Genomic DNA, 49,964 nt, shown 5'->3' with positions numbered 1-49,964 from the left:
GGGGCGGCACGCCCGCGACGAGGAGGCCGCCGAGCGCCTGGCGGTCCGCCTCGTCCTACCGCTGGGCGCCTGCCACCTGCCGGCCTTCGTCATCCTGGGCATCGCACCGGTGGTCGCCTCGGTGGGGATGAGCATGCTCACCGGGTGAACGCGCCCCGCCCCGTGAGCGCTCCGGCACTGCCGCGCCCGTCTCGGCCGATGGCACGTTGGTGTCCCGCTCACAACCTGCCAGTGTCCGATAAGTACTCGGCCTGTGCTTCAGCCAGTGAGGTGGAGACACCCGACTGCTGATCAGGCGAGCCATCCGGCCCCTTCGTCTCAGGTGCGCGAACCCCAGGCATCCTGGCACGATGGAGCCATGACACTGTCGAAGAAGCTCCTGAGCCGCGACGAGGTCGTGGTACGGCACATGCATACCCACATCAAGGTCCTCCTGTGGCGGTTCGTCGTCGAGATCCTCCTGCTGGTGGTCGGCGTCGTCGCCTCGGTCATGGCCCCGACCAGCTGGCAGCCGTGGGGCCTCCTGGCGATCTGGGTGGCGGTCGTCGTCCTGAGCGTCCCCCTGCTGCTCGTGCCGTGGCTGCAGTGGTACACGCACACCTACACGGTCACCACCAAGCGCATCATCACCCGCTCCGGTATCTTCAACCGCAGCGGCCACGACCTGCCCCTGACCCGGATCTCCGACATCCAGCTTGACAAGGACGTCACCGACCGTTTCTTCGGCTGCGGCACGCTTGCCCTGCAGACCTCCTCGGACGACCCGCTCCTCCTGCACGACGTCCCCCAGGTCGAGAAGGTCCAGGTCGAGATCTCCAACCTGCTCTTCGACGACGTCCAGGGCGCCATCGACGTCGACCCCCGCAGCTGAGCGTCACAGGCCCCTGAAACGAACGACGGCGGCCGCCCGGCTCCTCCTCGGAGCGGGCGGCCGCCGTCGTGCTCAGAGCGGGGTCAGTCGAGGGTCTCGACGACGCCGACCGCCTGGGCCACACCGGTCAGGGTGGCGGCGATGCGTACGGCCTCCCAGACCTGCTCGGTACTCAGGCCCTCGCCGCGCACCGTCGCCTCGTGTGCGGTCACGCACTTCTCACAGCCGTTGATGGTGGACACAGCCAGGCTCCACAGCTCGAAATCGACCTTCTCCACACCGCCGGAGCTGCCGATGATGTTCATCCGCAGGCCCATGCGCTCGTTGTCGTAGGCCGAGCCCAGGAAGTGGCGCGTGCGGTAGGCGACGTTGTTCATCGCCATGATGGAGGCGGCGCCCAAGGCGGCGCTGATGGCCTCCTCGGACAGGTGGGAGCGCGCGTCCTCCATGACCTGGACCAGGACGGACTCGTTGCGGGTCGCAGCGGCCGCGGCCACGAAGGTGCCCCACTGCTGCTGCTCGGTCAGCGAGGAGGAGCGGGACAGGGTGGACAGGTTGAGGGAGAGGTCCTTGGCCCAGTCGGGCAGGGCGGAGCGCAGGTTGTCGATGCTCATGTGATCTCGTTTCGTCGTGCGGGTGAAGGAAGCAGAAGGAGGACAGAGGCGGACGGGGCAGCGCCCGTCAGCCCATCTGACCCAGGGCGTCGATGGTGGCGGCGCCGGCCTGCCAGTTGCAGGCGCACAGCTCGTCGGACTGGAGGGCATCGAGCTGGCGCAGAACCTCCTCGGTGTTGCGGCCCACGGAGTCGGCGGTCACGGAGACCGACTGGATGACGTTGTGGGGGTCGATGATGAAGGTGGCGCGGTCGGCCTCACCGGTGGCGCGCTTGATGCCCAGGGCCTCGGTGAGCTCGCGGTTGAGGTCGCTGGCCATGGGGAAGGGCAGGTCCTGGAGCTTGTCGTGGCTGCGCCGCCACGCGTAGTGGGTGTACTCGTTGTCCACGGAGACACCCACGACCTCGCAGTCGCGGTCCTTGAAGTCCTGGTAGAGGTCGCCGAAGGCGGCGATCTCGGTGGGGCACACGAAGGTGAAGTCCTTGGGCCAGAAGAAGACGACGCGCCAGGTGCCGGCGGGAACCTGCGAGGAGACGGTGGTGAAGTAGTCCTCGGGCTTGCTGGCCTCGACCTCCTTGAGGTTGCCGGGGACGACGGCGGTGAGCTCGTAGGCGGGGAACTGGTCTCCGATGGTGAGAACGGCCATGGGTGCCTCCTGAATCATGCGAATCGCGGTGCGAGATGGGTAAGAGCCGGTGCGGACCTGCGGCGACCCATGCAGGGCCGGTACAGGGCGGCTTCGTCGGTCCAACCGTAGGACGCGAAGTCCATAGACGCAACTAAAACTCGTCCTATTTTTAAAAAGGGATGCCTTATTTGGTGTCGTTGTGGTGTCGTCGGTCGGCCCCGGCTGCGTCAGATCAAGCCGGCCGGGGACATTCGACGGCGCTGACAGGGATCCTGCACCCGTACGCGTGAGATGCCCCCGCCTGGAGAGGGCGCGGAATGAGACGCCGTCCTCCGATGTTGCTCCCACCGTCGCCGCACACCAGGTCAGGAGAAGCCATGAGCCCTCGTCTCAGCCGAATCAGCGTCCTCGAGCAGGTCCCCCTCTTCGAAGGGGGAGACGCCCGCCGGACCCTGGAGGACCTCGTCGTCCTGGGGCGCGGCCTGGAGGACGCCGGCTACCACCGCCTCTGGCTGGCCGAGCACCACAGCACCGGATCCTTCCTGTCCTCGGCGCCGGACCTGCTCATGATGCACATCCTGGACGCCACCAGCCGCATCCGCGTGGGCTCGGGCGGCGTCATGGCCATGCACTACGGCTCGCTCCAGATGGCCGAGCGCTTCGCCACCCTGGCCACCCTCCACCCGAGCCGCGTCGACATGGGACTGGGGCGCGCCCCCGGCGGCGACATGCGCGCGGCCGGAGCCCTCAACCAGGGCCGCGTCATCGACCCCGACGCCATCAACACCCTCATCGAGGAGACGGTCGCCCTCCTACGTGATGACCTGCCGGCCACCCACCACTACGCCTCCATCGAGGTCCGCCCCCGCCCGGTTCAGATGCCGGAGGTCTGGCTCCTGGGGTCCTCGGGCCAGTCGGCGGCCTGGGCCGGCACCCACGACCTCAACTACGCCTATGCCCAGTTCTTCACCGGCCGCCAGCAGGTCGGGATCATGGACCACTACCGCGCCCACCTCCCCGGGGCTCCGGGGACTCAGGCCGACGGCGCACCCCACCGCGGCGGCGGCCACGGCTCCATCCACGGCGGGCGGACCCTCTCCGCCCTGTGCGTCAGCGCCGCCGCCACCCGCGAGGAGGCTCACGAGCAGGCCCTCGTGGCCGCCGACGCCCGATTCAGCCTGCGCACCGGCCGCCCCATGCACTTCCGCGACCCGGCCACCCTCGACGCCGCCTACCGTGCCGAGGTCGAGCGCTACCTCGAGCGCGACACCGCCATCATCGTGGGCACCTACGACGAGGTCGCCCACGCACTGTCCGCCTTCGCCGAGAACCACGGCACCGAGGAGGTCATGCTCGTCAGCTACATCGACGACGTCGAGGTCAAGACCCGCCAGTACGCCGAGCTCGCCGCCCGGCTCCGGTGAGTCGGCGGGTGCTCCTGGGCCCTTCTGCGGCGGGGCGCCCGATACGACCGGTGCCCCGCCGCTACGGTCGGTTCCATGACCCTCGCGAGTACCCGGTCCGCCTCCGAGCCGTCCTCCTTCCTGCCTCCGGCTGTCACGCCCGAGCAGGCGGCGAGCCTGCGGACGGACCTGACCGAGTCCGGCTGGGGGGTGGAGACGGTGGCCGCGCTCCTGGGTGGGGCGGCCGACGCCGCCCTGCGCCGGGAGATCCGCCTGCCCGCCCTGCGGGCCGTGCGCGCCGCCCTGGCCGAGAGGTCCGATTCCGCGTCATCCTGGTCCGTAGCCGTCCTGACCGCTCTGTTCATGCTCGGTGAGCCGGTTCCTGCCATCGCCCTCGACGCCGCCCTGCCCCGTACCGGGGCGGCGGGCGCGGCCGCCGTCGGCCTGGTCGGTGAGCCCGATGAGACCGGGTGCGTCCGCGCCCGAGTGGACCTGCGCCCCCACGAGGCCGTCGACGACGCCGGCGAGGTCCGCTGGTGGGTGGCCTCCGACCTGGGCGAGCTCGTCACCGGCCGCGCCCTGGCCCCCGACCACGTCCTGGGCATCGGCGGCGCCGGCCTCACGCTGGCGGGCCTGACCCCACGCACCCCCGTGAGCACCGCGCTGGACCTGGGGTGCGGCTGCGGCATCCAGACCCTCTACCTGCTGCGCCACGCCGAGCACGTCGTCGCCACCGACATCTCCGAGCGCGCCCTGGCCTTCACCGCCTTCAACGCCGCCCTGGCCGGCGTGAGCGTCATCGACGGCCCCCGCCCCGGTGCCGACGCCGGCTCCGCGGGCCGGCTGGAGCTCCGGCTCGGTTCCCTCCTCGAGCCCGTGGCCGGCCGCCGCTTCGACCTCATCGCCTCCAACCCGCCCTTCGTCCTCACCCCTCCGGCGGTGCGCGAGGCCGGCCTGCCCCTCATGGAGTACCGCGACGCCGGCGGCCCCGTCCTGCCGGCGCTCGTCGCCGGGCTGGGTGAGCACCTCGAGCCCGGAGGCGCTGCCGTCATGCTCGGCAACTGGGAGCACTACGGCGCTGACTCGTGGCGCGATGCGGTCTCCGCCTGGATCCCCGAGGGGCTTGATGCCTGGGTGATCGAGCGCGAGGTCCAGGACCCGGTGGAGTACGCCACCATGTGGCTGCGTGACGGCGGCCTGACCCCTGAGCGCCACGCCGAGACCTTCGACGCCGCCCTGGGGGCCTGGATCGGTGACTTCGAGGCGCGCGGCGTCGAGGGGATCGGCTTCGGATACCTCATCGTCCACCGCCCTGAGAGCCCCCGAGGGCCCTGGCGCCTCCTGGAGGAGGTGTCCACCTCCGGTCAGGGGGTCCTGGGGCCACACGTCGCTGAGGTGCTGCGGACCCGGGAGCTGCTCTCCGGGCTCGACGACGACGCTGTTGCCGCCCTGCGCCCGGTGCTCGCCCCCGACGTCACCGAGGAGCGCCACTTCGTTCCCGGGGCGAGTGAGCCCACCGTCATCCTGCTGCGTCAGGGCGGAGGGCTGGGGCGAACCGTCCAGGCCAGTACCGCGGTGGCCGCCCTGGCCGGGGTGGCCGACGGCGAGCTGAGCGTGGGTCAGATCGCCTCCGCCGTGGCCTCTCTGACCGGGGTCGACGCCGATGCGTTGCGCGCCGAGCTGGTGGAGGCGGTTCGCCGGCTCGCGACTCACGGTTTCCTGGGGCTCGATTCGACTCTTCATTGAAAATGTGCTCCCACTGATATCCGGAGCCCCTTTTTCGTGTCTTGAGCGTCATCATGTTCCTTCAGTCGTGATAACTGTTGCCGGACCGATATTTTTGTGTTTTGGCGTGATGCCTCAGAAAAGTGATCCTGGTGTGGGAAGATGCGCGATTGTTGCCGCATAGTGCCTCTTTCGAATGCCTTCATGATGCGGGTGTGCTCTACATTCATCCGCAGTCAGCTCTGAGGCACGCTCCCCGCGCGCCCATCCCTCATGATCGGATTCCAACGGCATGTCCCTGTCATCAACCCGCCCGCGGCGCGGGCGCGAAGGATTCCTGCGCAGATTCTCAGCGGTGGTCGGTTCTCTTGCCATGGTCCTGGTGACCATGGTGTCGCTTCCGTGGGCGACCCCTTCCGCGGACGCCGCCACCGGCGACCTGGATGTTCCCCTGGGGGACACCTCGGTTCAGATCTCCTACGTGCGTACCGTTGAAAGTGCCGATCCCATTACCGACACTGCGAGCGATGGATACAACTACACCTCGTACCCGTGGGAGTGGGGGCGGACACGGGCCTGCATTCGTTACTCTCCCGGCTCGCAGTACTACTCCACCGACACGGTCTACGGCAGCGGTGGCCAGTACGCGGCGGTTGGTTATGGGCGCCCCGCCTGGGATGCGAACAGCTGCTCCAGCGTCTACAGGGGAGAGTCCGCCGACAAGAACCAGACTTCGCTGGGATTCCAGCCCTCCAACACCACGAGCATCAAGGTCGGTCAGGTCTTCCTCGTTGGTCGGATGCGCCACGTCAACAGCCCGATCTACACCGACAGCAGCCGGGTGACAAACCCTTCCGATGGCGGAACCTCCTACTACGGCAGCTTCAACGTCCGTACCGCCGGCACGATTGAGGCGAACTTCCCCTGGAGGGAGTTCGACACGATCAACACGTGCACCGGGAAGGTCGGGGCGGACGGCAAGCTCATGATCGGCGATTACGCCATTGACCCGCAAAAGGTGGCAACCCCCTACGCCTACGACCGGTACGGGAATGTTGGTGCCTACGATGGACGCACCTACATGTACATGTACCAGAACGGCTCCCTCGTCTGGTTCGACGGCTACATGACGCAACATTTCACCGACAAGAACGGGCGCTCGTGCTCGGACGACGTCCTCGACATCAAGTCCGACCGCTCCGACACCGCCTGGACCGACCCGAGCACCGGCATCAAGTACAAGCTGAAGCTGTGGGGCTTCGTCAACAACGGATCGAGCCAGCAGTGCCGCACCGAGCTGGAGAAGGAGCAGTCCTCCACCCTGGAGGAGCGCTTCATCACCCGCGAGAACGCCACCTCCTTCGGCTGCCTCTACGGCTCCATCGAGCAGGAGCGTCCGGTCACCTTCGCCAAGGACGTCAAGGCCGACCCGTCGGTTCAAGGGTCGCTGACGATACCGACCTTCAACTACGTCAACGCCTCACCGGAGGGAACCTACGGTGCGCAGAAGTGGGGGACCCCCAACTCCCTGACCCCCACCTGGGACGATGAGGCGGTCGACCCCTCCACCTACGCCCTGCTGGCCCCCAACGACGCCGCAACGGTGCAGGAGGCGGGAACGAGCCCGCAGGCCGGCGTCGACCGCAACACCGGCGACGTGTGGACATCCGGATGGTTCCTGCGCAACGTCACCTGCACGGCGGGAAGCCGGAACTCGCCCCTGCTGCGCCGTGACGGGACCACCCGCCTGGACCAGTCCGACTCGGTGGACCTCAACCAGCGCACGATCCGTCTCGATGAGACCCAGCTCGCCGAGGAGCAGGACGAGGTTGCCGTCAAGTGCGTCTGGCACAACGAGTACGTCGTCGGCCGGGGGCGCGTCACCCTCGTGACCGTCGTCGACGGCGGCAGTGCCAAGCCCGAGCAGTGGACCATGTCCGCCACGCCCGCCACCGAGGGGCTCTTCGGGCAGAAGACCATCACCGGTGCCAGCGGTACCGCCGCCGTCAGCAAGGTCTACACCGCCGGCGGCACCTACACCCTGTCCACGGGCAACGGCCCCGAGGGCTACACGCAGAACGGCCCCTGGGTCTGCACCGACGACGACCGCAGCGACGTGCCCGTCAACGGGGACAACCAGTTCGTGCTCCGTGAGGGCAGGAACGTCACCTGCGTCGTGCACCAGAAGCCCCAGCAGACTCCCGTCAGTGCGGTCAAGACCGTCGACGGCGCCTCCGACGCGGCCACGGCCGGCTCCTACACGCTGAGCTACACCTGCACCCCGGGCCCCGACGGCACGGGCACCTCCACCGGCAGGATCACGGTGGACGCCAAGGGCAGTGCCGCGGACCTGCCCGCACAGCGCGTGGGCGCCACCTGCACCGTCACCGAGGACGCCCGTGACGCCAAGGGGCTCAAGCAGCCCGGCTCCGCCTCCGGCGGAAGCGTCAGCTGGAAGGACCCCGCCGCCTTCAAGGTCGTCACCAACCCGGGTCAACAGGAGAAGGAGATCGCCTCCACCGCCGTGGCCCCGACGAAGGGCAATGCGGGCGGCGTCACCTTCACCGTGCCCGACTCCACGGAGGGCGCCGTCCGGATCAAGGTCGTCAACTCCGTCGTCCCGCACGCCGGTATCGCCAAGACCTTCACCAAGGTCGCCAAGAGCACCGAGAAGGTCAACGGCCAGACCACCTTCGACCAGACCTACACCATCACGGTGACCAACCCCTCCGCCAAGGCGGGTCTCACCTACGACCTCAACGACGCCTGGCAGGTCCCCAACGGGGTCACGGTCCACAAGGTGAGTATCTCCGGCGGTGCCATCACCGGTACTGAGACGCCTCAGGCCGGGGTCCCCTACGCCAAGACCGGCATCACGCTGCCCGCCGGCCAGAAGCACACCTACACGGTGGTGCTCAACGTGTCGGGTCCAGACGCCGGACTGCCCGGTCACGGCACCTGCTCGCCCGACGTCGTCGGGAAGAGTCAGGCCATCTTCAACAAGGCCTCGGTGACCACGAAGGGGGACGGACAGCCCAAGGAGGCCGCCGCCTGCGGCACCCTGCCCCCCAACCCCCAGTTCAAGGCCCACAAGACCCCGCTCGACGTGGTCCGCAACGCCGACGGCACCTTCACCTCCAGCTACACGGTGACGGTCACCAACACCTCCCTGGCCGCCAGCCCGGTGGTCGCCGACCTCACCGACACTCCGCAGATGCCCACCGGCACCCGTCTGAGCAAGGTCAAGGTCCTGGAGAAGGGGACCGACGCCCGCGGTGTCACCCTCCCCGCCATCAACCCGGCCACCGGAACGCTCAACGGCCCGATCACCCTCATCAAGGCGGGTACCGGTGAGACCCTCGCCGCCGCCCCCAGGTCCGGGGGCGAGGGCGGCAGCCGGACCTTCACGATGCAGATGACCTTCACCGTGCGGGAGAGCACCCCGGGCTTCACCGAGTCCGATTTCCAGTGCGGGCACCAGCGTGCCGACGGCAAGCCCTCCGGCCTGGTCAACACCATCGCCATGGAGGGGGACACCGACGGTGAGGGGAACAACCACGGCTGCCTGTCCACCGAGGGCAAGCTGAAGTTCTCCAAGGAGGTCACGACCCAGCCGGGCAACGGCTCCACCTTCGACGTCGTCTACACCGTGAGCGTCGTCAACGAGGGATCGCTGACCGCGTCCACCGGACCGATCAACGATAAGCCCTCCTTCGCCCCCGGGCTCAACCCGACCCTGGTCAAGGTGCAGCGCGAGATGGAGCCGGCCAAGACGGTCTCCGCCGAGCCCGACGGCTCCTACCGCCTGTCTGACAACGAGAACCTCTACTCGGGCCTGAGGATCCGTTACACCGTCACCTTCACGGTGAAGATCGACCCGTCAGCCGCCGGATACCGTGATGACCTGCTGTCCTGCACCACGGACAAGGGCCGGCTCGTTCCCGGCCACGGCCTCTACAACAAGGTCCTGCCCCAGGAGGGCAAGGACTCCGACACCCGGCCCGACCACGACGTGGCCTGCGCCAACGTCTCGCCCGATGCCGGCAAGCGCATCCTGTCGATCGTCAAGACCGGCAGCCAAGGCCCCCTGGACGATGCCGCCTTCGCCATCTACCCGATGGACCCCTCGACCTCGGGCGCCAAGCCCCTGACCGACGGCGTGACCTTCACCGGGGGTAAGGGAACCGGAACCTTCACCACCACGGGTCTGGCCATCAACCGCGAGTACTGGCTGGTGGAGACCAAGGCTCCGGCAGGCCACCAGCTCATGGCCAAGCCGGCCCGCTTCAAGGTGACCGAGACGGGCATCGAGCTTCTCACGCCCGCCCCCGGCGGCTCGGCCCTGACCGTCTCGCGCAGTGGGGCCAGCAGGTCCGACGACACGATCACCGTCCGAGACGTCCAGGTCGGCACCCTGCCGCTCTCCGGTGGACGCGGTATCGGGATCAACGTCGTCGTCGGTATCGCTGCCGTCACCGGAGGTGCCCTGCTGGCACTGCGCTCCAGAAAGGCTTCCTCGTCCAGGCGCTCGGCCTGATCACGAGGAGAACCCACGACTCCGCTCCGTCGCGCGCGGGTCACCCCATATATCCCTCACTCATCCCAACAACACAGGAGAGAACAGCAATGCACTCCCTCACCACGCGTCGAGGCCTCGGCCTCGCCGCAGCGATGACGCTCGCCGCAGGCGCGCTCGTCGCCCCGACCGGCGCGGCGGCACCCGCTGACCCGAACGGATCCACCATCGACCCCGATGCGGCCACGACACTGACCATCCACAAGTGTGAACAGACCGACGCCAACGGCGTCAAGGAGGGTACGGGTAACCCGGACCCCCAGGTCGAGTGCAAGCCCGTGGCCGGCGTCGAGTTCACCATCACCAAGCTGAACGTGGACCTGACCACGCCCGAGGGCTGGAAACAGCTTGCCGACGCCAAGGGTGACGTGGTCAAGGCCGGTGCTCTTAAGAGCAACACCACCCAGACGATCACCACCGGTGGGGACGGTCTGGCCTCCTTCACCGACGCTCAGACCGAGGTCGGCGCCTACCTCGTCAGCGAGACCAGGACCCCGGACAAGGTCATCCCGGCCGAGGACTTCGTCGTCACCCTGCCGATGACCAACCCGGACAACACCACCAAGTGGAACTACGACGTCCACGTCTACCCCAAGAACACCATCTCCGGTGTGGACAAGAAGGTGACGGACAAGCCGGCCCCCGGCTCCGGCCACGACATCACCTACACCATCACCACCTCCATCCCGAAGGTGGACTACCCGGGCGGCGCGCGCATCAAGCGCTACGAGGTCGTCGACCAGCTCGACAAGCGCATCAAGAAGGACGCCCTCACCCCGGTCGTCAAGATCGTCGGCCAGAACGAGACGTCTCTGGAGGACACCACCGACTACACCCTCATCACCGCTGAGGGCGCCGACCACAACTGGGCGACCATCCAGCTCACCGAGGAGGGTCGCCGCAAGGCCGCCGAGGCACGTCACAACGGCACTGGTGAGACCAAGGTCCAGGTGACTCTCACCGCCAAGTTCGACGCCACCGTCAACCTGGAGGGGGACCTGTCCAACACCGCAGGCCTCATCCCCAACGACAGCCCCAACTTCGCCTGGGACCCGAGCAACCCCGGTACGAAGGTCCCCGGTATCCCCACCACCCCCGTGCTCTCCAAGTACGGCAAGGTGGTCGTCACCAAGACCGGTACGGACGAGCTGGCCGACAAGACCAAGTACAACGGCGCCCAGTTCCAGGTCTACGAGTGCACCAAGACCGCCGGCGGCGCCACGCTGCGCGACGGCGACCCCAGCACCCAGGCCGTCGACCCGCTGACCATCGGCGGGGAGAAGACCTTCACCACCGCCGGTCAGGGCATGGTTGAGATCAACTACCTGCGCGCCAACGACTACGTCGACGGTGTGAAGAAGGACACGCTGACCGACGAGGACCACTACTGCCTCGTGGAGACCAAGGCGCCCGAGGGCTACACCCTCCAGGCCGACCCGATTCCCTTCCGCGTCCTGGCCGACAACGCCACGGCGAAGGCTCCGACCGCGGTGACCGTCACCGACGTGCCGAAGAACGCCGGCTTCCGCCTGCCGCTCACCGGTGCCAACGGCGTCATCTTCCTGACTGTCGCCGGTGCCCTCCTGGTGGCCGGTGGCGCAGTGGTCGCCTACGCCAACAAGCGCCGTCATGCCGCCAAGCACTGAGCACAGGCACTGAGACAGCGCCGAGTTCGCACTGACACGGTGCTGCGGTCCGGAGACCATCGGATCCCTGTAACCGAGGTTCGTGCCACGGTGCTGTAGACCGTTCCCTGTGGGGGAGGCGGGTCATCCCGTCTCCCCCACAGGGGCATCACCGCAAAGCTCCCACCCATCCGTTAACCCCAGCAGTCCCAGCGGCTTCTCGCGCCCCCGCCTCGCGGGCGAGACGCCGTCGGCAGCTATCCGATGAAGGAAGGCACGGTTCTCCCGTGACAGCGCTACTCCCATCCCGTCGTCCTCGTCCCCCTCGTCCGGACCAGGATTCATCGACCGACAGCGAGCCGATCGGCGCCTTGGAGGGGTCCCCGGACGCCGTCGGTACCCAGGGGCCGGGGGAGACATGCAGGGCCGCCCGCCGCAAGGTCCTGCGTGAGCGCTTCCTGACCTGGCTCCCGCTGGTCCTGGTCCTGGTCGGCGTCGCCGTCCTCATCTACCCGGTCATGGCGACCCAGCACAACAACGATGAGCAGCAGCGCCTGGCCGAGATGTACACCGCCTCGGTGGACTCGGCAGGACCGGAGGCCGTCGCCGCGGAGCGCGCCTCCGCCGAGACCTACAACAACAACCTGGAGAGCGCGCCGATCCTCGACCCCTGGCTCGAGTCGCAGCGCCCCGACACCCCCCAGTACCAGGCCTACCTCCATGAGATGGACCTCGATCCGGTCATGGCCCGGATCGTCATCCCCTCCATCCACGTGAGCCTGCCCGTCTACCACGGCACCGACACCCGGACGCTGGCCGAGGGCGTCGGTCACCTGTTCGGAACGAGCCTGCCGATCGGCGGCCCCTCCACCCACGCGGTCCTCACCGGCCACACCGGCCTGTCCACCGCGACCATGTTCGACAACCTCACCCAGGTCAAGAAGGGCGACGCCTTCTACGTCTCCTCCCTGGGGCAGACCCTCAAGTACGAGGTCACCGACATCACCGTCGTCAAGCCCGAGGAGACCGACTCCCTGCGCAAGGTGCCCGGCCGAGACCTGGTCACCCTCATCACCTGCACGCCCTACGGCGTCAACTCCCACCGCCTGCTGGTGACCGGAGAGCGCGTCCCCATGGACCCCACGGCCGCCGCGGCCGAGGAGGCCAAGGCCCTGCCCGCCCCCATGCAGACCTGGATGAAGGTCATCATCGTCGCCGTCGTCATCATCCTGGCGGTGGTCGCCGGCATCCTCGGTCGCCTGTGGTGGCGGCGTCGTCGCGCCCGGGCCGCCGACGGGCAGGACACCGATGGCTCTCCCGCCCCGGCCGGCAACGGGAACGACGTCGCCGATCGTAGTGATGATGCCGACGACGTCGGTGTCGCGGAGCGCTGGCCCGGGCGCCCTCTGCAGGACGTCGTCGACTTCGCCAAGGAGGACGCGCGGCTCACCGACCGGACCACCGGGCTCGAGGTCATCGGCTCCTCCACCGCTGCGGGCGCCGACCCGGCCTCCGAGGGATCCGGGAACCCCGAGACCACAGAGCCGGAGTCCCCCTACGGGCCGATCGCGGAGGCCGTCGGCGAACGGCGGGATGACCTGTTCAGTGACTTGGAGGCTCGCGAGCCGTGAGCAGTCCCGCACAGGAATCGCTGCTGACTTCCTATTGGTTGGTGCGCTCAAGAACCTACGATCGGCCGGTGGCCTCCTTCCAGTCGCAGACCTCCCGTTCCCTGGGACAGCTGCGTCTGCGTGGAAGCCTGCTGGCCCTGTCCTGCCTGGCGGCGACGATCGGTCTGTGGGGGCTGTTCGTGTTCACCCACACCGGCCAGGTCCTCGATGCCATGGCCCTGGAGGGCTCGGAGATCGGCTCGCACTACGTGAGCGACCACGCCCGCACCCTGCTGTCGGTGGTGTCGATGCCGGCGGCCGTCGTCCTCGTGGTGACGATCCTCATCATCGGCCTGCTGCGACGCAGCCACCGCCGGGCCGTGTGGGCCGTCGTCGCCGTGGTGGGGGCGAACCTGACCACCCAGCTCCTCAAGTACCAGATCCTGTGGCGCCCCGACTTCAACATCACCGAGCGCTGGGACAACGCCAACACCCTGCCCTCGGGCCACACGACCATGGCGGCCTCCGCCGCGGTCGCGCTCGTCCTGCTGTCCGGGCGGCGCTGGAGGGCGCTGTCGGCCTGGGCCGGGGCCCTGTTCACCATCGCCATGGGTTACTCCACCCTCGTGTGCCAGTGGCACCGTCCCTCCGACGTTTTGGCCGGGATCCTCGTGCCCGTCACCTGGGGCGCCGTCGCGGTGGCCGGCGGGGCCTGGCGCGCCCCCTGGTCCCTGCGCTCGGGGAAATGGGAGGAGGGCTCCGGAGAGGTGCCGGAGCTGACCACCGTGGGGACGATCCCGGTGACCGCCGCCGGTCCACGCCTGTGGCACCAGCTCCTCGGCAACGTCCTGCTGGCCTCGGTCGGCATCGTGTGTACGCTCGGTGCGCTCGGCCTGGGCACCTGGGTGTGGAGAGGCCTGGAGGGACCGGACTCGCGCTGGCAGCTCTTCGGCGCCTACGCCTCCGGCTCAGTGGCCGTCGTCGGCGTCACCTGCCTGACCCTGTCCGCGCTCGTCTCACTCACTGACTGGGGCCGCACCCGTCACAAGCACGAGCCCCGTCACCGTGACTGATCGCGACCGACGCGGCCCACTACTCCTCGACTACTCCTCGACGACGGCGGCCGGGAGCCTGACGGTGAAGGTGGTTCCGTGGTCCTCAGTCGCGATGGAGGAGTCGACGGCGATGCTCCCGCCGTGGGACTGGACAATGGCCAGAGCGATCGACATCCCCAGCCCCGTGGAGCCGGTGCGCCGCTCGCGAGAGGAGTCCCCGCGGGCGAAGCGCTCGAAGAGCCGGTCGCGCACCTCGGGAGCGATCCCCGGGCCGTCGTCCTGGATGCGCACGACGAGCGCGTTGCCCTCGCGCTCCAGCGTCGTGGTCACGTGACTGCCCGCAGGGGTGTGGACCCTGGCATTGGCCAGGAGGTTGACGACGACCTGGCGCAGGCGCGCCTCGTCACCGATGACCAGCGGCGGCTCGGGTAGGAAGTCCTCGGCCTCCTCCGGTGCCGCGTCGGCCGGCGGCTCGAGGACGGCCAGATCCAGCCGCCAGTCGTGCTCCGGCCCGGCCGCACGGGCGTCGGCCACCGTGTCCACCAGGAGCCCGACCAGGTCCACCTCCTCGCGGCGCAGCTCGCGCCCGGCGTCCAGGCGCGCCAGGAGCAGCAGGTCCTCTACGAGCGCCGCCATCCGCACCGACTCGGAGTGCACGCGCTCCAGGGCGTAGGTGGCCTCCTCCGGCAGATCGGCGTCGGCGCCCTCGCGGCGGATGAGCTCGGTGTAGCCGCGGATCGAGGCCAGCGGCGTACGCAGCTCGTGGGAGGCGTCGGCCACGAACCGGCGCACCTGCGTCTCCGAGCGCTGGCGGGCGCTGAGCGCGGACTCCACGTGCCCCAGCAGCGTGTTGAGGGCGCCGCCGACGTGCCCGACCTCCGCCGAGGAGGTCAGGTCCGACTCCTCCACGCGGTCCTTGATGCTCACCTCGCCGCGCTCCAGCGGCTGGGAGGCCACGCGGTGCGCGGTGCGGGCCACCCGTTCCAGGGGCGCCAGCGAGGAGCGCACCATGGCCCGCCCGGCCAGGGCCACCACGAGGGCGCCCAGCAGCGCCACCGCCAGCTCGATGAGCAGCTGGGTGCGGATGAGTGCCTTGTCCCCCTCCAGGGAGACCCCGGTGATGACCGTGTTCCCCGAGACCTCGTCACGCGTGGCCACCACCCGGTAGCTGCCCAGGTGGTGCAGGTGGACGGTGACAGGATGATCGTTGGTGGCCTCCGACAGCAGCAGCCGGCAGTCCTCTGTCGAGATGGAGGCGTAGTGGCCGTCCTTGTCGATGTAGGCGGCCGCCTCGCTGCCGGAGCCTGAGGACGCCTGCGTGGCCGGGGCGATGAGCGTCAGGGTGCCGGTGGACTGCCCCGCGGCGTCGAGTCCGGGGGGCACCCCCTGCTTGCCGGGGTCGCCGTCGGCTCCGCCGGCTCCGTCGGCCTTGTCCGCTCCGTCGGGCTGGGCCCCGCCTGCCTGGTTGTCCGGGTTGCTCCGGTCCTCCTGGGCCGCCTGATCGGAGGCCTTCTTGGCCTCCTGAGTCAGGTCGTGGCGCTTGTCCGCGGCGCGCTGGGCGGCCGCCATCAGCTGGCTGTCCGTCCGTACCATGAGGGTGTGACGCAGGCTGACGGTGGAGAAGGCGCTCATGACCGCCGCCATGACCAGAACCAGTCCGAGCACCCCGACCACCAGCCGAGTGCGCAGGCTGCGAGGAGGCGCCAGGAGAGAGCCGAGCCGCTTGCCGTCCGGCGCTGGGGGCCCTGATGTCTCTGACATATCTGACATATTCGGCATGTCCGGTATGGTCCGGCGTCCCCGGGCCGTCAGGCGCGCTCGTCGGCACCGGCGGCCGGCTTGAGGACGTAGCCGACGCCGCGCATCGTATGGATCATGGGCTCACGGCCCTTGTCGATCTTGCGGCGCAGGTAGGAGATGTAGAGCTCGACGATATTGGCCTGTCCGCCGAAGTCGTAGTTCCACACCCGGTCCAGGATCTGCGGCTTGGACAGGACCCGGCGGGGGTTGCGCATGAGGTAGCGCAGCAGCTCGAACTCGGTGGCGGTCAGCTGGATCTCGTCCTCGCCGCGCCAGACCTCGTGGGAGTCCTCGTCCATGCGCAGGTCCCCGACCTCCAGCAGGGAGTCGGGCTTCTCCTCACTGGCCCCCGAGCGGCGCAGCAGGGCGCGCAGCCGGGCCACGACCTCCTCCAGCGAGAAGGGCTTGGTGACGTAGTCGTCGCCACCGGCGGTCAGACCGGCCACCCGGTCCTCGACGGCGTCCTTGGCCGTCAGGAACAGGACCGGCACGTTGGGGCTGTGGCCGCGCACCCGGCGCATGACCTCCAGGCCGTCGAAGTCGGGCAGCATGATGTCCAGGACGATGACGTCGGGGTCGATCTCCTGGGCGGACCGGACCGCGGCGATCCCGGACCCGGCGGTCGTGACCTCCCAGCCCTCGTAACGCAGGGCGGAGGCGAGCAGGTCGGCGAGCATCTGCTCGTCGTCGACGACCAGGACGCGTAAGGGGGAGCCGTCAGCGCGGGTGAGGTTCTCGGTGGGGGCGTTAGTCACGTCGTCTATTCAACAGGAAGGCGCTGTGCTCGACCACAGCGCAACCTGTGTCTCGACTGTGTTACCGATCTGAGACCCAACGGCGACCCGGTGGGACGAGTGCTGTGACATGCTTATGCGGTCGTGCGTCTCGGTTGTTGATCCTCACACCCGTATGCACCAGAACGTTACTTCGTAGCGTAGTCGCACAGAAGGCGGCTCAGTGGTATCTCAGTCGCCTCCTTAATCCAACGTGTCGCTGCCGGTGATCCGGTGGTGACCGATTTCCCCTAACACAGCAGGAGAGTCATGGAATACGTCGATGGCAACGAGCGCCGCTTCGGTGCCGAGGACCTGTTCTTCTCGACGACGGATACCAAAGGTGTCATTCGCAGGACGAACCGAGTCTTCGATTCGCTGTCCCGTTACAGCGCCGAAGAGCTCATTGGCTCCCCTCACAACATCATTCGGCACGACGATATGCCCGCCGGTGCCTTCAAGCTCATGTGGGATGAGCTGGCGCAGGGGCGCTCGTCGTGCGTCTACGTGCTCAACCGGGCCAAGGACGGCCTGGACTACTGGGTCTTTGCCACGATCGCCCCGCTGTCCGACGGCTACCTGTCCGTGCGCGTGCGTCCGACCAACCACGCCATGTTCACCCCGGTCAAGGAGATCTACGCCCGGGTGCGGGCCGCTGAACGCGCCTACGCCGAGGAGGGTCACGGGCGCCGGGAGGTCGCCGAGCACGGCGCGGCGCTGCTGACCGAGGAGCTGGCGGGGCTTCAGTACCACGACCTGCACAACTTCGCCCGGGCCGCGCTTCCGCGCGAGCTGGCCCTGCTGGTGGTCGAGGGCGTCCGGGTGCCGCCGCGGGCCGAGTCCGACAACCCCATGTCCGCCGTCCTCCAGGCCGTCGCCGCGATCGAGCGGGACACTGACGAGCTCATCTACCAGCTCGGCGAGTACCAGGAGCTCATCAACGGTCTGGGCGCTTGGGCCGGCGGGGTGCGCTCGGTCATCGAGCGGGCCAACCGCGTGGGCTCCCTCATGGAGGAGGTGACCAGCCCCGACGGCGAGTCCTCCGTCCCCACCGTCTCCGAGCGCGTCAAGGAGCGCGGCGCCCAGGCCGTCGAGGTGCTCCGCCAGCTCAACTCCTCCCTGGTGGCGCTCTACGAGGCGGCCTCCGAGGTGCGCTTCCGCAGCTCGATGATGCGCCTTCACACCCTCATGGCCGGCATCTTCGCCGCTGCCGTCCTGGACGGTCAGGAGGGGGAGTCCGCCGACGCCATCGGTGACCTCGCCGAGGCGATGCTCTCCGACCTGGAGGAGCTGCTGCCCTCCTGCCAGGAGGCCGCGAACCTGGCCGAGCGTCTGGAGGGTGATCTGCGCACCGTGGTCAGCAACCTCGACCGCGTCAAGCGGCCCTTCCAGCGCTGGATCCGCGCCCTCCAGGACGAGGGGGCCCAGGCGCTGGTCGACGGCGTCGACGCCGAGGCCGCCCTGCAGGAGGCCATCGCCGTGGGTGAGCAGGGCTTCCCGGAGACGGCCTCCCTGGCAGAGCTGGCGGCCAAGGCCCGCGGCGTCGTCGTGACCCTGGACGAGCCGGTCATTCGTGAGCGGGTGGCAACGGTGCGCGAGACCTTGACCCGCCTGGGGGAGTAGTTAGCTGGAATCTACAAGATAGGTCCCAACTTACTGGTGACAATGTCATAAACAGTCTTCCGCGGGCCCGCGCGTGTCATTAAGGTTTTTCTGGCACTGTGCGAGGAACTAAGGAAATAGTCCTCGACGAGGTGCTCCCGCGAACCATCTACCATGAAGGAGAGCACCCATGGAATCGCAGGTCGGGTACGAGCGTTTGTTCGATCCACAGGACATCTTCTTTTCCACCACGGACCTGAAAGGTGTTATTCAGAACACCAACAGGACATTCGATACGCTCTCGCGCTACTCGCGTGAACGTCTCATCGGGGCTCCGCACAACATCATTCGTCACCTGGACATGCCGTCCGGCCTCTTCCGCCTCATCTGGGACGATCTGCAGTCCCAGCGTCCGGCCTGCGGCTATATCACCAACCGTGCGGTGGACGGACTGGACTACCGGGTCTTCGCCACGATCGTGCCGCTGCGTCAGGGGTACCTCTCGGTGCGGATCAAACCGATGGACGCCGTGACCCGGAACAAGGTCGAGGAGGCCTACCGTCGGGTGCGCGGCAAGGAGCGCGATCTCGAGGCCCGGGGCGCCTCGCGCCACCAGCTCGGCGAGTTCGGCGGTCGGGAGCTGGCCGCGGAGCTGACGGCCCTGGGCTTCTCCTCGTTGCACGACATGACGCTGGCGACCCTGCCGCGTGAGGTGGCCGCCTTGGTCAACTCCGGGGTGCGCGTCCCGGCGGTCGCTCCCGAGAGCCTGGGCGCCGTGGCCCGGATCCTCAACACGGTGGCCGCCATGGAGAAGGACACCAACGCCCTGGTCTTCGAGCTCGACGAGTACCTGCGCCTCATCACCACCATGGAGGCCACCCACGACTCCGCCCGGACGGTGGAGGCGCGGGTGGGGCGCATCGGTCAGCTGGTCTCCCACGACACCGGCAACGGGACCCAGACCAAGGCGCAGATGCTCGCCGAGCGCATCGCCGAGCTCACCGGGGCCGCGGGCTCGGAGCTGACCGGACTGCCCTCGCGCCTGCAGGTCCTGCACCAGTCGGTCACCGAGCTGCGCTTCTCCGTGGCCCTCATGCGCCTGCTCACCCTCATGGTGGGGCGCTTCGCCCAGTCCATCCTCGACGGCAGCGAGGTGGACGCCATGCACTCCCTGACGGACCTGTGTGAGGCGCTCGAGTCCGGCTTCCGCGGACTGGGCCCCGTGCTGCGGGCCGTGAGCACCCAGGTCGCCCAGCTCAACGACGCCCTGCACACGGTCACCTCCAGCCTGGACCGTGCGGCCCGGCGCCTGGGCCAGTGGGTCGACCTGCGTGGCGGCGGAGCCGGCTCCTCGGGCTCGCCGGTCGTTGATGAGGTCGCCCAGCTCACCTCGCGTGGCTTCCCCGAGGTCCGCTCGCTGGCCGAGCTGGCCGCCGAGTGCCGTGGCCTGCACCTGCCCTACGACGAGAGTATCGCCGCTCAGCGTCTGGCCGCCGTGCGCGGCGCCCTGGCCGAGCTCATCTGAAGGCCTGCCACTCCGGGGAGCCGTCCACCTGCGGCCGTCTGAATCGGAAGGCGCCTGTTGAGACGAAAGTCGTTTTCCGTGCACTGCCCGGTTGGAAAAGGTGGGTGGTGCGTTACAGTCGGCTGAGAGCCGGCGTGAGCCGACTCCCCGCCGTACGCCCTCGTCAGGACTCCGGATCGCCTCGATCCCGCGGAGATCATCCGGGCTCGCCCGGACCTGCCGACGTCGTGAACCGCCCGCAGACCCGCCAGGCGCGGCCAGCCGCGCACCACCCGTGAGGAAGGCTTTACGTGTCCACCAAGCTCGTCATCGTGGAGTCCCCCAACAAGGTGCGTTCCATTGCCGGCTACCTCGGTCCGGAGTTCGACGTCGAGGCCTCCGTGGGGCATATCCGCGACCTGCCGCAGCCCTCCGAGCTGCCCGCCACCATGAAGAAGGGCCCGTACGGGAAGTTCGCGGTCGACGTCGAGGACGACTTCACGCCCTACTACGTGGTCAACCCTGACAAGAAGAAGACGGTCGCCCAGCTCAAGAAGGCCCTCAAGAACGCCGACGAGCTCTACCTGGCCACCGACGACGACCGCGAGGGCGAGGCCATCGCCTGGCACCTTCAGCAGGTTCTCAAGCCCAAGGTGCCGGTGCGCCGCATGGTCTTCACCGAGATCACCCGCGAGGCCGTCACCCGGGCCCTGAGCAACACCCGGGACCTGGACATCCACCTCGTCGACGCCCAGGAGACCCGCCGCATCCTGGACCGCCTCGTGGGCTACGAGGTCAGCCCGGTCCTGTGGCGCAAGGTCCGCGCGGGCCTGTCCGCCGGACGCGTCCAGTCAGTGGCCACCCGTCTCGTCGTCGAGCGCGAGCGAGAGCGCATGGCCTTCCGCTCGGCCTCCTACTGGGGAGTGGAGGCCGACTTCTCCACCGTCCTGTCCCCGGTGGACGTCGCCGCTCGTCAGGACGCCTCCTTCACCGCCCGCCTCGTCACCCTCGACGGGCGGCGCGTGGCCACCGGCCGCGACTTCAATGACGAGGGCCAGCTGCGCCCCGCCGCACTCAAGGCCTCCGCCGTCCACCTCCACCAGGTGGGCGCCACCGCCGTCGCCGAGGCCATCGGCCGGGGCGAGCCGCGCGTGGCCGGCGTCGAGGACAAGCCCTACAAGCGCCGCCCGGCGGCCCCCTTCACCACCTCCACCCTTCAGCAGGAGGCCTCCCGCAAGCTGCGCATGAACCCGCGCGAGACCATGCGCGTGGCGCAGGGCCTCTACGAGAACGGCTTCATCACCTACATGCGCACCGACTCCACGGTCCTGTCCGGTCAGGCCGTGGCCGCGGCCCGCTCACAGGTCGCCGAGCTCTACGGGGCCGAGTACGTCCCCGAGCGCCCCCGCGTCTACGCCTCCAAGTCCAAGGGCGCCCAGGAGGCCCACGAGGCGATCCGCCCCGCCGGCGACCACTTCCGCACCCCGGCCCAGGTCTCCGGCGAGCTCACCGGCGCCCAGTTCCGCCTCTACGAGCTCATCTGGAAGCGGACCGTGGCCTCCCAGATGGCCGACGCCGTCGGCTCGACCGCCACGGTGACCGTCGAGGTGCCGCTGACCCCGGCGGCCGGCGAGTCGCGCGACTCCGGCCCCACCTTCTCCACGGCCGGCCTGACGGCGTCGGGCACCGTCATCACCTTCCGCGGTTTCCTGGCCGCATACGAGGAGGGCCGCGACGCCGAGCGCTACCAGGAGGACTCCGGCGCCTCCACCAAGGACTCCAAGGATGTGCGCCTGCCCGCGATGATCACCGGTCAGGAGCTCGCCGCCCTGTCCGCCGAGGCCTCCGGCCACGAGACGACGCCGCCGCCGCGCTACACCGAGGCCTCCCTGGTCAAGGCCCTCGAGGAGCGTGAGATCGGCCGCCCTTCGACGTATGCGGCCACCATGTCCACGATCTCCGACCGCGGCTACGTCGACCACCGCGGCCAGGCCCTGGTGCCGACCTGGCTCGCCTTCGCCGTCACCCGCCTGCTGGAGGAGAACTTCACCGAGCTCGTCGACTACGACTTCACCGCCTCCATGGAGCGCGACCTGGACCGGATCGCCGCCGGAGAGGAGGAGAGGGTCGCCTGGCTGCGGCGCTTCTACAACGGTCAGGGCGCCTCCGACGCCGTCGCACAGGAGATCGCTCAGGCCGCGGCCACCGGTGAGCTGGACACGGCCGCCGCCTCCGCCGCCGAGCTGCGGGCCCAGGGGCTCAAGGGCCTGGTGGACAACCTCGGTGAGATCGACGCCCGGGCCGTCAACTCCATCGAGATCGGCGAGGGCATCACTCTGCGGGTGGGGCGCTACGGTCCCTACCTGGAGGACGGCGAGGGCAAGCGCGCCAACGTACCCGCCGACGTCGCCCCCGACGAGCTGACGGTGGACAAGGCCCGTGAGCTCTTCGCCCGGGCCGCTGACGACGGCCGTGAGCTGGGCATCGACCCGGTCAGTGGGCGCGTCATCATCGCCAAGGACGGCCGGTACGGCCCCTACGTCACCGAGGTACTGCCCGACCCCGAGGAGGCGGCCGAGGCGGACGCGGCCGCCTCAGCTGCTGCCACCGACTCGGCCGGTGAGGCAGCGACCAAGAAGTCGGCGAGGTCTACGAAGACCGCGAAGACCAGGAAGAAGACCACCAAGACAGCCAAGCCCAAGCCCCGCACGGCCAGCCTCCTGCGCTCCATGGACCTGTCCACGGTGACCCTGGAGCAGGCCCTGGACCTGCTGAGCCTGCCGCGCGTCGTCGGGCAGGACCCGGAGTCGGGGACGGACATCACCGCCCAGAACGGCCGTTACGGGCCCTACCTCAAGAAGGGGACGGACTCGCGCTCCCTGGAGACCGAGGAGCAGATCTTCACCGTTACCCTGGAGCAGGCCCTGGAGCTCTTCGCTCAGCCCAAGCGGCGCCGGGGACAGGCGGCCGCCCGCGGGCCGCTGCGCGAGCTCGGTGAGGACCCGGCCACCGGTAAGCCCGTGGTCATCAAGGACGGCCGCTTCGGCCCCTACTTCACCGACGGGGAGACCAATGTGACCCTGCGTCGCGGCGACGACCCGGCCACCGTCACGCCCGAGCGCGCCTTCGAGCTGCTCGCCGAGAAACGCGCCAAGGGCCCGGCCAAGAAGCCCGCGCGCAAGACCGCCGCCAAGAAGACGACGGCGAAGAAGACCACCACCAAGAAGACCGCGGCAAGGACCGCCACCAAGAAGACGACGGCGACGAGCAAGGCGGCCGCCTCGAAGGAGGGCTGAGGGCCGCGGCGGTGGCGCTGGCCGCCGCCGTCGGCCTTGGCCGGGGACATTCCACACGCCGGGGTGCGTCCCCTCCGGTCGGGGACCAGATTCCTGTCCCCGACCGCGTCGAATGCCCCCGACTGTGAGCAAGGGGCCCCGACGGCGCAGAATGTCCCCGTCCGCGTAAGCCGAGTACCCCGTAATCATCATCGCGGCCCGTGTCACAGTTCTCGGCGACAGCGCTGCGACGAGGAGGAGGTAACCGGCCGATATTATATCTTGCGTGTAACTCCCCACATGATTCCTGAGAGGAACCCGTTATGCGTCTGCCCAAGATCGTTCTCGCCGGTACCGCCGCCCTGGCCCTGTCCGTCAGCCTGGGCGCCTGCTCCCTGTCCGTCAACGGTCCCGGCTCCGGGGACTCCGACACGCCGGCCGCCCAGGCCGAGCAGGAGGACTCTCAGAGTGCTGACTCCAAGGACTCGTCCAAAACCGATGCCCAGGGAGCGGCGACAACCGACTCCCAGCCCTCCTCCGGCGGCTCGGCTCAGGCCACCGCCGTCCCCATCACGGACCCCACCTGGAAGGACATCATCAGCACGGGGGAGCGCGAGGAGGTCTTACGCGACATTTCCGTCGTGGGCGACGGACTTACCTACAACCTGGTCGGTAGCATCGGAGATCTGAACGTTGGGGGATCCGAGGTTAAGGTCGCCGCCGAGGATGTGGACACGGTGACTATCCGAGGCTCGGACGTTACTGTCTACGCCCGCGACATCAAGCATCTTCGCATCATGGGCTCCAACGTTACCGTCCACTGGCTGGGTGATGACCCCGACATCCAGGACACTGGCGTCAACAACACCACTGGGAAGCTCTCCCAGTGAGACTGCCATGACTTGACTCAGCCTGCCGCACCGGTTCCGTCCGCCACCGTCCTGCTCGTCGACGACTACTTGTCCAAGCCCTTCGACCCCGCCGAGCTTGCCTCCCGGATCCGTGCGGTATTGCGCCGCGCCCGTGGCGTGGCTCAGCCGCTGGCCTTGGCCGGGGGTATTCCACGCGTCCGGTGACCGGATTCCCGTCCCCGACGACGTCGAACGTCCTCGGTCGCACAGGCGTTTTTCTTCCGTGAGCATCATCGCGGTCCCCGTCGCAGTTCTGCGACAGATCGGCGACGGTGCGGGGACAACCGGCCGGTATTGTATTTCGTGTACAACTCCCCCACATGATTCCTGAGAGGACCCATCATGCGTCTGCCCAAGATCGTTCTCGCCGGTACCGCCGCCCTGGCCCTGTCCGTCAGCCTGGGCGCCTGCTCCTTCTCCGTCAACGGTTCGGGCTCGAGCGACTCGGCCTCGTCGGCCGCGACCCAGGCCGAGCAGAAGGACCAGAGCAGGACCACGAGCGCCGATTCCAGCGGCTCCGCCAAGACCGACTCCAAAGACTCGGCGAAGTCCGGCTCCCAGTCCTCCTCGAACGGCTCGGCGAAGGCCTCCGCCGACTCCGACGACAAGGACGGCGACGACGCCCCTATCACGGACGCCGCCTGGAAGGACATCCAGAGCAAGGGGCAGCGCACGGAGGTCTCCGGCTCCTACTCGGTCCAGGACGCCGGGTCGACCCTCAACCTGGTCGGCGACCTCGACACCCTGACGGTCCAGGGGGCCGAGACCAAGATCGCCGCCGAGGACATCGACACCCTCATCATCCAGGGCAGCGACGTCACCGTCTACGCCCGCGACATCGACAACCTCCAGATCCAGGGCGCCAACGTCACCGTCCACTGGCTGGGTGACGACCCGGTCATCCAGGACATGGGCGTCGGCAGCACCACCGGGAAGCTCACCCAGTGAGACTGCTGTGACCCTCCCTGCCGCACCGGCTCCGTCCGCCACCGTCCTGCTCGTCGACGACGAGGCCCCCATCCGCCGCTCGCTGGGCCCCTACCTGGAGCGCAGCGGGTACCGGGTCCTGCTCGCCTCGGACGGGGCGGAGGCCCTGGACCTCCTGGCCTCCTACCAGGTCGACATCATCGTCTCCGACGTCCTCATGCCCAGGATGGACGGGCGCGAGCTGGTGCGGCGGGTGAGGGCCGGTGGGGCCTGGACCCCCATCATCCTGCTCACCCAGGTCGACGCCTCCTACGAACGGATCTCGGCGCTCGACGACGGTGCCGACGACTACCTGTCCAAGCCCTTCGACCCCGCCGAGCTCGCCTCCCGGATCTGTGCCGTCCTGCGCCGCACCCGGGGCATGGCCCAGCCGCTGACCTCAGCCTCCAGGCTTGTGGCCGGCGAGCTCGTCCTGGAGCGGACCTCTCGACGGGTCACCCTGGCCGGACGCGAGGTGGCGCTGACGCCGAAGGCCACCGTGCTCCTGGACTACCTCATGAGTCACCCCGGTGAGCTCCATACGCGCGAGGACCTGCTGGCTTCCCTGTGGGGCATCGACTTCGCCACCTCCACACGCGCCGTCGACCATCGCATCCGCGAGATCCGTCAGGCGCTGGGTGACGACGCCGCCAACCCCACCTACATCGAGACGGTCCCCTCCGTCGGCTACCGCTTCCGGGCCGGGGTCCGGGCATGAGCCAGTCACCGTCGGAGACTCCGGCGCCGAACCTGCCGCCCTCGCTCCCGCCCCAGGCGGCTCCGCATGACGGCCGCACCCGGTACCTGCCTCCCACCGTGGATGCGGGTGGGCCCCAGACCGTGGAGATCCGTCAGCCCTATGCGGGCCCGTCGCATCCTCCGGCCACTTCCGTGACGGTTCCTGCGCCCACGGCTCAGCCGACGATGGGCTGGCCGGTGGTCACTCGGCCCACCACGGGGCAGCCCGCCATGGGTGCCGACCGCCCCGTGGAGCCGCCCTCCGGTCCCACCCCCGAGGCCGCCCCGGTCGCCCCGACCTCCGCCACGGAGAGGTCCTCCGGCAGGATGTGGATCGGGTGGTTGCTCGCGCTGCTCGTCATCGCCGTCGTGGTGGCCGTCGCCTATGTCGTCTACGGCCTGTCGCCCCTGTTCATCACGACGACCGTGCCGCTCGCCGTCGCGGAGGTCGGTGTCGTGCTGGTGCTGCTGGCGCTGCTCGTCACCGCGGGGCGTCACCGGGCACGGTGGGCGGTCGAGCGGGCCCGTCGTGAGGCCCAGCAGGAGGCCTGGGCCCGCCACCAGCAGTTCCTGCGCCGCCTGGACCACGAGCTGAAGAACCCGCTGACGGCGGTGCGTGCCGCTGTCGCCGACCTACCGCAGGCCCACCCCCAGGAGCTGCAGACTCGGGTTGACGTCGTCGACGCCCAGGCCCGCCGGATGGGGCGCCTGGTGACGGATCTGCGCAAGCTGGCCGACTTGGAGACGGCCGCACTGTCACTGGAGGACGTCGACATCGCCGAGACCGTCCAGGACGCCGCCCAGGCCGTCAGCGAGGAGAACTCCACCCGAGATGGGGCGCCCACGATTCGCCTGGACCTGCCACGGGTGCCCTGGCCGCTGTCGCACGTGCGTGGCGACGGCGATCTGCTCTACTCGGCCATCTACAACGTCATCTCCAACGCCGCGAAGTACACCGGGCCGGGTGGGGCCGTGGAGGTGCGCGGTCGGGAGGATACCGGCACCGTCACCATCGAGGTGGCCGACACCGGTATCGGGGTGCCGCAGGCGGATCTTCCGGCGGTGTGGAGCGAGCTGGCCCGCGCCGGCAACGCCCGGGGGCTGCCGGGCTCTGGGCTCGGGCTGGCGCTCGTGGCGACGATCGTGCGCCGTCATGGTGGGAGCGTTCGCATGGCCTCCCGTGAGGGTGTGGGGACCCGGGTGTGGTTGAGCCTGCCCGTTGCGGGCCCATTGGATACGCCGTGACCGCGCACGGCGGGTCGGCGGCCGGCCCCGAGCAACCCCGCCATCACTCCGCTGGGGTCCTGTCGCAGGACTGCGACAGGGCGGGAACTCCGTGGCGACAACGTGCCGGTAACGTTCAGGTCATGACAAAAGCACTCGTCTCCCTGCCCTCCCTTGCTCTCATCACCACCCTCGCGCTGAGCGGCTGCTCCCTGTCCATCGGCGGCTCGTCGTCGCAGGCCCAGAGCCAGGAGACCCAGGCCAGTCAGGCCGGCTCGGGCTCCGGCAGCTCCACGGGAAGCGCCAACGGCTCGGCCTCCGCCCGGGCGACGGGAACGGCCACCTCCACGGGCCAGGCCGTGGCCGGCTACGAGCCCGGCCAGATCCCGCCGATCCCCATGATCGCGCTGCCCGATCTCAGCCTGCTCACCCAGTCCACGGGCGCCTTCGCCCCGGACCTCACGCGCTCCATCACCTCCCAGCCCGGTGTCACGGTCAGGCCGGCCCGCTGTGACGCGAGCGGCTCGCTCGTCTCCGGGTCCACGGTGCTCGGCGGTGACGGCTCGATGACCACGAGCTCAGGATCAACCGCGGTCACCAACAACGGCGACGGATCCGGGACCTTCTCCGACGGCAAGGTCTCCATCACCAACAACGGTGACGGCTCAGGCACCTACAGCGACGGCAAGGTCTCCATCGTCGTCAACGGTGACGGTTCAGGCACCTACAGCGACGATCACCTCTCCGTCGTCGTCAACGGCGACGGTTCGGGGACCTACAGCGACTCCACCACCGGGGAGTCCATCGTCCTGAGTGGTGACGGCTCGGGCACCTACAGCCGTGGAGAGGTCTCCATCGTCAACAACGGTGACGGCTCGGGCACCTACTCCGACTCCACCACCTCCATCGTCAACGACGGAACGGGCAGCGCCATCGTCAACGGCAGGACCGTCTCCGCCAAGCCGGTCCCCAAGGCCGGCAAGGTCGGTACCTTCCCCTCCATCGACGCCGCCAAGCCGGTGCAGTCCTGCGGCACGGTCATCACCCTGGAGGACAGCGTCCTGTTCGACTTCGGCTCATCCGACCTGCGCTCCGAGGCCTCGACCACGCTCACCAACCTGGCCACCGTCCTCAAGGACTCCAAGGCCCCCAAGGTCCAGGTCCAGGGGCACACCGACTCCGTCTCCGACGACGCCTCCAACCAGACCCTCTCCGAGCAGCGGGCCAAGGCGGTCACCGACGCACTCACCTCCGACGGCGTCACCGCCGCCATCGAGTCCGTCGGCTACGGAGAGACCAGGCCCGTCGCCCCCAACGAGAGCTCCGACGGCTTCGACAACCCCGCCGGGCGGCGCCTCAACCGCCGCGTCGAGGTCTTCGTCCCGGCCTTCTGACCCGCCTGATCATCAGGCCGCCCGTCCACCACGTCCACCTGACCGCCCTCACCACATCTGAATACCGGAGAAGAACCATGTCCCTGACCACTCGTCCCCTCAGTCCCCGCCGTGCAGCTGCCGTCGTCCTCGTGTCCCTGTCCCTGACCGGCATCAGCGCCTGCTCCGTATCCATCGGCGGCGGATCCACCGACCAGGACGCAGCCGCCACCGCGAGCCAGGAGGCTCCCTCAACCGAGCAGGCCGCACCCGCCTCACAGTCCGCGACGCCGGCGAACGGTTCTCAGATCCCGTCGGCGCAGGCCTCCGCCCCGAGCACCCAGGAGCAGACTGCCCCGGCAGCATCCGTCGGGGCCGGCGCGACCGGAGCCGGTGCGCAGCCCGCGGCCGGTGAGCGCCCCGGCGCCCAGGCGACCATCACCGACAGCAAGTGGCTGGAGGGACTCGAGGACGTGGACCGAACTGTCTCGGCATCCCCCTCCATGATCCTGGACAAGGCCAATGAAGACGTTCGTATCGAGGGGGATGTGGATGCCCTCAGCGTCTCCGCGAGCAACGTGGAGGTCTTCGCCGACTATGTCAGCGTGCTGACCATCTCCGGCAGTAACGTCACTGTCTATGTCAAGGATGTCGACCGCGTCGTCATCAAGGGAAGCGGCGTGGATGTGGTCTGGGCCGGCAGCACCCCGAAGGTGGAGGACTTCGGAACCAACACCGAGACCCGTTCCCAGAGCACCAAGAGCAGCCGCGGCTGACTGAGGCCGTCGCAGCCTCACCGTCCCATCCTCACCGTGCGGCCCGCCCGGTTCCCGAGCCCGGCGGGCCGCACGGCCGCTACGCTGGAGACGTGACTCAGCCGCCCCCCGCCACGGCCCACCCCGGTCTGTTCATCTCCTTCGAGGGAGGCGACGGCGTCGGCAAGACGACGCAGATCCGCATCCTCGCCGACCTCCTGACCGCCGCCGACGTCGATCACGTCCTCACCCGTGAGCCGGGCGGCACCGGGCTCGGCCTTGAGATCCGTCGCCTTCTCCTGCACGGCGGGTACGTCGCCCCGCGCGCCGAGGCTCTCCTGTACGCCGCTGATCGAGCCCACCACATCGCCACCCGCGTGCGGCCCGCCCTCGAGCGCGGTGCCGTCGTTCTGGCCGACCGCTACCTCGACTCCTCGGTCGCCTACCAGGGGGCGGCCCGTTCGCTGGGGCCCCAGGAGGTGCGCGATCTGTCTCTATGGGCCACCGAGGGCCTCCTGCCGGACCTGACCATCCTGCTCGACGGCGACCCCGACCTGGCCGAGCAGCGCGCCACCGGCCGCGGTGCCAAGGACCGTCTGGAGCAGGAGGGGGGTACGTTCCGCACCTCCCTGCGCCGGCAGTTCCTCGCCCTGGCCGAGGCCGAGCCCGGGCGCTTCGTCGTCATCGACGCCGACCGTTCCGTCGACCAGGTGGCCGACGACGTCATTGGGGCCGCCGTCGAGGCCGTGCGTCGCCACGGAGTGCGCCACGAGCGAGACGGGGCCCACCAGGGGGCCCTCGTCGACCTGGAGGCCTTCGTCGAGGCCGCTGCTCGCCGCAGCGCCGGGGAACCGCTCAAGGGAGCGGGCTCATGAGTGTGTGGGAGGACGTCGTCGGTCAGGAGGCCGCCGTGGCTGCCTTCAGTGCCGCGGCTCAGGCCGCCCGTGAGGTGGCCGAGCAACGCGAGGCGAGCGCCGCCGCCGGAACCGCCCCGGTGGCTGCGGGCATCGCGGGCGGAGTGGATGGTGCCGATGGCATGGGACGCGGGGGAGCGGGCTCTCCAGGGCCCGTCGGGCTCGCAATGACCCACGCCTGGCTCGTGACCGGCCCTCCCGGATCGGGCCGCTCGAATGCCGCCCGCGCCTTCGCCGCCGCCCTGCAGTGCACCGGTCCCGTGCCCGGCTGCGGACAGTGCAAGCCCTGCCGCGACGTCATGGCCGGCTCCCACCCCGACGTCGTGCGCCTGACCACCGAGAAGCTCATCATCACGATGGACGAGGTCAAGACTCTCATCGGTGAGGCCCAGCGCCGGCCCTGGACCGGCCGCTGGCGGGTCATCCTCGTCGAGGACGCCGACCGCATGGCCGAGCGCACCACCAACGTCCTGCTCAAGTCCATCGAGGAGCCTCCGCCCCAGACCGTGTGGCTGCTGTGCACCCCCAGCGCCGACGACGTCCTGCCCACCATCCGCTCCCGCTGCCGCCTGGTGACGTTGCGGATCCCGCCGGCTGACGCCGTCGCCGAGCTCCTCGTGCGCCGCGACGGCGCCGACCCCGCGCTGGCCGCCCGGGCCGCTCGGGCCAGCCAGTCGCATATCGGACTCGCCCGGCACCTGGCCACCGACGTCGACGCCTGGGACCGGCGCCGCCGCCTCCTGCTCGCCCCGGTCTCGTTGCGCAGCGTCGGCGACGCCGTCCTGGCCGCCGCCTCCCTGGTCGATGCCGCCGAGTCCGAGGCCAAGGAGGCCACCGCCGAGCGCGACGCCCGAGAGAAGGCCGAGCTCACCCGCGCACTCGGCCTGGAGAGCGACGGGAAGATCCCGGCGGCCCTGCGCGCCCAGATCCGCCAGCTCGAGGAGGACCAGAAGCGCCGCGCCAAGCGCGCTCGCACCGACGTCCTGGACCGGGCCATGATCGACCTGCTGTCCTTCTACCGCGATGTGCTCACCACCCAGATGGGCAGCGACGTCGAGCGTGTCAACCTCGACCTGGCCGACGCCGTCGACCAGGCGGCCCGCACCACGACCCCCGAGCAGTCCCTGGCCCGGATCGCCGCCATCGAGGAGTGTCGCAGCCGCCTGCGCTCCAACGCCGCCCCGCTGCTGGCCGTCGAGGCCCTCATGGTCCAGCTGCGCCCCCAGGCCGAAGGAGGGTGACCCCCATGTCCTACCCGGGTTACCAGGGGATGCCCCACCCTCCACCCCGTCCGGGGGCTCCGTACGGACCGGCTGCACCGTATGCACCAGATACCCCAGCTGCTCAGCGCCCTCTGCCCTCTCCGGGTACGCCTGGCAGCGGTCCTCATGACAGCTCCTACGGACAGCCTCGCTACCCGGTACAGGCTCTCCCGCAGCAGGCGCCGCCGCAGTCCGTGACCCGTGCGCCGGGAATGCTCGCGCGCCTCGGCGGCGGAGGCATGATGGTTCTTGGGCTGGTTCTCGTGGGCGGCGTCGTGCTCTTTCTTGTCAACGGTGAGCTGATCGCCGGCTGTTGCTTCCTGATCGGTGCATCGGTCACCCTCGTGATCGGATGCTGGCTCTTCCGTATGCGCACAGTTTTCGACGCCTCGGGAATCCATTCCTGCTGGGGTCTGGGGACTCGGCATCTTCCCTGGCCGGCCTCACGAGCCGACTTCGAGGTGAAGGATCAGCCGGTCAAGAACACCGGGTATCGCACGCAGATGAGGCTCGTGACCGTCAGTGTGTCATCCAACTGGCGCAGTTTCCCTTTGTTCGGCTACCTCGTCTGGGGTGTAGGACTTCCGGGTGCGCGAGCACGTGCCCATGCCGATCTCGACGCGATCTGGTCCTGGGCGGTGGCTCAGGGGTACGTTTCGCCCCCTGCCGGTCGGGCGCTCACTGGTGGTCCTCAACCTGGTTGGTCTCGGGACTCGACTCAGGAGCCCACTTGGGCGGATGCGGAAGACAGAGCGGTCACTTCGAGGACCGACTACCGCCAGGCCTATGCTCCCGATCGAGTCGTTCTGCGACGCCGCGAAGAGTCTCCCTGGAGACTCCTGAACTGGGCCGTGAGTGCGCCTCTCATCTGCCTTTACGGCGCCTCCATCATCAGTCGCAGTGATCCGACTAAGTATTCCGGCTCCAGGAGCGAGATCCTTGGTCAAGGCGCTCTGACTGCTGCGATCGGGATTCTCGTCATTCTCATCGGGATCACTGTTCTGGTGGCCTCCGTCTGGGCGATCAGAACCAGAAGAACCACGTTGGTGGTTACCAGGTCCGGCTTCGAGCTCAGTAACGGCGTCTCCCGGAAGCGGTTCGCCTGGCCGACGTCGCGCAGCTCCCTCTTCGCCGCCGCCAACGTGGGGTGGCTGGGCCGGGACATCGCGGTCTTCGTCCTCGACGAGGCCGGCAATGCCGTCGAGGTCCCCGGCATGCGATGGAGCGCGGAGGACGACCTGGCGATGACGAACGCCGTACGAGTGGTCCATGACCTGTGGTCCTGGGGCGAGTCCCGAGGAGTGGCTCGCGACGACGGCGCCTACCGTCCCGCCAGGAAGGTCTCGGTGGAGCGGGGGCGCGCCTCCCTGGCACGCCGGCTGGCCTACAACCGCACCGGTATCCAGTGAGAAGACTGGGCTGCACCACGGCGGTACGGCGCCAAGACCAGGACAGTCGCCAAAGGACGTGCAAGGGTGTCGTATGACGGCAACGTGTTCCGGATACGGTGGCCCCGTTCCGCCCCCGCGGACAGTCTCCGACCAGTCCGGCATCCACAGCCGCACGGTGCAGCTGGGGGAATGATCGCCCAGGCGATCACCGAGGACAGGGCGTACCAGTCCATGGGGGTCGAACTCGACCGGATCTGGATGGGGGCCATGTCCTGGGGCCTGGTGCGTCCCGAGAATCCTCAGGGCAATGGAGCCGGCGGGGCATGGAGCGCCGTTCCGGCTCATCCCTGAGAGGGATCACAAACCATACGAACGGTTCATACGATGCTGTCCATGGAGACGAGAATAAGAAAACACAGACCTTGGAACGATGTCGTTTCTGCGGTGATGAGCAGGGGAGGGCGAGACGGATGCGCTCGAGGGGCCGGGCGCCGTCGGATGGCTGCTGGGGTGCTGGCGGCACTGAGCAGCGTGTGTCTGGGTGTGGGGGTCGGTGCGGTTCCTGCTGCGGCGGGGCCGGCTCCGGCTGTTGCTGCGCAGGCGGCGGTTCCCAAGGGCCTGGAGTCCTTCTACAACCAGACGGTGGAGTGGTACGACTGCGGTAAAACCGGTGGGATGGAGAAGTCCGCGGAGGCGACGGCCTTCAAGTGCGCGAAGGTCAAGGTGCCGCTGGACTACTCCAAGCCCGACGGTCAGACCATTGAGATCGCCATGAAGAAGCACGTGGCCACCGGCTCGGTGCGCCAGGGCAGCCTCTTCATGAACCCTGGAGGCCCGGGCATGTCGGGGGTGAATCAAGTCGAGACGATGGCGGACATGAACTTCGCCGGTGTGCAGGAGGCTTACGACATCATCGGCTTCGACCCCCGCGGCGTCGGGTCGTCTACCGCCATCACCTGCACCTCCGCCGCTGAGACACCCGCAGTTGCCGAGGCCGCGCTTGCTGACGTAGCAGCCGATGACACGACCTTCGAGCAGCGGGCACCTCAGAACGCTGCGTGGGTGAAGCAGCTGGAGGCCAACTGTGCCGTGAACACCGCGCCGGCCGAGCTCCTCGACCATGTGGACACGGTCTCAGTGGCCCGGGACCTTGATGTGCTGCGGGCGCTGTCCGGGAATGACAAGCTCAATTACGTGGGCTTCTCCTACGGCACCTATTTGGGGGCCCACTATGCCGAGCTCTTCCCGGCCAACACCGGCCGGATGGTGCTCGACGGCGCCGTGGACCCCAGCCTGAGCTACAGCGAGCGTTCTCGAGGGCAGGCCCTGGGGTACGAGCGCGCGCTGCGCAACTACGTCGAATGGTGCCATGCGGGCCAGAGCTGCCCGCTCACCGGTGATACCGACGCCGGGGTCAAACAAGTCGGAGACCTCATTTCGTCGGCAAATCAGACACCCGTTCCCTCCTCAGATCCGAATCGCCCAGTCAAGGGATCAGAGATCCTGCAAGTGATGGTGGAGCACTTCCGTTACTCCGACGTCGCATGGCCCACGCTTACCGAGATGCTGAATCAGACCATTAATCAGCATGACGCCTCAGGTTTCAGGACGCTTCTGGACCAGATCTCCACACAGGCCTCGGTCGTTGTGGGGCCCATGTACGGTACCAACTGCCTGGACTATCGGGTGGAAGGAGACATGGCCACCTGGGCGACGCAGAGCAAGGAGCTGGAGAGAATCGCTCCTCGTTTCGGTCGCATCTACGAGGGCACGGATCTCGGCTGCCAGTCCTGGGGGCACAACACGACCCGGCCCTCCACGGCCATCCACGCCAAGGGGGCTGCGCCGATCCTCGTCGTCGGGACAACCGGAGACCCGGCCACCCCCTACGAGTGGGCCATGGCCCTGGCCGGTCAGCTCGAGTCCGGCCAGCTCCTCACCTGGGAGGGCAACGGGCACACCGCCTACGCGAACCCCGCCCACGGCCCCTGCGTCACCAGCGCCGTCGACACCTACCTGCTCACCGGCGCCATGCCCAAGAAGGGCCTGACCTGTCACGGGCAGGAGTGAGCCGGGGGAGAGGCCGCTGGCCTATCGCGGACCGTACAGCCCATCCAGACTGTTCGGACTGTCCGCTGACGGATGACAAGGTGTCGCAGAACCTCATCACCGCGGTTGGGAACGCCGGTCTCGAGCGTTCCCAACCGCGGTTCTCTCAGAACCCTTCGTCATCACCACGCGCACGTCGTTGCCGTTTTGTAATATAACGTTTATGAAAAATAGTGTGAACCATGGTGGTGATCGGAAGCATCCTGTGCCGTCATCGCGCCGGGTAGCTGCTGGGGTGCTGGCGGCTACTGCGGGCGTGTGTCTGGGTGTGGGGGTCGGTGCGGTTCCTGCTGCGGCGGTTCCTGCTGCGGCGGTTCCTGCTGCGGGGCCGGCTCCGGCTGTTGCTGCGCAGGCGGCGGTTCCCAAGGGCCTGGAGTCCTTCTACAACCAGACGGTGGAGTGGTACGACTGCGGTAAAACCGGTGGGATGGAGAAGTCCGCGGACAAGACGGGTTTTCAGTGCGCCAGGGTTACGGTGCCGCTGGACTACTCCAAGCCCGACGGTCAGACCATTGAGATCGCCATGAAGAAGCATGTGGCCACCGGCTCGGTGCGCCGGGGCAGCCTCTTCGCCAACCCGGGTGGCCCCGGCTACTCCGGAGTGGAGATGGTGGAGGACAACGAGAAGCAGTTCTCGCCCGATCTCAACACGTCCTACGACATCATCGGCTTCGACCCCCGCGGCATCGGAGACTCGACCCCCATCACCTGCACCGGCGCCGGTGAGACGCCGGCCGGAGGGGCGGCCCGGGGAGCGATGGGAGCAGAGGACCCTCTGTCCGACTCCATCAGAGCAGATGCCGCCGGCGTCGACCCCGCGCCCCCGGAGGACACCGAGGTCCCCGCCGCCGGTGCAGCGGAGGGCGGTGCCGACTTCAAGACGCTCATCGACGAGATCACCAAGAACTACAGACAGAAGGAGGCCGACTGCGCCTCCGCCACCAAGCCTGCAGGGCTGCTCGACCATGTGGACACGGTCTCGGTGGCCCGGGACCTTGATGTGCTGCGGGCGCTGTCCGGGGATGAGAAGCTCACCTACCTGGGCTTCTCCTACGGCACATACCTGGGAGCCCACTATGCCGAGCTCTTCCCGGCCAACACCGGCCGGATGGTGTTCGACGGCGCCGTGGACCCCACCCTCTCCCTGGGAGAGCGAGGGGTGGGCCAGGCCCGGGGTTTTGAGAGCTCGCTGCGCACCTACGTCGAGCAGTGCCAGGCCGGTCTGGCCGTCCAGAAGGGCCAGAGCTGCCCCCTCACCGGCGACACCGACGCCGGGGTCCAGCAGGTCCGTGACCTCATCACCTCCGCCAACCAGTCGCCGCTGAAGACGACCGACCCGAACGTGACAGTGAACGGCAGCACGATCCGCGTCGCCGTCAACCGACTCATGTACTCCTCGGAGTACTGGAGCCTCCTCACCTACGCGCTCGACCAGGCCATGAACCAGCAGGACGGCACCTACATCCAGGCGCTCTACGGGTCGGCCACAGCCGGTGGCGGCTCGGGCGCCCCGACCTTCTACGCCGTCAACTGCCTCGACATCCCCGTCCAGGGCGATATGTCCACCTGGGAGCAGCAGTACCGGCAGAATCTCCAGAGCTCGCCGACCTTCGGTGCCTCGCTGAGCAACCAGGACGCGCGCTGCCAGGCGTGGGGCCACAACGGCACCCGCAAGCCGGCCCCCATTCACGCCAAGGGAGCCGCCCCCATCCTGGTGGTGGGCACCACCGGTGACCCGGCCACCCCCTACGCCTGGTCCCAGGCCGTGGCCGACCAGCTCGAGTCCGGCCGGCTCCTGACCTGGGAGGGCAATGGTCACACCGCCTACGGACGCTCGGGCCCCTGCGTGCACCGCGCCGTCGACGACTACCTCCTCAACGGGACCATGCCGAAGGAAGACTCGACCTGTAAGGGGAGCGAGTGATACCGGCCCGTGCGTCGACCGGGCGGCGCGATGGGTACTTGTCCCCACTCCGCCTCCAGGAGGAGGAGCCCCATGGCCCGGCGTCATAAGGTGCATCCCGTGACTACTGAGACTTCTCATCGGCCCCGTGCCAAGCGCTTCGCCGCGGCGATCGCTGCGCTGGTGGTGTGCGCCGGCCTGACCGCCTGCCAGGATGACCCGGACATCAAGGCCTCGCCGGCCACGGCGTCGGCGTCGGCGACGATCCCGGCCGGGCTGGAGAGCTTCTACACCCAGAAGGCCTCCTGGTACAACTGCGCCAAGAAGGGGATGGATGAGGTGAAGTCCGGGGAGGACACCGGCTTCACCTGCGCCAAGATCAAGGTGCCACTGGACTACGACAACCCCGGTGGCGAGACGATCGAGATCGCGGTGAAGAAGCGGGCGGCGAACGATGACTCGGTCGGGTCCCTGTTCATCAACCCGGGCGGGCCGGGGGGCTCGGGCATCGAGCTGGTCGAGAACGTCGGCTCCTACTTCTCCAAGAACCTGCTGGGCTCCTACGACGTCGTCGGCTTCGACCCGCGCGGCGTGGGCGCCTCGACGCCGATCGACTGCCTGACCGATGCCGAGCTCGACGCCGAGCGGGCCGGTGCGAACGACCCGGCGACGCCATCAGCCACCGCCACCATTGAGCGGGCTCAGAAGATGAACGCCTCGTGCGAGTCGAAGACCGGCACCCCGGGACTTCTGGATCATATCGACACCATCAGCGCCGCCCGGGACCTCGACATCCTGCGTGCGGTCGACGGCCAGCAGACGCTCACCTACCTGGGCTTCTCCTACGGCACCTACCTGGGGGCCACCTACGCCGAGCTCTTCCCGGCCAACACCGGCCGGCTGGTCCTTGACGGCGCCGTCGACCCGTCCCTGAGCGCCGAGGATATGAGCCTGGGCCAGGCCAAGGGCTTCGAGGCCTCGCTGCGCGCCTACGTGGAGAGCTGCCAGAGCTCCAAGCTGGGCTGCCCTCTGAGCGGGGACGTCGACTCCGGAGTCTCCCAGGTCCGCGAGTTCCTCGAGTCCACGAAGACGGCGCCGCTCCCCACCTCCGACAGCCAGCGGCCGCTGACCTATGATCTGGCGCTCTACGGAGTCCTGGGATCGATGTACCAGACGCAGCTGTGGTCGTCCCTCAACCTGGCCCTGAGCAAGGCGATGGGCGACTTGGGGGACCCGGACGGGAGCCTGCTGCTGGCGATTGCCGACACCGTCTCCCACCGGGAGAGCGACGGCAGCTACTACGGCAACACGGCCGAGGCCCTCATGCCGGTCAACTGCCTGGACTACCCGGTCCAGGGCGACAACGCCTCCTGGGAGCAGAACGCCACTGCCGTCAAGGAGGCCTCGCCGACCTTCAGTGCCCAGCTGCTCTACCCCGACGCCTACTGTCAGGGCTGGAGCCACGAGTCGAGCCGCAAGCGCGAGAAGATCACGGCCTCCGGCGCCGCACCGATCCTCGTGGTGGGGACCACCGGTGACCCGGCCACGCCCTACGTCTGGTCTGAGGCACTGGCCGAGCAGCTCGAGTCCGGCCAGCTCCTGACCTGGAAGGGCAACGGGCACACGGCCTACGGGCGTTCCAACGACTGCGTCAAGAACGCCGTCGACACCTACCTGCTCAACGGGACGATGCCCGACAAGGGGCTCACCTGCTGACCGGGTACGGGGCGCTGTGATGTACCCGGTACGCTGACGCGGCACCGACAGGTACGAGATCGGCCCCGGACGGCACTGCGAGCCGTCCGGGGCCGATCTCTGCTCGATCCCTGTGGAGTGGACTCGGTTCCGGTGGCGGCGCTACTCGCGCAGCTCACCGGCGATCGAGCGCCCCATCCACTGGGCCAGCTCGCGGCCCCGCAACCCCTGGGAGAGGAGGAACTGCACCTTGGCGTAGGCGGCCTCCAGAGTCATGTCCCGGCTTCCGACGGCGCCGCTGCGGGCCAGCGCGTCCCCGGCCTCGTAGTGCCCCAGGAGCACCTCGGACTCGTGGCACTGGGAGGTGACGATAACGGCCGTCCCCGCGGCGATCACCTGCTCGACGACGTCGGTCAGTCCCGGCTCCTGGGACGGCACGTTGCCGACCCCGAAGGACCGCAGGACCACGGCCTCGGGCAGTGGCGTCAGCAGCGCCTCCAGGCGCGCCGCTGTGATGCCCGGGGCCAGGTCGACCACGACGACGTCGTGGCGGGCGTAGGGCGCGGCGTCCCTCCATCCCGCTCCCGACGCCGGCGAGGTCGCCCACTGCCACGGGGCACCGGTGGTGGCCAGTGGTGCGGCGTTGGGGGACTCGAAGCCGGTGAAGGCCCACGAGGAGGACTTCGTCGCCCGGTTGCCGGCCAGAAGCCGGTGGCCGAAGAACAGCGAGACCCCTCTGATCCGCCCGGAGGTGGCGGCCTTGAGCGCGCCGGTGACGTTCGCTGCGGCGTCGGATCCGAGTACCCCGAGCGGAAGCTGGGAGCCGGTGACGACGACCGGCGCGGCCAGGTCCGTCAGCGCGTAGGACAGGGCGGCGCTCGTGTAGGCCATCGTGTCGGTCCCGTGCAGGACCACGAAGGCGGCCTCCGGGTTGTCGACCGCCTGGGCGCGCAGGTCGTCCACCACCGCCTGCCAGGACAACGGGGTGGCGTTCGAGGAGTCGATGAGCGGGTCCAGTGAGGTCACCGACACCGATCGTGCCAGGGGCGTGCCCTCCAGCAGTGAGCCGAGCCAGCCCTCCAGGTCGGCGCCGGGAACGAGACCGTGGGGGGAGTCCACCATCCCGATGGTGCCCCCGGTGTAGGTGATGTGAACGTGCATGGTTCGGGCTCCTGCCTCTCAGGCGTCGTGCGGCGAGGCGGACACGGACCCGTCCGTCTCATCGGCGAGGACCTCCTCAAGGAGGTCTCCCCGGATCCGCCCCCGCACCGCGTACCAGCCTGCCACCATCATGACGACGACGACGGCGAACAGTGCCAGGGTCCAGCGCCCGGCCGGGTCGGCCAGGTTCGAGGCGACGACGACGGCGAAGAAGGCCAGGGCCGCGTAGTTGGTCCACGGGGCACCGGGCATCCGGTAGGCCGGGCGGACCTCCTTGCCGTCATCCACCCGCCGGAGGAAGGCGAGGTGGGTGACGAGGATGGCGCCCCAGGTCCCGGCGATGCCGATGCCGGCGAGGTTCATGACGATGTCGAAAGCATCGCCGGGCAGATAGGCGTTGAGGACGACGCCGAGCAGCCCCAGCGCAGACGTGATGATGATGCCGCCGGCGGGGACCTGGTGCTTGTTGAGACCCGCGGCGACACGAGGCGCCTCACCGGCCACCGCCATCGAGCGCAGGGTGCGGCCGGTGGCGTACAGCCCGGCGTTGAGGGAGGACAGCGCGGCGGTGAGGACCACGACCTGAATGATGTCGCCGGCGTAGGGCACGCCGATACCGGAGAAGAAGGTGACGAAGGGCGACTCGGTCTTCGAGTAGGACGTGTAGGGAAGAACCAGGGCCAGCAGCATGACCGAGCCGACGTAGAAGACGAAGATGCGCAGAATCATGGAATTGATCGCCTTGGGCAGGATCTTCTCGGCATCCTTCGCCTCACCGGCGGCCACGCCCACCATCTCCGTGCCTCCGAAGGCGAAGACCACACCGAGGGTCAGGGCGAAGACGATCGGGAATCCCTCGGGGAAGAAGCCCCCGTTCCCCATAATGTTGTGCGCGCCCGCGGTGATCGCCTCACCGGTGGACTCCGTGCCGGTGTGAAGTCCCAGGACAATGGCGACGATGGCGGCCACCATGAAGGACACGATGGCGGCGACCTTGATGAGCGCGAACCAGAACTCGGCCTCTCCGAACATCTTGACATTCATCATGTTGAGGATGAAGACCAATACCAGGGCCAGCAGCGCGAAGACCCACTGGGGGACGATCTGCAGATTCTTCCAGTAGTGGAGGTAGAGGGCCACTGCCGTGATGTCGGCCATGACGGTCACGGACCAGTCTAGAAAGAAGAACCAGCCAGTGATATAAGCACCCTTCTCCCCGAGGAACTCACGGGCATAGGAGACGAATGCACCGGAGGAGGGCCTGCGGATAGCGAGCTCGCCCAGCGCGCGAACCATGAGAAAGGCGAAGAGCCCGCAGATGGCGTAGGCGAACATGAGACCGGCGCCGCCTTCCTTGAGGCGGCCGCCGGCGCCCATGAAAAGGCCAGTGCCGATGGAGCCGCCAATGGCGATCATCTGAAGATGACGGTTCTTCAGCGACTTGTTGTAGCCGGCGTCGCCCCGGTCCTGGACGAGGTCACCCTGGAGCGAGTCGGTGGAGGTCTGAGATGAATCCGCGTGCGGTGCCGGGGGAGTGGAGGAGGTGGACGGAGACTCAGTCATGGGGATCCTTACGGGACGAAGGCATGTTGAATGACGTGCGGAGAATACCGGGGTCCGGTCGATCCCGCTGACGCTGACGGTGCCTATACCGGGCAGCACGTGTCCCTCTAGGATGCGCGCCGCCCCGGGTTCTACACCAGTGCAGGGGACTGAGGGGCGGCGATCCGGCTGTGATCCGCTCGATACGCCACCGCCGTTCCGCTGGTGCGTGGAATGCGGTTGACTGTGTCGAGGAACACGGCCGACGATGTGGTGCTGGATTGCGGCGGTGGGCGCGGGAACGGTATCTTCGGCTCTGCTGCTCACGGCAGTGCGCCGCCTTAGCTCAGTCGGCAGAGCGATTCACTCGTAATGAATAGGTCGTGGGTTCGATTCCCACAGGCGGCTCGAACAGTCCCGGGAGGTCTCTCCCGGGACTTTACTTATGGGTCGGCCGTTGTCCCTCGAGGCCTCTGGGTGTGCTTTCCGACATGCCTGCGTCCCTCTGCGGGATGCTTTGGCGTCCTGTCGTCACTTGTTGCCGCTGCTTTCTGGAGCAGCGACGTTCCCGTATCGCTCGCCGCCGAGCGATTGGCGCAGCTGCACGCAAGGGGCGTGGCTTTACCGACCCGATCGCGTTGTGGGTGAAGGTGAGGCTCAGGTTGTGGTACGTGGCCTCTTCCGGCTGGGAGAATCCTCCATCTTCATCTGAGAGCCCTCTGGGAGGGGGAGTGTTGTGGTTCAAGTGATCCTCGGACATCCCGAGTCGATTGCGTGATCGGCTCTGAGGGGCGTGGTTTGCCCGGCCGTGCTTCGTGGGGATCTCCAAAGGGGGCATCAGTGTATTCACAGTTTTCATCCCCTGCTGTCCGGGTGCATGGGGAGGTGTGTCGCTGCGGGGTGCCACGGGATTAGGCCGGTAGATGTCATCAGTAATGCGGGCGGCGAAAAGTTGTGTTGCATTGAAGGCGACTATTGTTTAATCTAACGTTGTCCACAGCGGGATACATGCTGAGGCCCGCTCCCCCAATCCGAATGAGGAATCATGGCACAGAAGACTCAGGTCATCCTCGTCGACGATGTCGACGGGTCCGAGGCCAACCAGACCGTTACCTTCGCCCTTGATGGCGTGACCTATGAGATCGACCTGAACGACGAGCACGCAGCAGCTCTTCGTGAGTCTCTTGAGGAATGGGTCGGAAAGGCACGTCGTACCGGTGGACGTCGTAGTTCCGGCCGTCGTCGTTCCAGCGGTCCTTCCGACACTCAGAAGATTCGCGAGTGGGCTCGTGAGCAGGGCCTGGAGGTTTCTGACCGCGGTCGCGTCTCCGCCGAGGTGCGTAAGGCCTATTACGAGGTCAACCCCAGCAACTGAGGGCGCACGGGTGCGGCGGACTCATATGAAGTCGGTACCCTGCATCGAGATCGAGTCGATCTCGAGCTGATTGCCACCTCGCACGATGGTCCTGGTGATGCGGTACCGCATCACCAGGACCATCGTGTATTCAGTACGTGGTGATGGTCCCCGTGAGATAGCCGGCTCCAGGACCTTCAGGGCCTCGCGCCGTGACTGGGATCCTGGCAGGATAGGCCGCATGGCTTACACCCTCGTACTGCTCCGCCACGGCGAGAGCGAATGGAACGCGAAGAACCTCTTCACCGGCTGGGTCGACGTCCCGCTGTCAGACAAGGGACGCGCCGAGGCCGTCCACGGAGGCGAGCTCCTCAAGGAGGCCGGTGTCCTTCCCGAGAAGCTCTTCACCTCGATGCTGCGCCGCGCCATCATGACCGCCAACCTGTCCCTGGACGCCGCCGACCGCCACTGGATCCCGGTGGAGCGCGACTGGCGCCTCAACGAGCGCCATTACGGCGCCCTGCAGGGCAAGAACAAGAAGGAGATCCGCGACGAGTACGGGGAGGAGCAGTTCATGCAGTGGCGCCGCTCCTACGACGTGCCGCCGCCGGCCATCGAGCCCGGCTCTGAGTTCTCCCAGGACACCGACCCCCGCTACGCCGGTGAGCCCATCCCTGCCACCGAGTGCCTCAAGGACGTCCTCGAGCGCCTCCTGCCCTACTGGGAGGGCACCATCGTCCCTGAGATCAAGACCGGTAAGACCGTCATGATCGCTGCCCACGGCAACTCGCTGCGCGCCATCGTCAAGCACCTGGACGACATCTCCGACGACGACATCGCCGGTGTCAACATCCCCACCGGTATCCCGCTGGTCTACGAGCTCGACGAGGAGACCCTCAAGCCCCTCAAGAAGGGCGGTCGCTACCTCGATCCCGAGGCTGAGGCCAAGATCGCGGCGGTGGCCAACCAGGGCAAGTAGGCTTCACGGGCTGTCCGTCCTCTCACCGTCCTGTGAGGGACGCGGGCGGCGTCGGACCTGAAGGAGGGTCCGACGCCGCCCGTCTCGTTCACACTCGACCCGTGCGCCGGGGTGGCTCCGGCCGGGGCCGGAGGGCTCAGTGGAGCGCGTCGGCGTCCTCGGCGTCATGCGTCTCCGGCATGGAGGCCCCGGAGACGAGGTAGGCCACGCGGCTGGCCACCGAGGTTGAGTGATCGCCGAAGCGCTCCAGGAACCGGCCCATGAGGACCGCGTCGATGACCTGCTGGCGGCTCAAGTCGTGGGCCGGATCCAGGATCATCTGGAAGGAGCGCCGGTGCAGGGCGTCGAGCTCGGCGTCGTTGGACTGGATGACGGCGGCCAGGTCCAGATCCCGCGTCGAGATGAGCTGGGCGACGTCCTTGCCGGCGCGCACCGCCAGGTCCGCCATCTCGAGGATGAGTCCCAGGACCGGCTCGGGCAGCGGCGGCTCGGGGTAGCGGCCCCGGGCGATGGCGGCCACGTGGCGGGCCAGGTCCCCCTGGCGCTCCAGGGTCTGGGCCATGCGCAGCGCGGACAGGACGTTGCGCAGGTCCCCGGCCACCGGCTGCTGGCGAGCCAGCAGCATGACGCACAGGTCATCGATGTCCCGCTGGAGGTCGTTGATGCGCTCGTCGGCGTCGATCACCTGCTCGGCGATGACGATGTCCCCCTGTCGCAGGGACTCCGCGGCCCGCTCGATCGCGGTGGCGACCTGGTTGGCCATGGACTCGAGGTCGGAGCCCAGCTGCTTGAGCTCCTGGTTGAAGATGGCGCGCATGAGACTGCTCCTGTTCCGGGTGCCGATGGCTCGTGCCCGTCGATGAGATGCGGCTCGACGGCGCTGCTCGACGAACCGTCGAGGCCACCGCCAAGGATACTGGCCCCCAAGCACAGCAGCCCCGCGACGCCGCCGCAAGCGGCGCGCCCACGAGCGAAACCGGCCATCGGGCGCCGTCGGGTCTCCACTACCCTGGAAACGTGGGTCCGACCGTCACCATCCTCCTCCTTGCCGCTGCCGTGGGCCTCGTGTGCCTGGGGATGGCGATCGGTGTCGCGCTGTCGCGGCGTCGGCGCAATGCGGCCACGAGCGCCGCTGACCTCGCCGGCCTGGCCGGGACTGACACGACCGTCCCCGTCCTGGCCGCGCTGCGCTCCACCGTCGTCGTCCTCGATGACGACGACGAGGTCCTGCGCGCCTCGGCGGCGGCCTACACCTTCAACATCGTGCGCGACGACGCCGTCGTCGAACCGACCGTGGCGGTGATGGTGAACCGGGTGCGGGCCTCGGGGCAGGCGCAGGACGCCGCCGTCACCGTGGCCCGGGGGAGGGTGCCCGGTGCGGGCCAGTTCCACCTGCAGGTGCGCGCGGCCTGCATCGGTCAGGGGCGCGTCCTCATCCTCATCGAGGACCGCACCGCCGCCCGCCGGGTGGAGGCCATGCGCCGCGACTTCGTCGCCAATGTCTCCCACGAGCTCAAGACCCCGGTCGGCGCGATCCAGCTGCTGGCCGAGACCGTCGAGGCCGGCGCCGACGACCCCGCCTTCGTGCGCGACTACTCCGGGCGCATGCGCAAGGAGGCCCGCCGCCTGGGCGTCCTGGTCCAGGAGATCATCGAGCTCACCCGCCTCCAGGAGGGCGATGCCCTGGCCGAGCCCGAGGTCGTCGACATCGACGACGTCGTCGCCGAGGCCGTCGACCGGGTCCGCGTCGAGGCCGACGGCAGCCAGATCGACCTCGTGACCGGGGGTACTCAGGGCCTTCGGGTGCGTGGCGACTCCGCCCTCATCACCACTGCCGTGCGCAACCTGCTGGACAACGCCATCCGCTACTCCGAGCCCCGCACCAGAGTCTCGGTGGGGGTCTCGCTGGATCCGGAGCACTCCGACATCGTGCGCATCGCCGTGGTCGACCAGGGCATCGGCATCCCCAAGGAGGAGCAGGAACGCGTCTTCGAGCGCTTCTACCGCGTCGACAAGGCCCGCTCGCGGGCCACCGGCGGCACCGGTCTGGGGCTGAGCATCGTCAAGCACGTGGCCGCCGACCACGGCGGAACCGTCGAGCTGTGGTCCGCCCCGGGGCGCGGCTCCACCTTCACCCTCGTGCTGCCACGCCTGCCCGAGGGGGAGTCGGGCCACCACGAGCCCGCTGCGGGCGGGTCGGGCGAGGCGGGAGCTGCCGACGACGCAGCCGATCAGCTCCCGAGGAGCGCGTCGTGAGCCCGATGGAGTCCTCCGCCGCTGCGGCCACGCCATCGGCCGCATCAGCGCTCGGCCCGACCCGGATCCTCCTGGTCGAGGACGAGGAGAACTTCCGTGACCCCCTGGCCTTCAGTCTGCGGCGCGACGGCTTCGAGGTGATCGAGGCCGAGGACGGCCAGCGCGCCGTCGAGATCTTCGAGACCTCCCGGCGTCCCGGCGGCGTCGGCCCCATCGATCTGGTCCTGCTGGACCTCATGCTGCCGCGCCTGGACGGGACCGAGGTGTGCACCCGTATCCGCCGGTCCTCCTCCGTGCCGGTCATCATGCTCAGCGCCAAGGACACCGAGCTGGACAAGATCGTCGGCCTGGAGATCGGCGCCGACGACTACGTCACCAAGCCCTACTCCTACCGAGAGCTCCTGGCCCGTCTCAAGGCCGTCCTGCGGCGTAGCCGAGTGGTGCCCGACGAGCCCGAACAGGTCCTGGCCGCCGGCCGGGTGCGGATGGACGTGGAGCGGCACGAGGTGCTGGTCGACGGCGAGGCGGTGGCCATGCCGCTGCGGGAGTTCGAGCTCCTGGAGCTATTTCTCCGACACCCCGGTCGCGTTCTCACCCGTGGTCAGATCATTGAGCGCCTCTGGGGACCCGATTACGAGGGCGACACCAAAACCCTGGACGTTCATGTCAAACGACTGCGGGGAAGGATTGAGGCGGATGCCTCCAAACCCGTTCTCATCACCACGGTCAGGGGTCTTGGCTATCGTCTCGACAACGGAACGGATCACTGAGCCTCCATCTGGCGACACACATTCCCTCTCTCGGCGCGAGTCGGGAGCGCCGTGACCCCTGTGAGATACGTCCCCGATCTTTTCGCGGAATGACCTGATAAACTAGAGGCCCGCAAACCAGTATGGAGAGCCATCCTTATGACTTATGAAGTAGGCGAGACTGTCGTCTACCCGCACCACGGGGCCGCCCGAATCATTGATATTCGGCAGCGCAAGGTACGCGGTGAGGAGAAGACGTATCTGCAGCTCGAGGTGGCCCAGGGCGACCTGACGATCTTGGTTCCCGCCGAAAGCGTCGAGCTCATCGGTGTGCGTGACGTCGTCGATGAGACCGGCCTGGAAAAGGTATTCGAGGTGCTGCGGGCGCCGTTGACCGAGGAACCCACGAACTGGTCGCGTCGATTCAAAGCCAACCAGGAGAAGATCGCCTCCGGAGACGTCATCAAGGTCGCTGAGGTCGTACGGGACCTCTCCCGCCGTGACACGGACCGGGGTCTGTCCGCCGGTGAGAAGCGCATGCTCGCCAAGGCTCGTCAGATCCTCGTCTCCGAGCTGGCCCTGGCGCAGAAGACGCCCGAGGATGAGGCCGAGTCCCGCCTTGACGAGGTCCTCGCCTCCTGAACCGCGCAGAGCCGGCGCTGAGCCGGCGGCGCACGCGGTAGCGTCCTGCCCGTGAGCAGTACTCCGTCATCTCAGCCGTCCGCCCCGCCCGAGTCCGCTCCGGGTGGGGCGGTCGCCGTTCTCACGGCAGCGGGTTCCGGCTCCCGCCTAGGAGCCGACGTCCCCAAGGCCCTCGTCCCGGTCGGTGGGATCAGTCTTCTGCGGCGGGCGGCGGCCGGCCTTATCGCCTCCGGGCTCGTCCGCCACGTCGTTGTCACCGCCCCTGTCGACGGTGTCGAACGCTTCCGTGCCGAGCTGGGGGGCCTGCTCGACAGCCTGCCGGGCGAGGGGACGGGGATCGAGGTCGTCGCCGGCTCTCCGCACTCCAGGCAGGCATCGGTGGCCCTGGGACTGGCGGCGGCCCTGGCCGCGGTGCCGCAGGCCGACGTCGTCGTCGTCCATGACGCGGCCCGGGCACTGACGCCACCGGAGGTGACCTGCCGCGTCATCGCCGCGGTGCGCGCCGGGCACAAGGCCGTGGTCCCGGCACTGCCCGTGACCGACACCGTCAAGGAGGTCGGGGTCAGTGCGGCCGGCCAGCCCGAGCCCGTCGTCGCCACCCCCCGACGCACTCGGCTCCGGGCGGTCCAGACCCCGCAGGGCTTCGAGACCGGCACCCTGGAGGCGGCCCATCGTGCTGGGGCCGGGCGGGCGGAGGACGAGGCGCTCGCCGCCTCCGACGACGCCGGTCTGGTCGAGGCCTGTGGCGGCAGCGTCGTCGTCGTCGCCGGGGACGAGCGCGCCATGAAGGTGACGACGCCGATGGACCTGGCTCTGGCCGAGCTGCTGCTGGAGCGGTAGCCCCCGTAAAGAGACGAGCCCGCTCTCCTGAGAATGGGGAGAACTGACGATCAGGTCGGTTGCCCGGTCGGTTCCGTGACAAGCACGGATGGTTCTATCGTCTCTCCCATGAGCTCGACAGTGACGCCTGCTCCGACGCAGGCCGGCTCCCGCACCCGCCTCCTGTCCTGGCCCGTCATCGCCTGGGGCCTGTGGGACTGGGGATCGGCGGCCTTCAACGCGGTCATCACCACCTTCGTCTTCACCGTCTACCTTGTCAGCGACTCCTTCGGGCCCAAGGCGGACAACGAGTCGGCGCTGTCGATGGGGCTGGCGATCGCCGGGCTGTTCATCGCCCTGCTGGCTCCGGTGACCGGGCAGCGCTCGGACAGGGCCGGGCGGACGGTCTTCTGGCTCGGGGGCTACACGGCGGTGGTGGTCGCGGTCTCGGCGGCCCTGTTCCTCGTAAGACCGGCGCCCGGCTACCTGTGGCTCGGCATCGTCCTGCTGGGGGTCGGCAACATCTTCTTCGAGCTCGCCTCGGTCAACTACAACGCCATCCTCAACCACCTGGCCTCCAAGGACCGGATCGGCGCCGTCAGCGGCCTGGGGTGGGGGATGGGCTACCTCGGTGGCATCGTCCTGCTGCTCATCCTCTACGTCGCCCTGGTGGGGCCCAGTCCGCTCATCTCCTTCCCCGCCGGGAGCGGCATGGGGGTGCGCATCGCCATGCTCGTGTCGGCGGCCTGGTTCGGCCTGTCGGCGCTTCCCGTCCTCATCAACCGCTCTCGCAGCTCCGGGCGCTCTCACACGGAGGACGACGCTGAGGTGGGCGAGGGCATGTCCTCTGCTGAGCCGGGGCGGGACCGGGCCGGTATGGAGGTCGAGCCCGACGAGGCCGTCTCCCACAGCGTGGAGCGCAAGGAGTCGATCCTGACCTCCTACAAGCTGCTGTGGCGTACCCTGCTCCAGCTGCACCACTTCCAGCCGCGGCTGCTGTGGTTCCTGCTCGCCGCCGCCGTCTTCAGGGACGGCCTGGCCGGGGTCTTCACCTACGGCGGCATCATCGCCCAGAACACCTTCGGCTTCTCGTCGGGTGACGTCATCCTCTTCGCCATCGTCGCCAACATCGTGGCCGGCGTCGCCACCATCGGGGTCGGGCGGCTCGATGACCGCTTCGGTCCGCGCAACGTCATCATGGCCAGCCTCGGCATCCTGGTGGTGGCCGGAGTGCTGGTGTTCCTCCTGCACTCCGCCGGGACGGCCGCCTTCTGGGTGCTGGGCCTGCTCCTGTCGGCCTGTGTGGGGCCGGCGCAGTCAGCCGCCCGCTCCTTCCTGGCCCGCCTCATCCCCGAGGGGCAGGAAGGCGAGATCTTCGGTCTCTACGCCACCACAGGGCGGGCGGTGTCCTTCATGGCGCCCATGATGTACGGCGTCTTCATCCACCTGGGCACACGCGTCGTCGGACCGGGGGCCAGCTACTGGGGGATCCTCGGGATCGTCGCCGTGCTGGCCACCGGCCTGCTTCTCATGCTGCGCGTGGGCGACCCCGTCGCCGACGAGGAGCCGGCCGCGTAGACGGCGGCCGCATAGCCGGCTCAGGTCAGTGAGGCCGGCCCGGGGCGGGAACGGGCGGCGTCGATCAGGAGGATGCCTCGCGGGCCTCGCGCTCGACGCGCATGCGCTCGAGGTCCTCCGGCGTGAGCGGCCCCTGGGTGGTGCCCGGCGTGCCGTCCTGCCGGGTCCAGCTCACAGCGAGCCCCTCCTTGGCTCCGAAACGGGCCAGGTGGATGCCGGTGACCTGCTCGAGGCGCTCGAGGTGCTCGTTGTCGGCGGCCAGATCGAGCTGGAGGACGCCGTCGTGGCACGAGATCGCCACGACGCCGGTGACTGCTCCCTCGCGATCGAAGGTCAGGGAGCCGGTCTCGGTGTCCTCGTCCCACGCGGTGGTGATCTTGCGACCCATGTGGCCGGCCAGCTGCTTGCCGTACCGGGCGGGACGGTCCGTGGTCACGCGGGCGGTGGACTGGCATGAGAGGTGTGGCTGTGCTGAGCTGGTCATGCCCTTATCCTGACGCGCTTCTTCATCCACGGCATCCATGACCTCGCCGACATTGCGTAAAAAGGACTCGGCCCGCGGTTCGGATGTCCGAACCGCGG

At 68.6% G+C, this 49,964-nt stretch carries 38 protein-coding genes, 1 tRNA gene and 1 pseudogene; 32 read left to right on the top strand and 8 right to left on the bottom strand.

The window, feature by feature from the left end:
• Positions 1–358 precede the first annotated feature (358 nt).
• Positions 359–871: a PH domain-containing protein gene (locus HMPREF9056_RS07465; protein WP_009746840.1), complete on the top strand. Its 513-nt coding sequence runs from the start codon at positions 359–361 to the stop codon at positions 869–871.
• A gap of 83 nt (positions 872–954) precedes the next feature.
• Here HMPREF9056_RS07465 and HMPREF9056_RS07460 read toward each other — a convergent pair whose 3' ends face one another.
• A complete protein-coding gene (locus HMPREF9056_RS07460) occupies positions 955–1,485 on the bottom strand; it encodes a carboxymuconolactone decarboxylase family protein (protein WP_009746839.1) in 531 nt (176 codons plus the stop codon).
• A gap of 67 nt (positions 1,486–1,552) precedes the next feature.
• A complete protein-coding gene (locus HMPREF9056_RS07455) occupies positions 1,553–2,131 on the bottom strand; it encodes a peroxiredoxin (RefSeq protein WP_003787904.1) in 579 nt (192 codons plus the stop codon).
• Between the two features lie 359 nt (positions 2,132–2,490).
• Between HMPREF9056_RS07455 and HMPREF9056_RS07450 the strand changes: the two genes are divergently transcribed.
• The 6 genes from HMPREF9056_RS07450 to HMPREF9056_RS07425 all read left to right on the top strand — a co-directional run bounded on the left by HMPREF9056_RS07450 (position 2,491) and on the right by HMPREF9056_RS07425 (position 14,125).
• Positions 2,491–3,537, top strand: coding sequence for an MsnO8 family LLM class oxidoreductase (locus HMPREF9056_RS07450; protein ID WP_009746837.1), 1,047 nt, complete (start codon positions 2,491–2,493; stop codon positions 3,535–3,537).
• Positions 3,538–3,612: 75 nt separating this feature from the next.
• On the top strand, positions 3,613–5,262 hold the full coding sequence (locus tag HMPREF9056_RS07445) for a methyltransferase (protein ID WP_009746836.1): 1,650 nt from the start codon (positions 3,613–3,615) through the stop codon (positions 5,260–5,262).
• Between the two features lie 271 nt (positions 5,263–5,533).
• Entirely contained in the window at positions 5,534–9,778 is a 4,245-nt protein-coding gene (locus HMPREF9056_RS07440; RefSeq protein WP_034514194.1) for a SpaA isopeptide-forming pilin-related protein, read from the top strand.
• An 89-nt stretch (positions 9,779–9,867) separates the two neighbouring features.
• Positions 9,868–11,463, top strand: a complete 1,596-nt coding sequence (locus HMPREF9056_RS07435) for a SpaH/EbpB family LPXTG-anchored major pilin (protein ID WP_009746833.1) — start codon at positions 9,868–9,870, stop codon at positions 11,461–11,463.
• Positions 11,464–11,729: 266 nt separating this feature from the next.
• Positions 11,730–13,073 carry a class C sortase gene (locus HMPREF9056_RS07430; protein WP_034514192.1) on the top strand — a complete coding sequence of 448 codons (1,344 nt, stop codon included), beginning with the start codon at positions 11,730–11,732 and terminating at the stop codon, positions 13,071–13,073.
• A gap of 68 nt (positions 13,074–13,141) precedes the next feature.
• Positions 13,142–14,125 (top strand): phosphatase PAP2 family protein, encoded by a 984-nt coding sequence (locus HMPREF9056_RS07425; protein WP_009746830.1) that lies wholly within the window; start codon positions 13,142–13,144, stop codon positions 14,123–14,125.
• A 30-nt stretch (positions 14,126–14,155) separates the two neighbouring features.
• On the opposite strand, the gene HMPREF9056_RS07420 is transcribed toward HMPREF9056_RS07425, so the two are convergent.
• Both HMPREF9056_RS07420 and HMPREF9056_RS07415 read right to left on the bottom strand, forming a co-directional pair.
• Positions 14,156–15,868: a cell wall metabolism sensor histidine kinase WalK gene (locus HMPREF9056_RS07420; protein ID WP_253269972.1), complete on the bottom strand. Its 1,713-nt coding sequence runs from the start codon at positions 15,866–15,868 to the stop codon at positions 14,156–14,158.
• Positions 15,869–15,915: 47 nt separating this feature from the next.
• A complete protein-coding gene (locus tag HMPREF9056_RS07415) occupies positions 15,916–16,662 on the bottom strand; it encodes a response regulator transcription factor (protein WP_009746828.1) in 747 nt (248 codons plus the stop codon).
• A 288-nt stretch (positions 16,663–16,950) separates the two neighbouring features.
• Here HMPREF9056_RS07415 and HMPREF9056_RS07410 point away from each other — a divergent pair, with 288 nt between their 5' ends.
• The 17 genes and pseudogenes from HMPREF9056_RS07410 to HMPREF9056_RS07340 all read left to right on the top strand — a co-directional run bounded on the left by HMPREF9056_RS07410 (position 16,951) and on the right by HMPREF9056_RS07340 (position 38,323).
• Positions 16,951–18,303 (top strand): PAS domain S-box protein, encoded by a 1,353-nt coding sequence (locus HMPREF9056_RS07410; protein ID WP_009746827.1) that lies wholly within the window; start codon positions 16,951–16,953, stop codon positions 18,301–18,303.
• Between the two features lie 169 nt (positions 18,304–18,472).
• Complete coding sequence (locus tag HMPREF9056_RS07405; RefSeq protein ID WP_009746825.1) at positions 18,473–19,807, top strand: PAS domain S-box protein; 1,335 nt, start codon at positions 18,473–18,475, stop codon at positions 19,805–19,807.
• A gap of 290 nt (positions 19,808–20,097) precedes the next feature.
• Positions 20,098–23,082, top strand: a complete 2,985-nt coding sequence (gene topA, locus HMPREF9056_RS07400) for a type I DNA topoisomerase (RefSeq protein ID WP_009746823.1) — start codon at positions 20,098–20,100, stop codon at positions 23,080–23,082.
• 302 nt (positions 23,083–23,384) lie between these two features.
• Positions 23,385–23,951: a DUF3060 domain-containing protein gene (locus HMPREF9056_RS07395; protein WP_009746822.1), complete on the top strand. Its 567-nt coding sequence runs from the start codon at positions 23,385–23,387 to the stop codon at positions 23,949–23,951.
• A gap of 60 nt (positions 23,952–24,011) precedes the next feature.
• A pseudogene (locus HMPREF9056_RS14140) lies at positions 24,012–24,104 on the top strand (DNA-binding response regulator); the annotation flags it as partial.
• A gap of 210 nt (positions 24,105–24,314) precedes the next feature.
• On the top strand, positions 24,315–24,920 hold the full coding sequence (locus HMPREF9056_RS07390; protein WP_009746820.1) for a DUF3060 domain-containing protein: 606 nt from the start codon (positions 24,315–24,317) through the stop codon (positions 24,918–24,920).
• A 7-nt stretch (positions 24,921–24,927) separates the two neighbouring features.
• Positions 24,928–25,656, top strand: a complete 729-nt coding sequence (locus HMPREF9056_RS07385) for a response regulator transcription factor (protein WP_009746819.1) — start codon at positions 24,928–24,930, stop codon at positions 25,654–25,656.
• Complete coding sequence (locus HMPREF9056_RS07380; RefSeq protein ID WP_367379065.1) at positions 25,653–26,921, top strand: ATP-binding protein; 1,269 nt, start codon at positions 25,653–25,655, stop codon at positions 26,919–26,921. Before HMPREF9056_RS07385 ends, HMPREF9056_RS07380 begins: the two co-directional genes overlap by 4 nt.
• A 122-nt stretch (positions 26,922–27,043) precedes the next feature.
• Positions 27,044–28,294: an OmpA family protein gene (locus HMPREF9056_RS07375; protein WP_009746817.1), complete on the top strand. Its 1,251-nt coding sequence runs from the start codon at positions 27,044–27,046 to the stop codon at positions 28,292–28,294.
• A 77-nt stretch (positions 28,295–28,371) separates the two neighbouring features.
• Positions 28,372–29,049, top strand: coding sequence for a hypothetical protein (locus tag HMPREF9056_RS07370; protein WP_009746816.1), 678 nt, complete (start codon positions 28,372–28,374; stop codon positions 29,047–29,049).
• Positions 29,050–29,141: 92 nt separating this feature from the next.
• A complete protein-coding gene (gene tmk, locus HMPREF9056_RS07365; protein WP_009746815.1) occupies positions 29,142–29,903 on the top strand; it encodes a dTMP kinase in 762 nt (253 codons plus the stop codon).
• The gene (locus HMPREF9056_RS07360; RefSeq protein WP_009746814.1) at positions 29,900–31,183 is read left to right on the top strand and encodes a DNA polymerase III subunit delta'; all 1,284 of its coding nucleotides are present in this window, start codon (positions 29,900–29,902) and stop codon (positions 31,181–31,183) included. Before tmk ends, HMPREF9056_RS07360 begins: the two co-directional genes overlap by 4 nt.
• An 872-nt stretch (positions 31,184–32,055) precedes the next feature.
• Positions 32,056–32,613: a hypothetical protein gene (locus HMPREF9056_RS14135; protein WP_157185033.1), complete on the top strand. Its 558-nt coding sequence runs from the start codon at positions 32,056–32,058 to the stop codon at positions 32,611–32,613.
• A 171-nt stretch (positions 32,614–32,784) separates the two neighbouring features.
• Positions 32,785–32,946, top strand: a complete 162-nt coding sequence (locus HMPREF9056_RS14130) for a hypothetical protein (RefSeq protein ID WP_009746812.1) — start codon at positions 32,785–32,787, stop codon at positions 32,944–32,946.
• Between the two features lie 147 nt (positions 32,947–33,093).
• On the top strand, positions 33,094–34,665 hold the full coding sequence (locus HMPREF9056_RS07350) for an alpha/beta hydrolase (protein WP_009746811.1): 1,572 nt from the start codon (positions 33,094–33,096) through the stop codon (positions 34,663–34,665).
• Between the two features lie 202 nt (positions 34,666–34,867).
• A complete protein-coding gene (locus HMPREF9056_RS07345; RefSeq protein WP_050793015.1) occupies positions 34,868–36,628 on the top strand; it encodes an alpha/beta hydrolase in 1,761 nt (586 codons plus the stop codon).
• A gap of 72 nt (positions 36,629–36,700) precedes the next feature.
• Positions 36,701–38,323: an alpha/beta hydrolase gene (locus HMPREF9056_RS07340; RefSeq protein ID WP_009746809.1), complete on the top strand. Its 1,623-nt coding sequence runs from the start codon at positions 36,701–36,703 to the stop codon at positions 38,321–38,323.
• Positions 38,324–38,464: 141 nt separating this feature from the next.
• Here the strand turns inward: HMPREF9056_RS07340 and HMPREF9056_RS07335 are convergent, their stop codons facing one another.
• Both HMPREF9056_RS07335 and HMPREF9056_RS07330 read right to left on the bottom strand, forming a co-directional pair.
• Positions 38,465–39,463 carry an asparaginase gene (locus HMPREF9056_RS07335; protein WP_009746808.1) on the bottom strand — a complete coding sequence of 333 codons (999 nt, stop codon included), beginning with the start codon at positions 39,461–39,463 and terminating at the stop codon, positions 38,465–38,467.
• An 18-nt stretch (positions 39,464–39,481) separates the two neighbouring features.
• Complete coding sequence (locus HMPREF9056_RS07330; protein ID WP_009746807.1) at positions 39,482–41,026, bottom strand: amino acid permease; 1,545 nt, start codon at positions 41,024–41,026, stop codon at positions 39,482–39,484.
• Positions 41,027–41,340: 314 nt separating this feature from the next.
• On the opposite strand from HMPREF9056_RS07330, the gene HMPREF9056_RS07325 reads away from it, so the two are divergent.
• From HMPREF9056_RS07325 to HMPREF9056_RS07315, 3 genes are all read left to right on the top strand, one after another.
• Positions 41,341–41,413, top strand: a tRNA-Thr gene (locus tag HMPREF9056_RS07325).
• Between the two features lie 637 nt (positions 41,414–42,050).
• Positions 42,051–42,380, top strand: coding sequence for an Lsr2 family protein (locus HMPREF9056_RS07320; protein WP_009746806.1), 330 nt, complete (start codon positions 42,051–42,053; stop codon positions 42,378–42,380).
• A 220-nt stretch (positions 42,381–42,600) separates the two neighbouring features.
• Complete coding sequence (locus tag HMPREF9056_RS07315; protein WP_009746805.1) at positions 42,601–43,338, top strand: phosphoglyceromutase; 738 nt, start codon at positions 42,601–42,603, stop codon at positions 43,336–43,338.
• A gap of 136 nt (positions 43,339–43,474) precedes the next feature.
• Here HMPREF9056_RS07315 and phoU read toward each other — a convergent pair whose 3' ends face one another.
• Complete coding sequence (gene phoU / locus HMPREF9056_RS07310) at positions 43,475–44,155, bottom strand: phosphate signaling complex protein PhoU (protein ID WP_009746804.1); 681 nt, start codon at positions 44,153–44,155, stop codon at positions 43,475–43,477.
• A 200-nt stretch (positions 44,156–44,355) separates the two neighbouring features.
• On the opposite strand from phoU, the gene HMPREF9056_RS07305 reads away from it, so the two are divergent.
• The 5 genes from HMPREF9056_RS07305 (at position 44,356) to HMPREF9056_RS07285 (ending at position 49,382) form a co-directional block, all read left to right on the top strand.
• Entirely contained in the window at positions 44,356–45,594 is a 1,239-nt protein-coding gene (locus HMPREF9056_RS07305; RefSeq protein ID WP_034514184.1) for a cell wall metabolism sensor histidine kinase WalK, read from the top strand.
• A 5-nt stretch (positions 45,595–45,599) separates the two neighbouring features.
• Complete coding sequence (locus HMPREF9056_RS07300) at positions 45,600–46,364, top strand: response regulator transcription factor (protein WP_009746802.1); 765 nt, start codon at positions 45,600–45,602, stop codon at positions 46,362–46,364.
• 138 nt (positions 46,365–46,502) lie between these two features.
• Positions 46,503–46,985, top strand: a complete 483-nt coding sequence (locus tag HMPREF9056_RS07295; RefSeq protein ID WP_009746801.1) for a CarD family transcriptional regulator — start codon at positions 46,503–46,505, stop codon at positions 46,983–46,985.
• A 51-nt stretch (positions 46,986–47,036) separates the two neighbouring features.
• Positions 47,037–47,825, top strand: coding sequence for a 2-C-methyl-D-erythritol 4-phosphate cytidylyltransferase (locus HMPREF9056_RS07290; RefSeq protein WP_034514182.1), 789 nt, complete (start codon positions 47,037–47,039; stop codon positions 47,823–47,825).
• A gap of 108 nt (positions 47,826–47,933) precedes the next feature.
• Entirely contained in the window at positions 47,934–49,382 is a 1,449-nt protein-coding gene (locus HMPREF9056_RS07285; RefSeq protein ID WP_009746798.1) for an MFS transporter, read from the top strand.
• Between the two features lie 64 nt (positions 49,383–49,446).
• Here the strand turns inward: HMPREF9056_RS07285 and HMPREF9056_RS07280 are convergent, their stop codons facing one another.
• A complete protein-coding gene (locus HMPREF9056_RS07280; RefSeq protein ID WP_034514179.1) occupies positions 49,447–49,866 on the bottom strand; it encodes a DUF2218 domain-containing protein in 420 nt (139 codons plus the stop codon).
• Positions 49,867–49,964 lie beyond the last annotated feature (98 nt).

This window comes from Actinomyces sp. oral taxon 170 str. F0386 (assembly GCF_000195595.1).
In the GTDB taxonomy this organism is placed as follows: domain Bacteria; phylum Actinomycetota; class Actinomycetes; order Actinomycetales; family Actinomycetaceae; genus Actinomyces.
Note: the sequence above shows the minus strand (reverse complement) of the source record. Positions and strands in the feature narration are given on the sequence as shown.

What these genes read in the sequence shown, in the direction of transcription:
- HMPREF9056_RS07320 (WP_009746806.1), top strand. Translation starts at nt 42,051, where the DNA reads ATGGCACAGAAGACTCAGGTCATCCTCGTCGACGATGTCGACGGGTCC.
- HMPREF9056_RS07440 (WP_034514194.1), top strand. Translation starts at nt 5,534, where the DNA reads ATGTCCCTGTCATCAACCCGCCCGCGGCGCGGGCGCGAAGGATTCCTG.
- HMPREF9056_RS07340 (WP_009746809.1), top strand. Translation starts at nt 36,701, where the DNA reads ATGGCCCGGCGTCATAAGGTGCATCCCGTGACTACTGAGACTTCTCAT.
- HMPREF9056_RS07285 (WP_009746798.1), top strand. Translation starts at nt 47,934, where the DNA reads ATGAGCTCGACAGTGACGCCTGCTCCGACGCAGGCCGGCTCCCGCACC.
- HMPREF9056_RS07300 (WP_009746802.1), top strand. Translation starts at nt 45,600, where the DNA reads ATGGAGTCCTCCGCCGCTGCGGCCACGCCATCGGCCGCATCAGCGCTC.
- HMPREF9056_RS07335 (WP_009746808.1), bottom strand. Translation starts at nt 39,463, where the DNA reads ATGCACGTTCACATCACCTACACCGGGGGCACCATCGGGATGGTGGAC.
- HMPREF9056_RS07465 (WP_009746840.1), top strand. Translation starts at nt 359, where the DNA reads ATGACACTGTCGAAGAAGCTCCTGAGCCGCGACGAGGTCGTGGTACGG.
- HMPREF9056_RS07315 (WP_009746805.1), top strand. Translation starts at nt 42,601, where the DNA reads ATGGCTTACACCCTCGTACTGCTCCGCCACGGCGAGAGCGAATGGAAC.
- HMPREF9056_RS07420 (WP_253269972.1), bottom strand. Translation starts at nt 15,868, where the DNA reads ATGTCAGAGACATCAGGGCCCCCAGCGCCGGACGGCAAGCGGCTCGGC.
- HMPREF9056_RS07345 (WP_050793015.1), top strand. Translation starts at nt 34,868, where the DNA reads ATGAAAAATAGTGTGAACCATGGTGGTGATCGGAAGCATCCTGTGCCG.
- HMPREF9056_RS07390 (WP_009746820.1), top strand. Translation starts at nt 24,315, where the DNA reads ATGCGTCTGCCCAAGATCGTTCTCGCCGGTACCGCCGCCCTGGCCCTG.
- HMPREF9056_RS07450 (WP_009746837.1), top strand. Translation starts at nt 2,491, where the DNA reads ATGAGCCCTCGTCTCAGCCGAATCAGCGTCCTCGAGCAGGTCCCCCTC.
- HMPREF9056_RS07350 (WP_009746811.1), top strand. Translation starts at nt 33,094, where the DNA reads ATGGCTGCTGGGGTGCTGGCGGCACTGAGCAGCGTGTGTCTGGGTGTG.
- phoU (WP_009746804.1), bottom strand. Translation starts at nt 44,155, where the DNA reads ATGCGCGCCATCTTCAACCAGGAGCTCAAGCAGCTGGGCTCCGACCTC.
- HMPREF9056_RS07375 (WP_009746817.1), top strand. Translation starts at nt 27,044, where the DNA reads ATGACAAAAGCACTCGTCTCCCTGCCCTCCCTTGCTCTCATCACCACC.
- HMPREF9056_RS07455 (WP_003787904.1), bottom strand. Translation starts at nt 2,131, where the DNA reads ATGGCCGTTCTCACCATCGGAGACCAGTTCCCCGCCTACGAGCTCACC.
- HMPREF9056_RS07280 (WP_034514179.1), bottom strand. Translation starts at nt 49,866, where the DNA reads ATGACCAGCTCAGCACAGCCACACCTCTCATGCCAGTCCACCGCCCGC.
- HMPREF9056_RS07395 (WP_009746822.1), top strand. Translation starts at nt 23,385, where the DNA reads ATGCGTCTGCCCAAGATCGTTCTCGCCGGTACCGCCGCCCTGGCCCTG.
- HMPREF9056_RS07410 (WP_009746827.1), top strand. Translation starts at nt 16,951, where the DNA reads ATGGAATACGTCGATGGCAACGAGCGCCGCTTCGGTGCCGAGGACCTG.
- HMPREF9056_RS07445 (WP_009746836.1), top strand. Translation starts at nt 3,613, where the DNA reads ATGACCCTCGCGAGTACCCGGTCCGCCTCCGAGCCGTCCTCCTTCCTG.
- HMPREF9056_RS07380 (WP_367379065.1), top strand. Translation starts at nt 25,653, where the DNA reads ATGAGCCAGTCACCGTCGGAGACTCCGGCGCCGAACCTGCCGCCCTCG.
- HMPREF9056_RS07405 (WP_009746825.1), top strand. Translation starts at nt 18,473, where the DNA reads ATGGAATCGCAGGTCGGGTACGAGCGTTTGTTCGATCCACAGGACATC.
- HMPREF9056_RS07460 (WP_009746839.1), bottom strand. Translation starts at nt 1,485, where the DNA reads ATGAGCATCGACAACCTGCGCTCCGCCCTGCCCGACTGGGCCAAGGAC.
- HMPREF9056_RS07360 (WP_009746814.1), top strand. Translation starts at nt 29,900, where the DNA reads ATGAGTGTGTGGGAGGACGTCGTCGGTCAGGAGGCCGCCGTGGCTGCC.
- HMPREF9056_RS07435 (WP_009746833.1), top strand. Translation starts at nt 9,868, where the DNA reads ATGCACTCCCTCACCACGCGTCGAGGCCTCGGCCTCGCCGCAGCGATG.
- HMPREF9056_RS07370 (WP_009746816.1), top strand. Translation starts at nt 28,372, where the DNA reads ATGTCCCTGACCACTCGTCCCCTCAGTCCCCGCCGTGCAGCTGCCGTC.
- HMPREF9056_RS14130 (WP_009746812.1), top strand. Translation starts at nt 32,785, where the DNA reads ATGATCGCCCAGGCGATCACCGAGGACAGGGCGTACCAGTCCATGGGG.
- HMPREF9056_RS07295 (WP_009746801.1), top strand. Translation starts at nt 46,503, where the DNA reads ATGACTTATGAAGTAGGCGAGACTGTCGTCTACCCGCACCACGGGGCC.
- HMPREF9056_RS07330 (WP_009746807.1), bottom strand. Translation starts at nt 41,026, where the DNA reads ATGACTGAGTCTCCGTCCACCTCCTCCACTCCCCCGGCACCGCACGCG.